At 71.7% G+C, this 52884-nt stretch carries 47 protein-coding genes and 1 pseudogene; 19 read left to right on the forward strand and 29 right to left on the reverse strand.

Translation table 11 applies throughout. The features are described from left to right. The first annotated feature begins 76 nt into the window (after positions 1-76). Positions 77-832, forward strand: a complete 756-nt coding sequence (locus AB0F15_RS33555; protein WP_360279280.1) for a serine hydrolase — start codon at positions 77-79, stop codon at positions 830-832. Here the strand turns inward: AB0F15_RS33555 and AB0F15_RS33560 are convergent. Continuing rightward, on the reverse strand, positions 817-1764 hold the full coding sequence (locus AB0F15_RS33560; protein ID WP_360279283.1) for a LysR substrate-binding domain-containing protein: 948 nt from the start codon (positions 1762-1764) through the stop codon (positions 817-819). The two genes, AB0F15_RS33555 and AB0F15_RS33560, sit on opposite strands and share 16 nt — an antisense overlap. Positions 1765-1848: 84 nt before the next feature. On the opposite strand from AB0F15_RS33560, the gene AB0F15_RS33565 reads away from it, so the two are divergent. Next, positions 1849-2772: an MBL fold metallo-hydrolase gene (locus AB0F15_RS33565; RefSeq protein WP_360279286.1), complete on the forward strand. Its 924-nt coding sequence runs from the start codon at positions 1849-1851 to the stop codon at positions 2770-2772. 62 nt (positions 2773-2834) lie between these two features. On the opposite strand, the gene AB0F15_RS33570 is transcribed toward AB0F15_RS33565, so the two are convergent. Further along, entirely contained in the window at positions 2835-3020 is a 186-nt protein-coding gene (locus AB0F15_RS33570; RefSeq protein WP_360279289.1) for a DUF5302 domain-containing protein, read from the reverse strand. 82 nt (positions 3021-3102) lie between these two features. Beyond that, entirely contained in the window at positions 3103-4059 is a 957-nt protein-coding gene (locus tag AB0F15_RS33575) for a winged helix-turn-helix transcriptional regulator (protein ID WP_360279291.1), read from the reverse strand. Between the two features lie 139 nt (positions 4060-4198). On the opposite strand from AB0F15_RS33575, the gene AB0F15_RS33580 reads away from it, so the two are divergent. The 5 genes from AB0F15_RS33580 to AB0F15_RS33600 are packed head-to-tail and all read left to right on the forward strand — an operon-like array spanning position 4199 to position 10058. Continuing rightward, positions 4199-5671, forward strand: a complete 1473-nt coding sequence (locus AB0F15_RS33580) for a carotenoid oxygenase family protein (RefSeq protein WP_360279294.1) — start codon at positions 4199-4201, stop codon at positions 5669-5671. After that, complete coding sequence (locus tag AB0F15_RS33585) at positions 5668-7359, forward strand: class I adenylate-forming enzyme family protein (protein WP_360279297.1); 1692 nt, start codon at positions 5668-5670, stop codon at positions 7357-7359. Before AB0F15_RS33580 ends, AB0F15_RS33585 begins: the two co-directional genes overlap by 4 nt. Before the next feature lie 4 nt (positions 7360-7363). Beyond that, positions 7364-8557: an acetyl-CoA acetyltransferase gene (locus tag AB0F15_RS33590; protein WP_360279299.1), complete on the forward strand. Its 1194-nt coding sequence runs from the start codon at positions 7364-7366 to the stop codon at positions 8555-8557. Further along, positions 8554-9543, forward strand: a complete 990-nt coding sequence (locus tag AB0F15_RS33595; RefSeq protein ID WP_360279302.1) for an LLM class F420-dependent oxidoreductase — start codon at positions 8554-8556, stop codon at positions 9541-9543. The genes AB0F15_RS33590 and AB0F15_RS33595 overlap by 4 nt, the downstream gene beginning before the upstream one ends. After that, positions 9540-10058, forward strand: coding sequence for a pyridoxamine 5'-phosphate oxidase family protein (locus AB0F15_RS33600; protein ID WP_360279304.1), 519 nt, complete (start codon positions 9540-9542; stop codon positions 10056-10058). Before AB0F15_RS33595 ends, AB0F15_RS33600 begins: the two co-directional genes overlap by 4 nt. On the opposite strand, the gene AB0F15_RS33605 is transcribed toward AB0F15_RS33600, so the two are convergent. Then, positions 10048-10905, reverse strand: coding sequence for an SGNH/GDSL hydrolase family protein (locus AB0F15_RS33605; RefSeq protein ID WP_360279399.1), 858 nt, complete (start codon positions 10903-10905; stop codon positions 10048-10050). The genes AB0F15_RS33600 and AB0F15_RS33605 overlap by 11 nt on opposite strands. Before the next feature lie 127 nt (positions 10906-11032). Between AB0F15_RS33605 and AB0F15_RS33610 the strand changes: the two genes are divergently transcribed. Next, a complete protein-coding gene (locus tag AB0F15_RS33610; RefSeq protein ID WP_360279307.1) occupies positions 11033-12274 on the forward strand; it encodes a helix-turn-helix domain-containing protein in 1242 nt (413 codons plus the stop codon). Between the two features lie 162 nt (positions 12275-12436). On the opposite strand, the gene AB0F15_RS33615 is transcribed toward AB0F15_RS33610, so the two are convergent. Continuing rightward, a complete protein-coding gene (locus AB0F15_RS33615) occupies positions 12437-12835 on the reverse strand; it encodes a hypothetical protein (RefSeq protein WP_360279310.1) in 399 nt (132 codons plus the stop codon). Between the two features lie 80 nt (positions 12836-12915). After that, positions 12916-13788: an alpha/beta hydrolase gene (locus AB0F15_RS33620; RefSeq protein ID WP_360279313.1), complete on the reverse strand. Its 873-nt coding sequence runs from the start codon at positions 13786-13788 to the stop codon at positions 12916-12918. 67 nt (positions 13789-13855) lie between these two features. Here AB0F15_RS33620 and AB0F15_RS33625 point away from each other — a divergent pair, with 67 nt between their 5' ends. Next, a complete protein-coding gene (locus AB0F15_RS33625; protein ID WP_360279315.1) occupies positions 13856-14587 on the forward strand; it encodes a TetR family transcriptional regulator in 732 nt (243 codons plus the stop codon). Positions 14588-14695: 108 nt separating this feature from the next. On the opposite strand, the gene AB0F15_RS33630 is transcribed toward AB0F15_RS33625, so the two are convergent. The 10 genes from AB0F15_RS33630 to AB0F15_RS33675 all read right to left on the reverse strand — a co-directional run bounded on the left by AB0F15_RS33630 (position 14696) and on the right by AB0F15_RS33675 (position 25355). Then, on the reverse strand, positions 14696-15355 hold the full coding sequence (locus tag AB0F15_RS33630) for a TetR/AcrR family transcriptional regulator (protein ID WP_360279318.1): 660 nt from the start codon (positions 15353-15355) through the stop codon (positions 14696-14698). Positions 15356-15445: 90 nt separating this feature from the next. Next, positions 15446-17137 carry an NAD(P)/FAD-dependent oxidoreductase gene (locus tag AB0F15_RS33635; protein WP_360279320.1) on the reverse strand — a complete coding sequence of 564 codons (1692 nt, stop codon included), beginning with the start codon at positions 17135-17137 and terminating at the stop codon, positions 15446-15448. Next, entirely contained in the window at positions 17134-17877 is a 744-nt protein-coding gene (locus AB0F15_RS33640; protein ID WP_360279323.1) for a carbon-nitrogen hydrolase family protein, read from the reverse strand. Before AB0F15_RS33640 ends, AB0F15_RS33635 begins: the two co-directional genes overlap by 4 nt. Further along, entirely contained in the window at positions 17874-19265 is a 1392-nt protein-coding gene (locus tag AB0F15_RS33645) for an amino acid permease (protein ID WP_360279325.1), read from the reverse strand. The genes AB0F15_RS33640 and AB0F15_RS33645 overlap by 4 nt, the downstream gene beginning before the upstream one ends. A gap of 246 nt (positions 19266-19511) precedes the next feature. Further along, positions 19512-20810 (reverse strand): HAMP domain-containing sensor histidine kinase, encoded by a 1299-nt coding sequence (locus tag AB0F15_RS33650; protein ID WP_360279328.1) that lies wholly within the window; start codon positions 20808-20810, stop codon positions 19512-19514. Between the two features lie 2 nt (positions 20811-20812). After that, on the reverse strand, positions 20813-21523 hold the full coding sequence (locus tag AB0F15_RS33655) for a response regulator transcription factor (RefSeq protein ID WP_360279331.1): 711 nt from the start codon (positions 21521-21523) through the stop codon (positions 20813-20815). Positions 21524-21570: 47 nt separating this feature from the next. Beyond that, the gene (locus AB0F15_RS33660; RefSeq protein ID WP_360279333.1) at positions 21571-22236 is read right to left on the reverse strand and encodes an IclR family transcriptional regulator; all 666 of its coding nucleotides are present in this window, start codon (positions 22234-22236) and stop codon (positions 21571-21573) included. A 50-nt stretch (positions 22237-22286) separates the two neighbouring features. Then, positions 22287-23099 (reverse strand): sugar phosphate isomerase/epimerase family protein, encoded by an 813-nt coding sequence (locus AB0F15_RS33665; protein WP_360279336.1) that lies wholly within the window; start codon positions 23097-23099, stop codon positions 22287-22289. After that, positions 23099-24232, reverse strand: a complete 1134-nt coding sequence (locus AB0F15_RS33670) for a dihydrodipicolinate synthase family protein (protein ID WP_360279339.1) — start codon at positions 24230-24232, stop codon at positions 23099-23101. Before AB0F15_RS33670 ends, AB0F15_RS33665 begins: the two co-directional genes overlap by 1 nt. Positions 24233-24314: 82 nt before the next feature. After that, the gene (locus AB0F15_RS33675; protein ID WP_360279342.1) at positions 24315-25355 is read right to left on the reverse strand and encodes a LacI family DNA-binding transcriptional regulator; all 1041 of its coding nucleotides are present in this window, start codon (positions 25353-25355) and stop codon (positions 24315-24317) included. 215 nt (positions 25356-25570) lie between these two features. On the opposite strand from AB0F15_RS33675, the gene AB0F15_RS33680 reads away from it, so the two are divergent. The 5 genes from AB0F15_RS33680 (at position 25571) to AB0F15_RS33700 (ending at position 31466) form a co-directional block, all read left to right on the forward strand. Continuing rightward, on the forward strand, positions 25571-25975 hold the full coding sequence (locus AB0F15_RS33680) for a nitroreductase family deazaflavin-dependent oxidoreductase (RefSeq protein ID WP_360279344.1): 405 nt from the start codon (positions 25571-25573) through the stop codon (positions 25973-25975). Positions 25976-26052: 77 nt separating this feature from the next. After that, entirely contained in the window at positions 26053-26817 is a 765-nt protein-coding gene (locus AB0F15_RS33685) for a lysophospholipid acyltransferase family protein (RefSeq protein WP_360279346.1), read from the forward strand. A 48-nt stretch (positions 26818-26865) separates the two neighbouring features. Next, positions 26866-28257: a dihydrolipoyl dehydrogenase gene (lpdA, locus tag AB0F15_RS33690; RefSeq protein WP_360279349.1), complete on the forward strand. Its 1392-nt coding sequence runs from the start codon at positions 26866-26868 to the stop codon at positions 28255-28257. Between the two features lie 255 nt (positions 28258-28512). Further along, complete coding sequence (locus tag AB0F15_RS33695; RefSeq protein WP_360279351.1) at positions 28513-29085, forward strand: nucleotidyltransferase family protein; 573 nt, start codon at positions 28513-28515, stop codon at positions 29083-29085. A 452-nt stretch (positions 29086-29537) separates the two neighbouring features. Further along, the gene (locus tag AB0F15_RS33700) at positions 29538-31466 is read left to right on the forward strand and encodes a S8 family serine peptidase (protein ID WP_360279353.1); all 1929 of its coding nucleotides are present in this window, start codon (positions 29538-29540) and stop codon (positions 31464-31466) included. Between the two features lie 47 nt (positions 31467-31513). Here the strand turns inward: AB0F15_RS33700 and AB0F15_RS33705 are convergent, their stop codons facing one another. Beyond that, positions 31514-32146, reverse strand: coding sequence for a class I SAM-dependent methyltransferase (locus AB0F15_RS33705; RefSeq protein WP_360279356.1), 633 nt, complete (start codon positions 32144-32146; stop codon positions 31514-31516). Between the two features lie 21 nt (positions 32147-32167). Here AB0F15_RS33705 and AB0F15_RS33710 point away from each other — a divergent pair, with 21 nt between their 5' ends. Beyond that, positions 32168-32902 carry an SDR family oxidoreductase gene (locus AB0F15_RS33710; RefSeq protein WP_360279358.1) on the forward strand — a complete coding sequence of 245 codons (735 nt, stop codon included), beginning with the start codon at positions 32168-32170 and terminating at the stop codon, positions 32900-32902. Here the strand turns inward: AB0F15_RS33710 and AB0F15_RS33715 are convergent. After that, positions 32899-33918 (reverse strand): SDR family oxidoreductase, encoded by a 1020-nt coding sequence (locus AB0F15_RS33715; protein ID WP_360279360.1) that lies wholly within the window; start codon positions 33916-33918, stop codon positions 32899-32901. The two genes, AB0F15_RS33710 and AB0F15_RS33715, sit on opposite strands and share 4 nt — an antisense overlap. 71 nt (positions 33919-33989) lie before the next feature. Between AB0F15_RS33715 and AB0F15_RS33720 the strand changes: the two genes are divergently transcribed. Then, positions 33990-34868: a LysR family transcriptional regulator gene (locus AB0F15_RS33720; RefSeq protein WP_360279362.1), complete on the forward strand. Its 879-nt coding sequence runs from the start codon at positions 33990-33992 to the stop codon at positions 34866-34868. A 373-nt stretch (positions 34869-35241) separates the two neighbouring features. Here AB0F15_RS33720 and AB0F15_RS33725 read toward each other — a convergent pair whose 3' ends face one another. Next, positions 35242-36687 carry an ABC transporter substrate-binding protein gene (locus tag AB0F15_RS33725; RefSeq protein ID WP_360279365.1) on the reverse strand — a complete coding sequence of 482 codons (1446 nt, stop codon included), beginning with the start codon at positions 36685-36687 and terminating at the stop codon, positions 35242-35244. Positions 36688-36790: 103 nt separating this feature from the next. Here AB0F15_RS33725 and AB0F15_RS33730 point away from each other — a divergent pair, with 103 nt between their 5' ends. Beyond that, entirely contained in the window at positions 36791-38125 is a 1335-nt protein-coding gene (locus AB0F15_RS33730) for a hypothetical protein (protein WP_360279368.1), read from the forward strand. Here the strand turns inward: AB0F15_RS33730 and AB0F15_RS33735 are convergent. The 5 genes from AB0F15_RS33735 to AB0F15_RS33755 form a co-directional block, all read right to left on the reverse strand. Next, positions 38122-39699 (reverse strand): glycoside hydrolase family 13 protein, encoded by a 1578-nt coding sequence (locus tag AB0F15_RS33735; RefSeq protein WP_360279370.1) that lies wholly within the window; start codon positions 39697-39699, stop codon positions 38122-38124. The two genes, AB0F15_RS33730 and AB0F15_RS33735, sit on opposite strands and share 4 nt — an antisense overlap. Positions 39700-39730: 31 nt before the next feature. Further along, entirely contained in the window at positions 39731-40600 is an 870-nt protein-coding gene (locus AB0F15_RS33740) for a carbohydrate ABC transporter permease (protein WP_360279372.1), read from the reverse strand. Then, positions 40597-41571 (reverse strand): sugar ABC transporter permease, encoded by a 975-nt coding sequence (locus AB0F15_RS33745; protein ID WP_360279375.1) that lies wholly within the window; start codon positions 41569-41571, stop codon positions 40597-40599. Before AB0F15_RS33745 ends, AB0F15_RS33740 begins: the two co-directional genes overlap by 4 nt. After that, positions 41549-42925, reverse strand: a complete 1377-nt coding sequence (locus AB0F15_RS33750; protein WP_360279378.1) for an extracellular solute-binding protein — start codon at positions 42923-42925, stop codon at positions 41549-41551. Before AB0F15_RS33750 ends, AB0F15_RS33745 begins: the two co-directional genes overlap by 23 nt. A gap of 194 nt (positions 42926-43119) precedes the next feature. After that, a complete protein-coding gene (locus tag AB0F15_RS33755) occupies positions 43120-44124 on the reverse strand; it encodes a LacI family DNA-binding transcriptional regulator (protein WP_360279381.1) in 1005 nt (334 codons plus the stop codon). A gap of 109 nt (positions 44125-44233) precedes the next feature. Here AB0F15_RS33755 and AB0F15_RS33760 point away from each other — a divergent pair, with 109 nt between their 5' ends. Beyond that, positions 44234-45385, forward strand: a complete 1152-nt coding sequence (locus AB0F15_RS33760; protein ID WP_360279383.1) for a hypothetical protein — start codon at positions 44234-44236, stop codon at positions 45383-45385. On the opposite strand, the pseudogene AB0F15_RS33765 reads toward AB0F15_RS33760, so the two are convergent. The 5 genes and pseudogenes from AB0F15_RS33765 to AB0F15_RS33785 form a co-directional block, all read right to left on the reverse strand. Continuing rightward, positions 45325-45678: pseudogene (locus AB0F15_RS33765) on the reverse strand (ATP-binding protein); the annotation flags it as partial. The gene AB0F15_RS33760 and the pseudogene AB0F15_RS33765 overlap by 61 nt on opposite strands. Beyond that, positions 45609-46538 (reverse strand): HAMP domain-containing protein, encoded by a 930-nt coding sequence (locus AB0F15_RS33770; RefSeq protein ID WP_360279386.1) that lies wholly within the window; start codon positions 46536-46538, stop codon positions 45609-45611. The gene AB0F15_RS33770 and the pseudogene AB0F15_RS33765, both read right to left, overlap by 70 nt. Further along, positions 46535-47209: a response regulator transcription factor gene (locus AB0F15_RS33775; protein WP_360279388.1), complete on the reverse strand. Its 675-nt coding sequence runs from the start codon at positions 47207-47209 to the stop codon at positions 46535-46537. The genes AB0F15_RS33770 and AB0F15_RS33775 overlap by 4 nt, the downstream gene beginning before the upstream one ends. 98 nt (positions 47210-47307) lie before the next feature. Then, complete coding sequence (locus AB0F15_RS33780) at positions 47308-49494, reverse strand: discoidin domain-containing protein (RefSeq protein ID WP_360279391.1); 2187 nt, start codon at positions 49492-49494, stop codon at positions 47308-47310. A 23-nt stretch (positions 49495-49517) separates the two neighbouring features. Next, the gene (locus AB0F15_RS33785; RefSeq protein ID WP_360279393.1) at positions 49518-51767 is read right to left on the reverse strand and encodes a discoidin domain-containing protein; all 2250 of its coding nucleotides are present in this window, start codon (positions 51765-51767) and stop codon (positions 49518-49520) included. Positions 51768-51965: 198 nt separating this feature from the next. Between AB0F15_RS33785 and AB0F15_RS33790 the strand changes: the two genes are divergently transcribed. Beyond that, positions 51966-52748: a methyltransferase domain-containing protein gene (locus AB0F15_RS33790; RefSeq protein WP_360279396.1), complete on the forward strand. Its 783-nt coding sequence runs from the start codon at positions 51966-51968 to the stop codon at positions 52746-52748. The last annotated feature ends 136 nt before the right edge of the window (positions 52749-52884 follow it).

Raw genomic sequence — 52884 nt, forward strand, 5'->3', positions numbered from 1 at the left:
CGACCAGGTAGCCGAAGGTGAACGGCGTCGACTTGGGGTTGGGGACGAACCGGAGCGCCGACCACCGGCTGCGGGGGTGCACGCCCGCCGTCTCGGTTCGGCCGAGGAATTCGGCCTGGACGCCGACTCCCCGGTGGTACTGGCGTCCGTGGTGAAGGTGCCGCTGGCCTTCGAGTTCGCGCGCCAGGTGGCGGCCGGGCAGCTCGACCCCACCGACCGGGTGCGGGCGTCCGCCGCGGACCGCCTCGGCGGCACCGGTTCGGCGGGCTTCGCCGACGACGCCGAATACAGCCTGCGTGACGCGGCGCTGCTGGCCCTGTCGGTGTCGGACAACACGGCCGCGGACCTGCTGTTCGACCGGGTGGGCGTGGAGAACGTCCGGTCGTTGCTGGCCGAGCTGGGCCTGACGCGGACTTCCGTCATCGGCGCGCCGCGGGACGTCCTGCGCACGATCATCGAGGACACGGCGGCCGGCTGTCCGTTGCGGGCGCTGGATCCCCTGCGGACTTCCGCGACCACCCCACGCGAGATGACGACGCTGCTGGCGGCGATCTGGGCGGGGGACGTGGGGGCGCCGGTCCGCGAGTGGATGTCGGCCCAGGTCAGCTGGCACCGGCTGGCGGCGGGGTTCCCGGTGGCGGTGGCGGTGGCGGGCAAGACGGGCACGATGCCGGGGATCCGCAACGAAATCGGCGTCGCGACCTACCCGGACGGTGCTTCCTACGCCGTCGCGGTGTTCACGGACGGCGGTGCGGAGACGCTGCGGCGCCCGGACATCGACCGCGCCATCGGCGAGGCCGCGCGGGCGGCCGTCGATCAGCTGCGGTCGTAGAACAGGTCCCACGGCCGGGCGGCCCGCGGCTCCGGCGGCACGATCCGGGACACCCCGTCGTCTTCGAGCACTCCGGCGGCGATCTCCGCCAGCTTCGCCGCCTGCGGGTGCGGGCTCGCCGGCGGCCAGGCGAAGGCCATCCGTGACCGCAGCACCTCGCCGGTCAGCGGCCGCCACACCACGCGCGGTTCCTTGCGGGGGCCCGGCTCGAACGCCACGCCGTGCCCGGCCAGGACCAGCCCGAGCACGAACTCGGGGTTGCGGGCGTGCCGGATCGCGGCCGGCCGGAAGCCGTGGTCCCAGCAGGTGCGCAGCAGGGCGTCGTAGTTCCCGGGCGCGGCCGCCCGCGGGGAGTGGACCAGACCTTCCCCCGTCAGGTCGGCGAGGGTGAGCTCGGTGCGGCGGGCGAGCGGTGAGTCGCGGGGGAGCACCACGCCCAGCGGGGTGTCGACGACCGGGCCGAGGTCGAGCCCGACCACGTCCACCGGCAATTGCAGGAGGCCGGCGTCGAGCCCGCGGTCGGCGAGCAGCCGCGCCTGCTCGGCGGTGGTGAGCTCCTGCAGGTCCAGCCGGACGGTGGGGCACTCGTCGGCGAACTTCGTCAGGATCGCGGCCAGCACCCGCCCGGGCAGTTCCGGGGGCACGCCCGCGCGCAGGCTGTCCAGCTCCCCGCGTTCGGCCTTCGCGACGAGCGCCGTCATGCGGTCCCAGCGGGAGAGCAGGTCCCGGGCTTCGGCGCGCAGCACTTCGCCGGCTTCGGTGAGCGTGATGCGCCGGCCGCGCTCGAACAGCTTCGCGCCCAGCTCGGCTTCGAGCCGTTTGACGCGCTGGCTCAGCGGCGGCTGCGCGATCCCGAGCCGTTCGGCGGCCCGGCCGAAGTGCAGTTCGTCGGCGACCACGAGGAAGTACCGCAGCGAGCGAAGGTGGTCCACGCTGCGACGATAGCTGTTCACCTATCGACTGGCCCGCTTCCCGATCTTGGACAGCGGGGCGCGGGTCGTGGTCGGGTGTCCGGTATGGACAAGGGATTGAGCAGGCGCGGGCTGTTCGGCGCGGGTGCGGCGGCCGCGGCGATCCTGGCGGGCGCACCGCCCGCGGCGGCTCGTTCGGCGATGACGTTGCGCTGGTGGGGGAACAACGGCTGGGAGATCCGGGTCGGGGCGAAGACGATCCTCGTCGATCCGTGGCTGACCCGGTTCAAGACGGGTACGTACACCCCGGCGGGTGCGGACCCGCGTACGCCGCTCTCGGTGGACCGTGCGCTGATCGACGGTTACCTCGACCGCGGCTTCCTCCGGGCCGACCACATCCTGGTGACCCACGGCCACTACGACCACCTGACGGACGTCCCGTACCTGGCCGAACGCACCGGAGCGACGGTCATCGGCACCGAGACCCATTTGAGTCTCGTGGCGGCCTTGGGTGCGCCGGATGACCAGCTCGCGATCGCGACCGGCGGGGAGGATCTGACGTTCGACGGGTACTCGATCCGGGTGCTGCGCTCCCTGCATTCGGCGACGGGCACCCGGGCCCAGGTCGCCTTCCCGGGCACTCGGCCGCTGTCCCGCCGCGACCGGCCACGGGTGATCTCCGACCTGGTCGAGGGCGGCACGCTGGCGTACGTCGTGTCCGGCGGCGGGGCGAGCGTGCTCGATTTCGGCGGTGCGAACTACGTCGAGTCCGAGCTGGCGGGGCTGCGACCGGATGTGCTGCTGCTGCCCCCGGGCGGCGCGAAAGTGACGGACTACGTCCCGCGCCTGCTGCGCACGCTGGGGAACCCCCGGTGGGTGGCCGCCACGCACTGGGACGACTTCGACCTGCCGCTGGGCCAGGCCCACGATCCCAATGGCGGGGTGGCGGTGCTGCGGAAGGCCGTGGCGGCGGCGAGCCCGGGCAGCGAGTTCGTGGTCCTGGACCACCTGGGCTCGTTCACCCCCTGAACGCCGTGAAGGCCACCTTGAAGAACTTCAAGGTGGCCTTCACGGACCTACGCTGCCGCTGCTCAGCCGCTCTTCCGGCGGAACGTCCGCTTGTTGGCCGCGGGGCCGTGGGCGTGCTGGTTCTTGCCGCCCGCGTTCTCGTGGGCGGCACCCGAGCGGGCGTGGGCCTGCTTGCGTTCCAGTGCTTCGCGGAACTTGCGCTTGACGTCGTCGTCCTCGCCGCTGGGCGACGGATCCGGTTCACTCATGCTTACCTCCGAAAATGACGACGTGTGACCGCTCCAGCCTGGCATCGGCCGGGGCGCTTGGCGAGTCGATTTGGTCACGTCGTCAGCGTTGGGGGGACGGTACGCCACCGAACTGCACCGACTTGCGGGTCAGGGGGCGGCCGCAGTGGTCGCACAGCAGCATCGGCCGCAGCCGTTCGCCGCAGTCGACGTGGTGCAGCGTGATGTCCGGCTCCTGGCCCGCCACCTCGAAACCGCGCGACCACTCCGCGATGAACGCCAGCGCCGGGAAGAACGCCAGGCCCTTCGCCGTCATCCGGTAGTCGCGGGCGTCGGTGCGGGTCGCCGCCGTGCCGGTGCGCAGGACGCCGACCTCGACGAGCTTGCTCAGCCGGGCCGACAGCACGCTCGGCCCGATGCCCAGCTCGCGCTCGAACTCCGAGAAGTGCCGGCAGCCGAGCAGCGCCGAGACCAGCAGGCCGGTCGACCACCGGTCGCCGAGCAGCTCCATCGTGTCGGGGAAGAACATCAGCGGGTCGCCGGCGAGCGACTCGGCGTCCTTGCGGCGGAAGCGCTTGGACGCGGTCGCCGCCGCGACGCCGGTGCTGTCCAGCCGCGACGCCCGGACGTCACGCGCGTCGACCCGGCGGCCGCAGGCTGCGCAGCCGAGCGGCGCCGAGGTAGCCAGCTCGCAGTCGAGGTGGATGAGCGTCGGCAGCACCTCGCGGCGGCCGTCGACCCACTCGCGCTCCCACGCCCAGATCGAGATCAGCAGCGGCCACAGCTCGAGGCCGCGCTCGGTCAGCCGGTACTCGTGCCGCGTGCGGCGCGCGTCCCGGTACGGCACCCGGGTGAGCATGCCCGCGTCCACCATGTCCCGCAGCCGTCCCGACAACGCCGTCGGCGAGATACCCAGCCGCAGGCGCAGCTCTTCGTACCGCCGGAAGCGCAGGAACAGGCTCTGCAGGATGAGCAGCGTCCACTGGTCGCCGACGAGTTCGAGCGCTCTCCGGAGCGGATCTCCCGCCGGCCGGACGCGGTGTGCACTCGCTTCGGTCACCCCGTCCCCCCTTGCTGCCTAGCGGCCTCAGCGTAACAGCTGACTACATCTAAAGAAGCCTATTGACACCTGGATACACAAATCATAGTCTCATCCCCAGCAGCCCGCGCAGTGGGGCCGAGAGTCAGGGAGCAGTCCGATGACCAGCACCTCCGAACAGCCGCTGATGGTGGCCCGGACGGCGGACACCGGCGAGGCCAACCCGTACCTGCTCGGCGTGTACGCCCCGGTCGGCACCGAGATCGACGCGGAAGACCTGCAGGTCATCGGCGAAATCCCGAAGGACCTCAACGGCGTCTACCTGCGCAACGGCCCGAACCCGCGGTTCGCTCCGGAAGGCCGCTACCACTGGTTCGACGGCGACGGCATGATCCACGCCGTCCACCTGGAGAATGGCAGGGCCCGCTACCGCAACCGCTGGGTCCGCACGAAGGCCTTCGAAGCCGAGTCCGCGGCCGGCAAGGCGCTCTGGACCGGCGTCATGGAGAACCCGAAGGACAACCCCTTCGGCAACTCCCACGGCCTGGGGCTCAAGGACAACGCCAACACCGACGTCGTCTTCCACCGCGGCCGGATCCTCGCCACCTGGTACCTGTGCGGCTCGCCGTACGCGGTCGACCCGCTCTCGCTGGAGACCCTCGGCGCCGAGGACTTCCTCGGCACGCTGGCCGGCGACATGATGGCCCACCCCAAGGTGGACGAGACCACCGGCGAGCTGTTCTGGTTCGACTACGGGCCCCGCCCGCCGTACCTGCGCTACGGCGTGATCAGCGCGGACGGCACTGTCGTGACCACCACCGACGTCGAGCTGCCGGGCCCGCGCCTGCCGCACGACATGGCCATCACCGAGCACTACGCGGTGCTGATGGACCTGCCGCTGGTGCAGGACCTGGAAGCCGCGGAACAAGGCCGGCACAAGCTGCACTTCGACCGCGCGATGCCGAGCCGCTTCGGGGTACTGCCACGCTACGGGAACGGTAGCCAGATCCGGTGGTTCGAAGCGAGCCCGTGCTACATCTACCACGTCGTCAACGCCTGGGAAGAGGGCGACGAAGTGGTCCTCGACGTCTGCCGCGTGCAGAAGCCGCAGCCGCGGGCCGACGCTCACACGCCGTTGGCGAAAATGCTCTCCTACCTGCGGCTCGATGCCCAGCTGCACCGCTACCGCTTCGACCTGCGGACCGGCGCGTGCCACGAGGCGCCGCTCGACGACGACAACACCGAGTTCCCGACCGTCGACGCCCGCGGCGTCGGACGGCGGAACCGGTACTCCTACGCGGTGCACATCTCGCCCGAGTCGACGCTGAAGTTCGACGGGCTGGTGCGCCACGACAATCTTGCCGGTACGAAGACCGAATACCGGTTCGGTCCCGGCCGGTGGGGCAGTGAGGCTCCGTTCGCACCCCGCGAAGGAGCACCCGTCGAGTCGGCGGACGGGTATCTGGTGACGTTCGTGCAGGACGAGCGTGAGGGACGCTCGGAACTGGACATCTTCGACGCCGCCGACCTCGCTGCCGGACCCGTGGCCAGGGTCCTGCTTCCCCAGCGTGTCCCGCTCGGTTTCCACGCGACTTGGGTCCGGGCGGACCAGCTGGAAAACCTCCGTTCATGAGATGCCATCGAGAGGGTCGTGCCCGGGACTTCCGGACACGGGGATGGTGGAGTGCGGAGACGATCGACCGGCTCGTGAAGGAGCGGGTCAGTGCCGACCCGGAGGGTCTCGCGCTGGTCGATCCACCGAACACCACCGCACTGGTCGGACGCGACCCGGTGCGGTGGACCTGGAGCCGGCTCGACGAACGCGTCGACGTCCTGGCCGCGTTCCTGCTCGCCAGAGGGGTGCGAGCAGGTGACGTAGTGGCTGTGCAGCTGCCGAACTGCTCGGCCCTGGTCCAGGCGTTCCTCGCGATCGTGCGGATCGGCGCGGTCGTCACCCCGTTCCCGGTGTCCTACCGGGAGCACGAGATGGTTCCGATGTGCCGGCGCACCGGGGCTGTCGGGGTGGTCACGGCATCCAGATACGGCGAGCACCCGCTCGCCGGGGCGGCCCTTGGGCTCATCGGCGCTTCGGCGCTGTCGGTCCGGTTCGTCGTCGCCAACGGGGGCGACGAACCGGCCGGTGCCCTGGCCTGGCCCGAAGCTCCACTGTCCGAAGTGGACAAATCTACTTTGGACTCGTACCGGGCCGAAGCCGACGTGAACGACTGCGTCACGATCTGCTGGACGTCCGGCACCGAAGCCGAGCCGAAGGCCGTGCCGCGCTGCCACGGAGATTGGCTGGCGACCGCGGCCGGCTGCGTCCAGGCCGCCGGGATCACCCGCGAAGACGTCCTGCTTTCCCCGTTCCCGATGACGAACATGGCCGGCATCGGCGGCATGTTCCTGCCGTGGCTGCTGACCGGCGCCGTGTTCGTCCCGCACCACCCGTTCGACCTGCCGGTGTTCCTGGGACAGCTCGCGGCCGAGCGGGTGACGTACACGCTCGCGCCACCGGCGTTGCTGACCATGCTGCTGCACAACGAAAAGATACTGTCCGGAGTGGACATTTCGGCGCTGCGGAAGATCGGGTCCGGCTCGGCGCCGCTCTCGCCGTGGCTGGTGCGCACCTGGGCCGAGCGGTACGGCATCGACCTCATCAACTTCTTCGGCTCGAACGAGGGCACCGCGCTGCTGTCCGGTCCGGTGGACATCCCCGACCCGGACCAGCGCGCGACCTACTTCCCGAACTACGCCTCGGCCGCCACTTGGTCGACCCCGGTCGCCGGGTGGACGTCGGTGCGGCTGCACGACCCGGTCACTGGCGAGCGGGTGACCGGACCCGGGCACCCCGGCGAGCTGCACATCGCCGGGCCGACGGTGTTCGCCGGTTACCTCACGGAGAAGGGCGAGCCGCTCGACACCTCGGCGTTCGACGAAGACGGGCACTTCCGCACCGGCGACGTCTTCGAGATCGACGGCGAGCGCGGGGAGTTCCTGCGGTACGTCGACCGGCTCAAGGACCTCGTGATCCGCGGCGGCATGAACATCTCGCCCGCCGAGGTCGAGGGCCTGCTGGCGGGGCACCCGGACGTCGCCGACGTCGGCGTGGTCGGCGTGCCCGACGAGGTCATGGGGGAGCGGGTGTGCGCGATCGTCGTGCCGGGTGCGCGGAAGCCGACGTTGGAGGAGCTGGTCGCGTACCTGCGCGAGCAGAAGGTGGCCGCGTTCAAGCTGCCGGAACGGCTCGAGTACGCGGAGTCCTTGCCACGCAACCCGGTGGGGAAGATCCTGAAGCGGCAGCTGCGGGAAAGCCTGGGGTGAGGTCATGACGGTGTTCGTGCTGGGCGGGGCGCAGACCGACTTCGCGCGCAACGTCACGAAAGAAGGACGCGGGATCCTCGAACTGTTCGCCGAGGTCGTGCCCGCGGCTCTCACGGACGCCGGGGTCTCGGCCGCCGACGTCGAGGTCGCGCACGTCGGGAACCTCGCGGCGGAGCTGTTCACCGGCCAGGCCCAGCTGGGCGGCGTGCTGGTGGCGGCCGTCCCGGAGCTCGACGGCGTGCCCAGCACCCGGCACGAAGCCGCGTGCGCGTCCGGCAGCACCGCGGTGCTCGCCGCGTGCGCCGACCTCGAAGCGGGCCGCTACGACCTGGCGCTGGTCGTCGGCGTCGAGCTGATGCGCAACGTCGATGGGCAGCGGGCCGCCGAGCACCTCGGGTCCGCCGCGTGGGCCGGGCACGAAGCCGTCTCCGCGAAGTTTCCCTGGCCGGCGCTGTTCGCCGAGGTCGCCGACGCCTACGACGCTCGGTATGGACTCGATCCAGGGCACCTCGGGCTGTTCGCCGAGCACGCCTTCACCCGGGCGGCGCTGAACCCGCTGGCCCAGGCCCGTGACTGGCGGTTTCCGGCGGCCGCGTTCGGACCGGACGACGAGCTCAACCCGGTCATCGAGGGCCGCCTGCGCAAGCAGGACTGCGGCCGGATCACCGACGGCGCCGCGGCGGTCGTGCTGGCCTCGCCCGCGTTCGCCGAACGGCTCGGTGGTGGCTTCCCGCGCATCGCCGGGTTCGGGCACCGCACCGCGCACATCGGCCTCGCGCCGAAGATCGCTTCCGGCGGCGAGTACCTGTTCCCGCACCTGCGCGGCGCCGTCGCCGACGCCTACCGGCGAGCGGGCGTGCCCGGGCCGGACGCGCTCGACACCGTCGAACTGCACGACTGCTTCACGATCACCGGGCTGGTCGCGCTGGAGCACCTCGGCTTGGCACCGCCTGGCGACGGCGGCCGGTTCATCGCCGGCGGCGGGCTGGACGCGGCCGGGATCAACCCGGGTGGCGGCCTGATCGGCCTCGGCCACCCGGTCGGCGCCACCGGCGTCCGCATGCTGCGCGACGCGGCCCGGCAGGTTTCGGGCACGGCGGGCGAGATGCAGGTGGCGGGCGCGCGCACGGCGTTGACGCTCAACGTCGGCGGCTCGTTCACCACGGTGGTCACCATGATCGTGCAGGCCGCCACATGAGGCTTTCGGTGTCGCTGGGACTCTGGCAGGACCGGCCGCCGGAGGAGGCGCTCGACACCGCCCGGGCCGCGGAGGCCGCGGGCTACCCGGAGCTCTGGATCGGCGAGATGGCGACGTGGGACGCCTTCGCGCTCGGCACCGCGATCGGCGCGGCCACCGCGCGGATTTCCCTGACTTTCGGGCCGCTGGCGGTGACCGTCCGGGACCCGGCGACGATCGCCATGGGCGTCGCGTCGGTGGCGGCGCTGACCGGCCGGGCGACCGGAGTCGCGCTCGGGACGTCCAGTGACGTCGTCGTGCGCGGCTGGCACGGCCGGTCCCGCGACCGGGCGGCCACGGCCCTGGCGGAGTCCGCCGTCGCGGTCCGGCAGCTGCTGGCCGGCGAGAAGTCCACTGTGGACGGCGCGGTCGTCGGCTCGCGGGGCTACCGGCTGCGGCTGCCCGCTCCGGAGTCTCCGCTGACGATCGCGGCGTTCGGGCCGCGAGCCGTCGACGTCGCCGCGCGGCACGCCGACCGGATGGTCGTCAACCTCGTCAGCCCGGCGGCCGCGGCGACGCTGGTGCGCGGGCTCCACGCTGCCGCCGAGCGCGCCGGAACCGCTCCGCCGCCGGTGGCCGCGTGGGTGGTCGCCGCGGCCGACCCGTCGCCGTCCGCGCTCGAACAGCTGCGCCGGGGCGTGGTCGGCTACCTCGCCGCGCCCGGCTACGCGGACATGTTCCGCGCGGCGGGCTTCGGCGACCTGATCGACTTCGCCCGCACCCGGCCGCACCCGCGCGAACTGCTGGCCGCGGTGCCCGCCGAAGCCATCGCCGCGGTCGGGCTGTTCGGGTCCCGCGACGAGATCGCCGCGAAGATCGGCGCCTACGCCGCCGCCGGGATCGACGAGCTGGCGATCGTGCCCGCGGCCGGCGACGACGACCCCGGTGGCGAGAAAACCCTCGCCGCGTGTCGATCCGCGGCCGTCCCGTTCGACGCGTGGGCATGACGGAACCGACAGCAACCCAGAACCTCGACCGATCCGGGTCCGCGGCGCTGCCGTGGAGCAGGGCGCGCGACCTCCTCGCCACCCAGACCCCCAAGGAGGACCTGACGTTCTTCATCGGGACCGTCCGCCCCGACGGGCGCCCGCACGTCGCCGGCGTCGGCGCCATCTGGGTGGACGACACCCTGTACTTCGTGAGCGGGCCCGGCACGCGCCGGGCTCGCAACCTGGCGGCGAACCCGGCGTGCACCGTGTCGGTGCGGCTGCGCGGTCTCGACGTCACGATGGAAGGCGAGGCCCACCGGACCACCGATGCGGCGACGCTGGAGCAGGTGGCGGCCGTCTACCGCGAGGGCGGCTGGCCCGCGACGGTGGTGGACGAGGGGTTCACGGCCCCGTTCACCGCGCCGACCGCCGGCCCGCCGCCCTGGCACCTCTACCGGCTCACGCTGCAGCGGGCCTTCGGCGTCGCGACCGCGGAACCGTACGGCGCCAGCCGGTGGGACTTCACCCGTTGACCGGCGCCCGGACGGCCGCGGCGACCAGGCCGCCGATCGCGGCCATGCCGTCCGCGTTCGGGTGCAGTGGCGCGGCGACCGACGTCGGGATGACGCTCTCGAACCACTTCACGCCGGGCAGCTTGCAGACGTCGTGCCCGATCGAGGCCGTCCGGACGTCGACGTAGCGCGCGTTGTGCGCGGCGGCTTGCCGGGCCAGGGCGGCGTTGGTCTTGTCGATGCTGCCCTGGATGTAGTTCGCGTCGCGCGCGGTCAGTGGCGCGATCGGCCAGCAGCCGTTGTGCGGCAGGTAGGTGCCGTAGCCGGCCACGAAGACGTCGGCGTCCGGCGCCTTCGCGTGGATCGCCTCCAGCAGCGCGCCCCACACCGGCTCGAACGCGGCGATCTTTTCGGCCAGCTGGTCGTGCCCGCCCGCGGTGTACCGGTCGACGCAGTCGGGGACGATGCCGGGCAGGAGGTTGATGCAGCTCGTCGCCGCGCCGACCAGGCCGACGTCGTTGCCGCCGATCGTCACGGTCACCGTGCGGGTCTGCGCGCCGAGCGCGTCCAGCTGCGGTGGGACCGCGCCGGCCGACGTCTGCTGCGGAGCGGTCATGTCCGCCGTCGTCGCGCCCGAACAGGTGACGTCCGTCAGCGGCACGCCGAGTGCTTTCGCGGCGACGTGCGGGTAGTTCGCCAGCGAACGGAGGCAGCCGGGGGAGGAGAGGTCGGGCGGCAGGATCAGCGGCCCGGCCGCCGCCGAATCCCCCAGTGCCACGTACTCGCCGGCGGTGCCCGCCGTCGCTGTGCCCGCCGTCGCGCCCGCCAGCGCGGTGACCATGATCGCGATGAACGCCGTCGTCCTCACTCGCACGCCATCCTCCTTGACACGCTGTTCTCTTGACGCTGTGCCGACTGTTGGTCTCCGTGACACCATCGGCACCGAGCGTGGCCGGATTGACTGGGAATCCGGGCAGAGAACGGGGGGATCGGTTGTGACGGAGCACAAGCCTGGCGGCGATCTGACCCTCGGCGGCCAGCGGGTGCACGAGCGGCTCACCCGGGAGGAGCCCGAGCTGATCACCCGGGTGCTCGCGCGCCTCCAGGCCGAGGTCGCGGACTACCGGCGGCTGCCGGTGGAGGAACTGGCCGGCGACATCGCGGGGATCACCCGGCAGGCGGTGCGGGCGTTCGCGCGCAGCCTGCGCGAGGATCGCGAGCTCAACGCGGCCGAGCTGCGGCAGGTCGGCGCGTCGGCGGTCCGCCGGGCGGAAGAGGGCTTTCCGCTGGAAGCCGTGCTGACCGCGTACCACGTCGGCGCGCGGGAGATCTTCGCCGTCGGCTCCGCTTCTTCGGGCAGTGCCGACGTCGCCGATCTCCTCGAAGTCGCGGACCGGGTGCTGGCGTTCGTCGGCACGGTCACCGGCGTCGTCACCCGCGGGTACCTGGAGGAGCTGCGGACGAAGGTCGGGCAGGAGCACACCGCGCGCCGGACGCTGCTGTCGGTGCTCGTCGACGGCGGGCCGGTCGACGTCGTCGCCCGCAGCGCCGGGATCACGTTGCCCGCGCGGTACGTCGTGCTGAGCGTCGAACTCGGGCCGCACGCCGACGAGGAGTCGCCGGGCGTGGACGCCGAGATCGCCGTCCGCCGCAAGCTCCGGCGGTTCCTCGCGGCGTTCGAACACGCCTGCGGCGACAGCGTGCTCGCGTCCCTGGACGGCCCCGGCGGGCTCGTCCTGCTCCCGCTGGCCGGCCGGCTGACCTCGATCGGGGACTGGCACGCGGTCGTCGACGCGGCCGGGCGCGCGGCGGGCGTGACGGTGCTGGCGGCGGCGGAAACCGCGGCGCCCGCGGAGGTCCGGGCGGTGGCCGCGCAGACCGGCGAGGTGCTGGACGTGCTGCGGTGGTTCGGCCGGGCACCGGGGCTGTACCGCCTCGACGACGTCCTGGTCGAGTACCAGCTGACCCGTCCCGGCGCGGCCCGCGACCGCCTGGCGGCGGCGCTCGACCCGCTGGACGCGCACCCCGAGCTCGTCGAGACGCTGGACGCGTACCTGGCGTCGGACACGAACCGCCGCCGCACAGCGGCCCGGCTGCACGTCCACCCCAACACGGTCGACTACCGCCTGCGGCGCGTCCGCGACCTCACCGGCATCGACCCGCTCCACCCGGCCGGCCTGCCCCGCATCATCGCGGCTTCCGCCGCCCGCCGCGCTTCGGGTCTACACCGCCCCTAACGAGTCACGCCCCCAATCACGCGAGTCACGGGCCCAATCACGCGAGTCACGGGCCCAATCACGCGAGTCACGGGCCCAATCACGCGAGTCACGTGTCCAATCACGCGAGCCGACCCCGTGGGTACGCAGGCCGACCCGTAGGCACCCGTGTCGAGCTTCCGATCACGGGACCCGCAGAATCCGGCCGGCGAACTCGCGTACCCGGACGGTCGGTTCGCGTACCCGGAGGGACGGCTTGCGGACCTGGAGGGTCGACGCGGCGGCGCGGGCGAGGGCGCCGGTGACCAGGGCGCACGCCAGGACGAACGCGGCGAGGCGCGCCGGCGCGTCGAAGACCAGCGAGCCGAGGCGACCGAGCACGAAACCCGTGTGCAGGGCCCAGGCGACCACCGCGATCCCGGTCGCGGCCGCGGGGGAACTCCGGTAGGCGGCCGCCAGGACGACCGAACCCAGGGTGACCAGCGCGTACCACGGGTGGCCCGTCGCCCCGGCCAGGTCCGCGACGATCAGCGCGGCGACGGCGGCGACGCAGCCGAACGGAAATCCGAAACCCTCTGTCATCCGCCCAGTGCAGTCCCGGCGGCGCGGGACGACGGGATCCCGGACACGTTCCCTACACCCGTCCCCGGGATCTTTACGCGCTACTTACCCCGAGCGGTCACGCCGTCGATCGCGCCCGCGAGCTCGGGCCAGACCGCGCGCGGCAGGTTGTGGCCCATGCCGGGGATGACGACCAGTTCCGCGCCCGGGATGGCGGCCGCCGTCGCCTTGCCGCCGCTGACGTTGATCAGCGGGTCGGCGTCGCCGTGGACGACCAGCACCGGCAGCCGCACGTCACGCAACCGGGACGTGCGGTCGCCGGACGCGACCACCGCCGCGGCGTGGCGCAGCGTGCCCACCGGGTGGCGCGCCCGGTCGTAGTGCAGTTCCGCTTTGGCCAGCAGGAACGCTTCGTCGTCCGGGTATCCGGGCGAGCCGAGCCGCTGGTAGCCCTCGACGCTGTCGGCGATGGCCTGTTCTCGGGTCGAAGCCGGCGGCCGCGTCAGCATGGCCAGCGCCCACGGCTCGGCCTGCCCGACGGTCCGGTCACCGGTGGTCGACATGATCGACGTGACCGACCGCAGGCGGTCCGGGTGGTCGATCGCCAGCTGCTGCACGATCATCCCGCCCATCGACGCCCCCACGACGTGCGCCCGGTCGATGCCGAGCGCGTCGAACAGCCCGACGACGTCGTCGGCCATGTCCGAAAGCGTGTACGGCGCACTCGACCGGTCGCCGGCCGCCAGCGCGGCCAGGTCCGGCGGGGGCAGGTGGTCGAGCCAGGTGGAGAGCCCGACGTCCCGGTTGTCGTAGCGGACGACGAAGAACCCGCGGCCGGCGAGCAGTTCGCAGAAGTCCTCCTCCCAAGTGATCATCTGGGCGCCGAGGCCCATCACCAGTACCAGCGGCGGGGCCGCCGGATCGCCGAAGGTGTCGTACTCGAGTTCGAGACCGTTGGCCTGTGCGCGTGCCATCCCCCGATCCTGCCGTACCCGTGCGGAGCTGGCACCCGCCCGGCCGGTGCGGTTACCGTTACGCCCCATGCCTCCCTCATCCTCGGGCACGGGACAACGCCCCCGATCGCGAGCCGCGGCGGGACTGCCGGCGCTGACCGCCGACTGCATCGTCAGCGCGGCCACCGCCCTCACCGCCCAGCGCGGCCTGGACAACTGGACCTTGCGGGAGCTCGCCCGCGCGGTCGAGGCCTACCCGGCGGTGATCTACCACCACGTCGGTGACCGGGACGCGGTGGTGAACGCCGTCGTCGACCGGGTGGTCGGGCTGCTGGAGCTGCCGGCCGAGCGGCTGCCGTGGCAGGAATGGTTCACCGAACTGCTGGCCGGGCTGCGCGAGGTGCTGCGGACCTACCCGGGCTGCGCGCGGCGGCTGGCGCTGTTCGGGCCGTCCGTCCAAGCGGCCACGCGCACCATCGACGCGGGCATCGGCGTGCTGCTGACCGCCGGGTTCGGCCGCGAGAGCGTGCTGGCCTACAACCTGCTGCTGATGACCGCCTGCCAGTTCGTCGCGATGGAGGACGACCGCGACGGCGCGCTCGCGCTGCGGATCGACAACACCGAGCAGTACGCCACCTACCGCGAGCGGGACGACCTGCCGGGGATGGCCGAGCTGGGCGCGGCGATGCACGACCTGATGGGTGACCCGGACCTCGCCTCGGGCTATTACGCGCAGCTCTACGACTACGCCGTCCGGCGGTGTCTCGACGGGCTCGCCCACCGGCTGGAAGAACTTCGCGAATCGGACAGTCCGGGCTGACAGCGACTTGACAGTGCCGCGGCGTACCGTGGGCGTGCGTCGGTGGTTCGCCCACTGACCCGGAGCCCCTGGCGCCCTCCTCCCCCTCGTGGCGCCGGGGGCTTCGGTTTACCCGCCGTGCCGCGGTGCCGGGGGTTCGCCGCGCGGCGGTTCCGCCTGGATGGCCGGGAAGATCTCGCCGACCAGGGTCACGAGCGACTTCGACAGCAGCAGGTGCACCTGGTCGCGGGTCAGCGACCGGCGCACGAGCCATTCCCGGCCCGCCGACTTCACCATCCCGCCGAACGCGCGCACGAGCGCGTTCAGCTCGGCGCCGTGTTCGCTCTCCCGCGAGAGCCCGACGGCTTCCAGCACGCGGTCGGCGGATTCGCGGTCGGCTTCTTCGAGGATGCGCTCCACCTCGAGGTCCCGGCCGATGCCTTCGGGGGCGATCGCCGCCAGCCACATCCGCTCCTGGCTGGTGACCATGTCGAGGAACCACTCGATCGCGACGTCGGCCCTCAGTTCCAGCGGCCCCTCGGGGAGGATCTCGACGGCCAGCCGCGGCACGGTCAGCGCGCGGCGGATGATTTCCAGGTACAGCTCGCGTTTCGTGCCGAAGTAGTGGTTGATCAGCCCCCGCGCAACGCCCGCCGCCGCGGCGATGTCCGAAGTGGACACTGCGGAATAGGGACGCTCACCGAACAGCCGCGCCGCACAGGCGTAGATCTGTTCCTTCCGTTCGTCCGGTTCCAGTCTTCGCCATCTCGGCGCCGGCTCGGTGTTCATCCGCCCATCGTCGCACGCGCCGTTGCGCCGGGCAGGCCAGTGAGCACGATGTCGGATGTGCTGCGAGCCCGATACCCGATCGGGGCACGGTCAGTCCGGCAGCGTGATCGGCGCGATGTCCGCGAAGGCGTCACCCGGGCCCGGGTTCGCCGGATCGGTCGTACCGCCGAAGTGGTGCAGCACGCCCCACACCGCGTTGAGCGCCGTCTGCACCGCGCCCTCGGCCCAGCCCGCCGTCCACGAGACGTCGTCGCCCGCCAGGAACAGGCCGCGGTACCGCGGCGGCAGCTCGTCCTGCACGAAGTGGGTGAACAACCGGTGCTGGTAGCGGTAGTGCCCGGGCAGGTTCGCCTTGAACGCACCCATGAAGTGCGGTTCGGCCTCCCACGACACGGTCACCGGGTCGCCGATGATGTGCCGGCGGACGTCGACGCCGGGGTAGATCTCCCGGAGCGACTGGAGCATCACCTCGACGCGCTCGCCGACCGGCAGCGGCAGCCACTTCAGCGAGTCGTCCGCCCACGTGTAGGACAGGCAGATCACCGCGGGCGAGTCCGGGTCGTCGCCGAGCAGGTACGTGCCGCGCGGCATCCGGTCGGTCAGCGTCATGCTCAGCGCGTCGCGGCCGGTCACCGGGTCGCGGTCCAGCCAGAACGGCCGGTCGACCGGCACGAACACCTTGGACGACGCCATGTAGTGCGTGCGCTCGATCGCCGTCCAGTGGTCGATCGGGAACAGCGCTTCGTCGCATTCGATGTTCGACAGCAGCATCCAGCTCTGCGCGGTGAACACCGCCGCCGGGAACGTCCGGATGTGGCCTTCGGTGTCGGTCACGGTGATGTTGCCGGGTGCCGTGCGGTGCAGCCGCGCGACGCCGGGCTGCGGCCATCCGCCGTGCAGGGTGCTCAGGCTCGTGCCGGCCGGCCAGAAAACCGGGTCTTCCGGGGCGTGCTCCCACAACCGCAGCGGGAGCTGCCTGCTGCCGCCGACGATGCTGCGGTGCTCGTCGTCGGCCCCGGTGTAGACCACGCGCAGGATCTCCAGGATCGAGTTCGGGAAGTCGGTGTCCCAGCCGCCGGTGCCGAAGCCGACCTGGCCGAAGATCTCGCGGTGGCGGAAGGAGGCGAACGCGGGCGAGTCGCAGAGGAACCCGTAGAACGTCTGGTTGTCCAGCCGCGGAACGAGGTCGTTCCACAGCCGCTTGACCGTCTTCGCGTCGCGGTCGCGGATCGCCGTCTGCATCTCGGCGAAACACGCGTGCTCGGCGAGCGTCCGGTCCCAGGCCTCGGCGACTTCCCGGAAGACGGCGGGCAGGTCCTCGGGCGTGCGCGCGTAGTGGCTCTGTCCCTTCAGGTCCACGACGGTGCTCGGCGTCCCGGGCGCCAGCGGGTTCGGGAACGGCGTGGTTTCGAGCCCCACCTTGTCGATGTAGTGGAACAGCGCGGTCGACGCGGGCGGGAAGCGCATCGCACCCATCTCGGCGACGACGTCGTCCGGGCACCCGGGGAACCGCACCGTGCGCAGCCTGCCGCCGAGCTCGGCGATCTCGTACACCACCGGCCGCAGCCCCAGCTTCATGAGCTCGTACGCGGTGACGATGCCGGAAAGGCCGCCGCCGATCACGGCGACCTCGGTGCCGTGCCGTCCGGCGGGCACCGAGCCCAGCCCGGCGGGGTGGGTGAGGTAGTCGTCGTAGGCGAACGGGAAGTCCGGGCCGAACATCGTGATCGGGCGGCCGGGGGCTTCGTCGTGGTGGATCGCGGTCGGGACGGCGGAGGTCATGCGGTGGTTCCCCGGTACAGGTCGGGCCGTCGGTCGGCCAGGTGGGTGTTCTCGAGGCGGGACGCGGTCAGCGCATCCCGCGTGACGTCGGCGGCGATCACGCCGGGCCCGGCACCGGCGCGGGCGAGCACCTCGCCGGTCGGGGCCACGATGCAGGACCGCCCGCAGTAGGTGAGTTCCCGCTCGGTGTCGCAGCGGTTCGCGTAGGCGACGAACAGCTGGCTTTCGTAGGCCCGCGCGGGCACGAGGGTGTCGGCGACGATCTCGTACGGGCTCATCAGGGCGGTCGGCACGACCAGGAGCTCGGTGCCGGCGAGGGCGTGCGCGCGGACCATCTCCGGGAACTCGACGTCGTAGCAGATGAGCAGCCCGATCCGGACGCCGCCGAGGTCGGCCTGCACGACCGCCTCGTCGCCCGGCGTGAACCACGCCTTGTCGAGGTCGCCGAACAGGTGCGTCTTGCGGTAGTTGGCCAGCCGCCGCCCGGTGGCGTCGACGAGCTGGACGCTGTTGTGGACGCGCTCGCCGTCGGCCTCGGGATAGCCGTACGCCAGCGCGGTGCCCAGGTGCCGCGCCAGCGCGGACATCCGGGCCGCGGTGGGTCCGTCGGCGGGTTCGGCGAGCTCGTGCGTGCGCGCGCCGATGTGGTAGCCGGTGGTGATCATCTCGGCGGTGACGACGAGGTCGGCGTCGATTCCGCGCAGGTCGCCGAGCGGCCCCTGGTGGATCGCGACCCTCATGCCAGCCTCGACTTCCGGATGCCGTAGCCGAAGTAGAGCACCAGGCCGAGCGCCATCCAGCCGCCGAAGACCACCCAGGTGGCGCCGTCGAGGCTCAGCATCATGTACGCGCAGCACAGCACGCCCAGGATCGGCGTCACCGGCGAGAGCGGCACGCGGAACGAGCGCGCGGCGTCCGGCGAGCGCCGCCGCAGCAGCAGGACCGCGACGTTGACGAGCCCGAACGCGAACAGCGTGCCGATGCTGGTGGCGTCGGCCAGCTTCCCCAGCGGGATGAACGCGGCCAGGACGGCGACGAAGGCCGAGACCACCAGGGTGTTGATCCGCGGGGAGCCGGTTTTCGCGTCTACTTCGGACAGTGCGCCGGGGACCAGGCCGTCGCGGGACATCGCGAACAGGATGCGGGTCTGTCCGTAGAGGACGGTCAGCACGACGCTGGTGATCGCCACGAGCGCGCCGACGGCGAGCAGCCCGGCCCAGAACGGGTTGTCCGAGACGACGTCGAGCACGTGCGCCAGTGCGGCTTCCTGGCCGTCGAACTGCGGCCACGGCAAGGCACCGACCGCCGCCACCGCGACCAGGCAGTACAGCAGGGTGACGATCCCGAGCGAGAGCAGGATCGCCCGCGGCAGGTCGCGCTGCGGGTTCTTCGCCTCCTCGCCGGCGGTCGACGCCGCGTCGAAGCCGATGTACGAGAAGAACAGCTTGGCCCCGCCGGCGCTCAGCCCGGCCAGCCCGAGCGGCAGGAACGGGGTGAAGTTCTTCGCCTGCACCGCGCTGAAGGCGATCGCGCAGAACAGCACCAGCGTGGCGATCTTGACCGCGACCATGACGGCGTTGGCCCGCGCGCTCTCCTTGGCGCCGGACAGCAGCAGGACCATCGCGAGGACGACGACGAGGATGGCGGGCACGTTGACGACGCCGCCCGAGCCCGGCGGCCCGCTCAGCGCGTCCGGGATGGCGAAGCCGAAGGCCAGCCGCAGCAGTTCGTTGAGGTACTGGCCCCAGCCGACCGCGACCGACGCCACCGAGACGCCGTATTCGAGCACCAGGCACCACCCGCACACCCAGGCGACCAGTTCGCCGAGCGTGGCGTACGCGTAGGAGTACGACGAGCCGGACAGCGGGATCATCCCGGCGAGTTCGGCGTAGGAGAGCGCCGAGAACAACGCGGTGACCCCGGCGAGCACGAACGAGAGCACCACCGCCGGGCCGGCCACCGGGACGGCTTCGCCGAGCACGACGAAGATCCCGCTGCCCAGCGTCGCGCCGATGCTGAGCGTGGTGAGCTGCCCCAGGCCGAGCGACCGCTTCAACGTGCCGTGATCACCTTCGGCGACCAGGGTGCCGACCGGTTTCCGCCGCACCGCCGCGGCTCGCAGAGTCATGCCGACGACGGTAACTGCCGCTGGCAGCGCACAAAACAGGAGAACATTGCGCGTACAGATGAATCACAGGTGATTCATTGCACAGAAGCACCGAACCCCGGCGATTCGTTCCAAGTCGCGCCCGGCGTCACTTTCACGTGAAAGTGACACGGAGGCAGTCCCTCCACGTCGCTTTCACGTGAAAGTGACGTGGAGGGGGTGTCTCCGGAACGTCCGGTCATGCCGGTCACGCCGAGGCAAGCAGGGTCACGCTGGGTCGGTCGGTTCGGCGGCCGGTAGGAGGAGCGTGAACGTCGGCGGGTCGGGGCGGCTGAGGCGCAGGCGGCCCCCTTCGGCTTCGGCGAGGCCGCGCGCCAGCCGCAGGCCGATCCCGTGGCCGTGGGGCGCGGACGCGAACGGGTCGGTTTCGCCGAGGTCGGGGCCCTCGTCGGCGACGTCGATGGCGAGCGCGTCGCCGGCGTCGCGGGCCAGCACCGTGACCGTGCCCCGCCCGTGCGTCGCCGCGTTGTCCAGCAGCACGCCGAGCACCTGCCGGACCGCTGCGGCCGCCACGTGTGCCGGGGGCGGGTCCTCGCGGAGGATCCGCAGCCGCCGCCCCTGCGGCGCGAGCAGCGCTTCGCCGGCCTGCCGGACCTCGTCGAGGAGCGCGTCCAGATCCAGCTCGGCCCGCGGCGCCCGGCGTTCGCGGCCCAGAGCCAGCAGGTCCTCGATGGTGCGTTCCAGCCGGTCGGCGGACGCGATGCCGGCGCGGATCGCCGCGTACGGGTCCGCGGCCGGTGTCTCCAGCGCGGCTTCGAGCTGCAGGCGCAGCCCGGTCAGCGGCGTGCGCAGCTGGTGCGACGCCTCCGCGGAAAACGCGCGCTCGCGCTCCAGCGTCTCGCCGATCCGGGCCGCGGTGGCGTCCAGGGTCTCGCCGACCTGGTCGATCTCGGGAATGCCCGCCCGCGGCGACCGGGCGGTGAAGTCGCCGTCGCCGAGCCGCCCGGCCGCGGCGGCGAGCTCCTCCAGAGGCCGGACGAGCCGCTTCGTGAACCGCCGGGCCATCAGCCAGCTCGCCCCGGTCGTCGCGACCGCGAGCCCGGCCATGCCGAGCCAGGTCAGCATGATCCGCTGCCGTAGCTGGGACTCCGGCAGCGCGGCGCGGACCACACCAGTCACCCGGGGCCCGCTGACCACCGGCACCGCCAGCGCTATTTCCTCGCCTTCGAGGCCGATGACGACGTCCACCGTGGCCTTCGCCGCCTGCCGTTCGACCGGGCCGCCGACGGCGGGCCCGCGCCCGGCGAGCAGCCGCCCGTCCGAGGCGTAGACCCCGACCTCGCCCTGGACTTCGCCGTCCGTCTCGTCGAGTGGTGGCACGGTCGGCCGCCGCCCGGCGTTCAGGTCTTCCGACACGGCGAGCGCAGCGGTGTCCGCGGCCCGCTCCAGGTCGCCCTTCACGTCGTCGTGGTGGTACTGCCACACCGCGATGCCCAGCGGCAGCGCGAACAGCAGGGTGGCGACGAGTGCGGCGAGCACTGTCAGCGAGGTGATCCGGCGGCGCACGGCTACCCTTCGGCGGCGGTCCGGGCGGGGTCTTCCAGCCGGTAGCCGTGTCCGCGCAGCGTGGCGATCCGCGGCACCTCGTCGTCGGGCCCGGCGGCCGCCGTGAGCTTGCGGCGCACCGCCGCGATGTGCACGTCCAGGGTCTTCGTCGAGCCGTACCAGTGCGCGTCCCAGACCTCGGACATCAGCGTGTCGCGGCTGACCGCGATCCCGGGCTGCTCGGCCAGCCGCGCCAGCAGGTCGAACTCCTTGGCCCGCAGCGCCACCTCGCGCCCGCCCAGGGTGGCGCGGCGGCCGGCGATGTCGACGGTCAGCCCGCCGACGGTCACCGGGGGCCGGGGCCCGGCAGGTGCGCCGCGCCGCAGGTGCGCCCGCACCCTGGCCAGCAGCTCGCCCAGCCGGATCGGCTTGGTGAGGTAGTCGTCGGCACCGGCGTCGAGGCCGACGACGACGTCCATCTCCTCCTGCCGCGCGGTCAGGATCACCAGCACCGAGGCGGGCAGCGCGGCCCGCAGGCGGCGGCAGACCTCGACGCCGTCCAGGTCGGGCAGGCCGAGATCGAGCAGCACGAGGTCGAATTCGCCGGCTTCGGCGGCCTCCAGGGCGGTCCGCCCGTCACGGCACCAGCACACGTGGTGACCGTGCAGCCGCAGGGTCGATTCGAGCACGCTGCCGATCGCCGCGTCGTCTTCCACCACCAGCAGGTTCGGCATGCCGGAAGCCTAACCGGCGGTGCGGCGGAAGCCCGGGTGATGGTGGTCTATTCCGTCCGCGTACCGAGCCCGATCCGCGAGATCCGCCGGGAAGCGCGGGTGACGGCTTCGGTCAACGCCGGGATTTCCGCGGTCCCGAACCGGCTGCCGGGGCCCGTGACCGCCAGCGCGGCCAGCACCCGTCCGTCGCCGTCGTGCACCGGGGCGGCGACGCTGGACGCGCCCGCCTCCGGCTCGCCGTGGCTGACGGCGGTGTCCTCGGCCGCGCCGGCGAGGATCCGCCCGGCGGCGCCGCACCCGAGCGGCAGCTCGTCACCCACCGAGCCCACGTGCCGGATGGCCCGGATCCCCTCCTGCTGGGCCACGCAGACCAGCGCGGTGGTGCTGCGCACGTACAGGTTCACCGTTTCGCCGCAGTCACGGGCCAGCTCGCGCAGCACCTGCCGGACCGGCTCGGGCAGCTGCCACGCCGTGTTCGCCAGCTGCGCCCAGCGCAGCATCCCCGGCCCGACGGTGATCCGCCCGTCCGGCCGCGTCCACAGCAGGCCGCGCTGCTCACAGGTGGCGACCAGCCGCAGGACGGTCGTCTTCGCGAGGCCGCTGGCCGCGGTGAGGTCCTTCACCGCCCAGGTCCGGCGGTGTTCGGTGAAGAGGGCGAGCAGGTCGAACGCGCGCAGCACGCTCCGGACCCCGCCGTCGTCTTCCGCTGTCATCGAGCGACCCCGTCCGCCTGATCGGCCCAGCGTACCGGCGCGCGGACGGGTCAGGCCACGAACCGCTCGAACGCCGTCACCGTTTCGGCCAGCACTTCCGCACCCGGCCGGGCCCACAGGTCCGCGTTGAACACCTCGACCTCGATCGGCCCGGTGTAGCCCGCCGCTTCGACGGCCGCGCGCAGGTGGCGGTGGTCGATCGGGCCGTCGCCGGGCAGGGCGCGGCCCAGCAGCGGGTCGGGCAGCGGCACGAGGACGTCGCACACGTGGAACCCGGCGATCCGGCCGGCCGCGGCGGCGATCGACTCCTCGATCCGCGGGTCCCACCAGACGTGGAACTCGTCCACGACCACGCCGACCTGCTCGGCGGGGTGTGCGAGCGCGATCGCGAGTGCCTGATCCACAGTGGACAGCACCGACCGCTCCGCGCACTGCATCGGGTGCAGCGGCTCCAGGCCCAGCCGTACCCCGCGCTCCCCGGCGTACGGTGCGAGCTCGCCGACGGCGTCGGCGACCCGCTGCCGGGACGCGGCGAGGTCGTTGCCCGCGATCCCGCCCACCACCAGCACGAGCACGTCGGCGCCGAGCGTGGCGGCTTCGTCGATCGCTTCCCGTGTCTGCGCGACACCGTCCACCGGGGACCCCTCCGGTGTCACGCCGGTGAAGAACCCACCGCGGCACAACGACGAAACTCCCACACCGTGCTCCTTGAGCAGGCGCGCGGCTTCGTCGACCCCGGTCTCGGCGACCTTGTCGCGCCACAGCCCGATCCAGCCGACGCCCGCCTCGGCGCAGCCGGCCACCGCCTCGGGCAGCGACCAGGACTTGGTGGTGATCTGGTTGAGGCTCAGCCGGGGGTCCATCACGCCACCCCCGCGACCTGCAGCAGCGGCCGCATCCGGGCCTCGGCCAGGTCGGGGTCGGCCAGCACGCCGGCCTCGTCGGCGAGCCGCAGCAGCGTCGCGAGGTGGGTGATGGTGCGGGCGGACTCCTGGCCGGCGATCATCCGGAAGTGGTTCTGGTGGCCGTTGAGGTGGGCGAGGAACACCACGCCGGTCTTGTAGTGCCGGGTCGGCGCGCGGAAGATCTCGCGGGCCAGCGGCACGGTCGGGTCGAGCAGGGTGCGGAACCCGGCCCGGTCGCCGTCGCCCAGACGATGCAGCGCCGCCGCGGCGACCGGAGCGATCGGGTCGAAGATGCCGAGCAGGGCTTCGCTGTGGCCTTCGGCGTCCCCGGCGATCAGCTCGGGGTAGTTGAAGTCGTCGCCGGTGTAGCAGGCGACGCCGGCCGGGAGCGCCCGCCGGAACTCGACCTCGACCTCGGCGTCGAGCACCGAGACCTTCACCCCGGCGATCGTGCCGGCGTGCGCGGCGCACAGCGTGGCCAGCTCGCGGGCCGCGGCGCGGACGTCGTCGTGGCCCCAGTAGCCGACCAGCGCGGGGTCGAACTGCTCACCCAGCCAGTGCAGCAGGACCGGGCCGCTCGCCTCGGACAGCACCTTCCCGTACGCCGCGTGGTAGTCCTCCGGGCTCTTGGCGGCGGCGGCCAGCGCGCGGCTGGCCATCACGACCGGGACCGCGCCCGCGCCGGAGACCAGGTCGAGCTGCTCGCGCCAGGCGTCCACAATGGACGTCACGGTGGCCGGTCCCGGCGGCAGCTGGTCGGTGCCGACCCCGGCGCACCAGCTGCGCCCGGCCGCGACCGCGCCGGTGCGGGACACCAGTTCCTGCGTCGTGGTCCAGTCCAGGCCCATGCCGCGCTGCGCGGTGTCCATCGCCTCCGCGACGCCGAGCCCGCACGACCAGAGGTGCTCGCGGAAGGCCAGCGTCGAGTCCCAGTCCACGGCGTAGGGTTCGTCGGCCCGCGGGTCCGCGACGACGTGCGCGGCGGCGTAGGCGATGCGCGCCGACGGCGGCGTCTTCGGGGGTTCGGCGGGCCGTGGCCCGGACGGTGACCAGTTCAGGAGCTCGCCGCCGGGAGCCGGGAGCACGAGCATCGAGGACCTCCGAGTGGGCCAGAAAGCGCTTTCTCGATCCACGGTAGGGCCTGTGCCGCGCCCGCGGCAAGGCCCGTGCGGGTCAGCGCTTGGGGCGTCCGGTGCTTTCGCGCAGGACGACCTCGCCGGACAACCGGATCGTCCGCGGCCGGGAGCTCGAGGCCCCGTTGATCGCCAGGTCCATCGCCCGCTCGCCGAGCTCTTCGAGCGGCAGCCGCACCGTGGTCAGCGCCGGGGCCAGGTCGCGGACCACCGGGATGTCGTCGAAGCCGGCCACCGAGATGTCGCCGGGCACGGACAGGCCTTCCTCCCGCAACGCCGTCAGCGCGCCGATCGCCATCACGTCGGTGACGGCGAACAGGCAGGTCGGCAGCTTGCGCTTGCGGCCGGCGAGCAGCTGTTTCGTCGCCTCGTAGCCGCCGTCGCGGCTGAACGCGGCCTCGATGACGTCGTCGTCACGCAGTTCGATGCCGTGCGCGGCGAGCTCGCCGGAGAACCCGGCCAGCCGGTCGATCACGGTGCTGAGCCGCCGCGGCCCAGCCAGCACGGCGAACCGCTTGTGGCCGAGCCCGACGAGCTCCTTCGCCAGCGCCGCGGCGCCGCCCTTGTTGTCCGGCTGCACGGTGTCGACCTTGAGCCCGCGGTGCCTGCTGACCGCCGCGACCTGGCCGCCGCCCCGGCGGTAGGGCTCCAGCTCGGCGGCCATCGCCCGTTCCCACGCCCGGTCCTCGAACGCCGAGCCGATGAGCAGGATGGCCGCGGCCCGCTGCGCGCGCAGCGTCGAGACGTAGGCGACCTCGCGGGCCGGGTCGCGGAACGTGCCGGCCAGCATCACGAGGAGCCCGTTGTCGGTGGCCACCCGCATCACCCCGCCCGCGATCGCCGCGAAGTACGGGTCGCTGACGTCGTGGCAGATCACCCCGACCGTGCGGTGGGTGCCCCCGGCGAGGGCCTGTGCGTGCGCGTTCGGGGCGTAGGCGAGCTCGGCCGCGGCGGCGGAAACCCGCTCCCGCAGGTCGGCGCGGACGGACGCGGTGCCGTTGAGCACCCGCGACGCCGTCGCGAGCGAGACGTTCGCGCTGCGTGCCACGTCTTCCAGTGTCACGTGCGGCCGGGCCTTCATGGCTGGCTCCTCCAAGATCGGTCTCGAGTGTCTCGGCGTGCTCGGTCGGTGCAATCTACTGGGAGGAGCACGCCTGCGGAGAAGCCGCTGGTCGGCAACGGTCCTCCGAACGAGTGAAAAGCGCGGGAAGATCGACGGCCGTGCGTGTGTTGTCGTCCAGGAGGAGTGTCCAGTGGTGAACCCGCCACGCCTGAAGATCGCGAAAGGAACCCCGCATGCTGTTCGGTGACGAGCACGTCCGCCGCTACGAGGAGACCGACGGCGAGGTCGGCCACGACTGGCAGGAAGGCGTGCCGACGCTCGTGCTGACCACGAAGGGCCGCAAGACCGGCCAGGAGCGCAAGTTCGCCCTCATCTACCAGGAAATCGACGGCAACCCGGTGATCGTGGCCTCCAAGGGCGGCGCGCCGAACCACCCCGGCTGGTACTTCAACCTCGTCGAGCACCCCGAGGTCGGCGTGCAGGTCAAGGCGGACAAGTTCACCGCCCGCGCCCGCACCGCCGTCGGCGAGGAGCGCGCGAAGCTGTGGGAGAAGCTCGCCGCCGTCTGGCCGGACTACAACGAGTACGCGAAGAAGACCGACCGCGAGATCCCCGTGGTCGTCCTCGAACGCCAGTGAAATTCCTGCTGTGATCTGCGCCGCGTTCGGCGCGGGCGCGGGCCGAACCGGCCGGCCGTGGGCTACGAATGACACCCATGACCCACCGCTGGACCGTCCTCGACCTCGAGGGTGAGCTGCTCACCCGGCGTCAAATGCTGGCCTACGGCCGGCGCTTCGCCCGCTCCGGCCGCGGCGCCTGGTACAGCTTCGCGATCGAGGTGGTCTGGCAGTTCCTCGTCCAGACCACCCGCTTCCGCGTCCGGGGCGCCCGGCACATCCCGAAGACCGGCGGGGTGCTGGTGGCGTCCAACCACCTGTCGTTCGCCGACCCGACGACGCTGACGGCGTTCTGCCTCGCCGCCGGCCGCGTGCCGCGCTACCTCGCGAAGGCTTCGCTCTGGAAGCTGCCGGTGGTGGGCGCGGTGATGCGGTCGGGGCGGCACATCCCGGTCTACCGCGGCGCGGCGACGGCGGCCGAGGCCTACCGCGACCTGGTGGCCTCGGTGCGGGCGGGCGAGTGCGTCGCGATCTTCCCCGAAGGCACCTTCTCGAACGACCCCGGCGGCTGGCCGATGCGCGGCAAGACCGGGGTGGTGCGGGCCGCGCTGGAGACCGGGGCCCCGGTGATCCCGGTGGCCAACTGGGGGACCCACCACCTGTTGCCGTCGACGGCGAAGTTCCCGCGCGCGCTGCCGCGCAAAACCGTCGAGCTGCTCGCCGGGCCGCCGGTCGACCTCTCGGACCTGGCCGGCCGGGAGCTGACCCGCGCGGTGCTGGAGGAGGCGACGGCCCGGATCATGGCGGCGATCACCGAGCTGCTGGTCTCGCTGCGCGGCGAGCAGCCGCCGGTCGCCGCCTGAGGTCCGCGTCACCCCGCCCGGCGGCCGCCCCGGGAGTAGGTTCGAAGCATGAGTGCACAACACTTTGATGTCGTCGTGCTGGGGGCCGGAGTGGGCGGCTACGTCGCGGCGATCCGCGCGTCCCAGCTGGGGCTGAGCACCGCGGTGGTCGAGGAGAAGTACTGGGGCGGCGTCTGCCTGAACGTCGGGTGCATCCCGTCGAAGGCACTGCTGCGCAACGCCGAGCTGGCGCACGTGGTGACGCAGGAGGCGAAGGCGTTCGGCATCTCGTCCGACAGCCCGATCCGCGTCGACTACACGGCCGCGTACGAGCGGAGCCGGAAGGTCGCCGACGGGCGCGTCAAGGGCGTGCACTTCCTCATGAAGAAGAACAAGATCACCGAGATCGACGGGCACGGCACCTTCGTCGACGACCACACCCTCGAGGTGAACGGCGCGCAGGTGACGTTCGACCACTGCATCATCGCGACCGGCGCCACCACGCGGCTGCTGCCCGGCACCTCGCGCAGCTCGCGGGTGGTGACGTACGAAGAGCAGATCCTGTCGAGCGAGCTGCCGTCGAGCATCGTGATCGCCGGTGCGGGCGCGATCGGCGTCGAATTCGCCTACGTGCTGCACAACTACGGCGTCGACGTCACGATCGTCGAGTTCCTCGACCGGATGGTGCCGCTGGAGGACGCCGAGGTGTCGGCAGAGCTGGCGCGCCGGTACCGCAAGCTCGGCATCAAGGTGCTGACGTCGACCCGCGTCGAGTCGATCGACGACTCCGGCGAGTCGGTGCGGGTGACGGTGTCGTCGGAGAAGAACGGGCAGCAGGTCCTCGAGGCCGGCAAGGTCATGCAGGCGATCGGCTTCCAGCCGCGGGTCGAGGGCTACGGCCTGGACAAGACGGGCGTCGAGCTGACCGACCGCGGGGCGATCGCGATCGACGGCCGCGGCCGCACCAACGTTCCGCACATCTTCGCGATCGGCGACGTCACGGCGAAGCTGATGCTGGCCCACGCGTCCGAGTCGATGGGCGTGGTGGCGGCCGAGACGATCGCGGGCGCCGAGACGATGGAACTCGACTTCCCGATGATCCCGCGCGCGACCTACTGCCAGCCCCAGATCGCCAGCTTCGGCTGGACGGAGGAACAGGCCCGCGAGAAGGGCTTCGACGTCCAGGTGGCGAAGTTCCCCTTCACGGCCAACGGCAAGGCCCAGGGACTGGGCGACGCGGGCGGGTTCGTGAAGCTGATCAGCGACGCTCGCCACGGGGAACTGATCGGCGGCCACCTGATCGGTCCGGACGTCACGGAACTGCTGCCGGAACTGACGCTGGCCCAGCAGTGGGACCTGACGGTGCACGAGGTGGCCAGGAACGTCCACGCCCACCCGACGCTGGGCGAAGCGGTGAAGGAAGCGATCCACGGCCTCGCGGGACACATGATCAACATGTAGGGCCGTCGAAGCGGAATTCCGGCCGGTCCCAGGGAACCTTCGGCGGTTTCGCCGGGATCGTGCCGGTTCGCCGCGCGCCCATCCGGACGTAGAACGCGCACGCCGGCGGGTGCGAGACGACATACCCGGGCGTGAGCGCGTAGCCGCCTCGGTAGGCCGAAGACGCGTGCACCAGGGCCGTCAAGGTGCCGGCTTGGTCCGGTGTGGCGCGGACGATCTCGATCTGACCCGTGCGCGCCAGCCTACGATGGCACCATGGCGGACCTCGACCGGCTCCGGAACGTCCTGCTGCGCAACGAAATCCTCGTCGAACTCCTGGGGCGGGTCCGCGAGCTCGGACTGCCGGAGTGGTACCTCACCGCCGGGTGCGTCGTGCAGACCGTCTGGAACGTCCTGAGCGAGCGCGAACCGGCGCACGGCATCAAGGACTACGACCTCTTCTACCACGATCCCGCGGACCTGAGCTGGGCCGCGGAAGACCGCGTGATCCGCGCGGTCGCCGCCGCGTGCGGAGACCTTCCGGCCGAAGTCGAGGCGCGCAACGAGGCGCGCGTGCACCTCTGGTACGAAGCGAAGTTCGGCGTGCCGTGCCGGCCGTTCGCGAGCGTCGAAGCCGCGATCGACGCCTTTCCCGCCGTCTGCTCGTGCGTCGGCGTGCGGCTCGGACGCGACCGGAGATGGCACTTCCACGCTCCGCACGGCCTCGACGACCTCTTCGCGATGGTCGTCCGGCCGAATCCGCTGCTCGCTCCGCGCGAGGTCTACGAACGCAAGGCCGCTCGATGGCGGAGCCAGTGGCCGCGACTGGAAGTGGTGCCCTGGTCTTGACCTCGAGTGGGCTTGAAGTTCCGAGCTGACCTCCGAGCCGTCGGAGGGGACCATGAAAGCTGCCGCGTTCACCGAGTTCGGCGGGCCGGAAGTGCTTCGCGTCCTCGACCGGAGCGGCACGACGGACGGAACCCGGCGTGCTCGTCTCGAAATCCGGACGCTCGGCCGCGCGTCTCGCCGAACTGGCCGCGCTCTACGCCAAGGGCGATTTGCGCTTCCTCGTGCGCCGCACCTAGCCGTACACCGAGGCGGCCGCCGCGCACCGCGAGATCGAGACCGGGCACGGCCGGGGAAAAATAGTTCTCACGTTCTTTTGATCGTTCCAGAATGTGGACCGAATGTCGTTCCAGACTTTGGTCGCTGGACCGTGGCCCGGTCGCTCCTTAGATTCTCCCCAGTACACCGTTCGGGTGTCATTCGGTCGAGTGACCGAGTACCGCAGGGAGACATCGATGGTGAGATTCAGCCGGGTCGCCGCGCACGCGGTTCCGCTGACGGTCGGCACGTTGCTGCTGACCACGGGGGTCTCGGCGGCGCAGTCGTCCACCGTGGACGCGGCGGCCGCGCGCACCGGAGCGGGCATCAGCGCACTGCAGAGCATCAAGCAGAGCCTGAGCCCCGCGGAGCGCAAGCAATCGAGCCAGCTGGTCGTCGAGAAGCGGTTGCGGGCTGATCGCTCACTGGCCGCGAAGTTGCCCGAATACCGCTCCGGCGTCGGCGTCAGCAACGCCGGCACCGTCTCGGTCGACATCGCCGCCCACGACGTCTCCACCCACGGCAACGCCGTCGCGAACGCCGTCAAGGCGGCGGGCGGCGCCGTCCGGTCCGTATCGCCGGACGGTGCCGTCCGCGCCGACCTGCCGCTGTCCGCGCTGGACGCGATCGCCGGCCGGGCCGACGTCGCCGAGGTGAAGCCCGCCGCGCAGGCCACCACCTGGAGCGAGCCGGGCAACCGGGACTTCCGCCAGGCCGGCCGAACCGCTGCCGCGCAGGCCGCCGCCGCGACGCAGGTGTCGGAAGGCGACAAGGCGCACGGCGCCGACGCCGCCCGCGCCACCTACGGCGTCAGCGGCTCCGGCGTCAAGGTGTGCGTGCTCTCCGACGGCGTCGACTCCCTGGCGAAGTCCCAGAGCGCAGGCGAACTGCCCGCGGTGGACGTCCTGTCCGGCCAGAAGGGCAGTGGCGACGAAGGCACCGCGATGCTCGAGATCGTCCACGACCTCGCGCCGAACGCGACCCTGGGCTTCGCGACCGCGTTCACCAGCGAAGCGAGCTTCGCCGCGAACATCCGCGCGCTGCGCACCACCGGCAAGTGCCAGATCATCGTCGACGACGTCTCCTACTTCGACGAGTCGCCGTTCCAGGACACGCAGGTCGCGCAGGCGGTCAACGAGGTGACCGCGGCCGGCACGCTGTACTTCTCCTCGGCAGGCAACTCGGGCAACGCGACCGACGGCACGAGCGGTTACTACGAAGGCGACTTCCGCGCGTCGCCGTCGAAGATCACCGGCGTCACCGGCACCCCGCACGACTTCGACCCGAGCACCACCACGCAGAACTTCGACGCGCTTTCGGCCGGCTCGCTCGGCAAGCCGGTGACCTTGTTCTGGTCCGACCCGTGGGGCAAGTCCGCCAACGACTACGACCTGTTCATCCTGAACTCTTCGGGCAGTGTCGTGGCCTCCAGCGAGAACGCGCAGTCCGGTTCGCAGAACCCGTACGAGATCGCGAACGTGCCCACCACCGGCTCCGGTTACCGGGTCGCGGTGGTCAAGTACAGCGGCGCCGACCGGTTCATCGCGGTGAACGTCATCCGCGGCCGCTTCGTGGCTTCGGGCTCGCTCAAGGCGTTCGGCACCAACGGCGTCACGAACGGCCACTCGGCCTCGGCGAACGCGTTCAGCGTGGCGGCGGCCCCGGCGGCGGGCGCGTTCACCCGCCCGCTGGAAACCGGTGACCCGGCGAACCCGGCCGGCCCGTACCCCGGCCTGTTCACCGCGTCGAGCAAGTGGGAGCGGTTCTCCTCCGACGGCAAGCGCCGCCTGTTCTACAACGCGGACGGCACCGCGATCACCCCCGGCAACGTGTCCTCCACCGGCGGCACGGTCCGCGCCAAGCCGGACATCACGGCGGCCGACGGCGTCGCGACCTCGGTGACCGGGTTCCAGCCGTTCTTCGGCACCTCGGCGGCGGCACCCCACGCGGCGGCCATCGCGGCCCTCCTGCTGTCGGGCAAGCCGACGGCGACGCCGGCCCAGATCCGCACGGCCCTGGTGTCTTCGTCGATCGACCTGGGCACGCCCGGGTTCGACACGGTGACCGGCAACGGCGTGATCATGGCGGGTCCGGCGCTGGCCGCGCTGGGCGTGCCGGCCAAGTAGGGCGATTCCGCGAACGGGGGTCCGGCGTGCGCCGGGCCCCCGTTTCGTCAGTTCGGGCCGGTGACCAGGACGTGGAAGCCGAGCCCGCCGAGGGCGAAGCGCTCGCGGCGGGTCACCGGCAGCCCCGCCGCGGTCAGCGCGGTTTCGACCTCCGCGAGGGGCCGGATGCGGAAGCCGTTGCCGGTCAGCATCCGCGAGCGGGCCATCGAGTCCGGGTCGCCGATGCCGAGCACGAACCGCCCGCCTGGGGCGAGCACACGCGCGACCTCCGTCAACGCGGCGCCGAGATCGTCGACGAAGTAGACCGTGTTCGTCGAGACGATCGCGTCGATCGAGGCGTCGCCGAGGGGCAGCGCCGTCATCGAGCCTTCGTGCAGCTGCAGCCGCCCCGCCGCGACCTCCTGGTGGAACGTCCGGCGCGCGCGGTCGAGCATCGTCGCGGAGATGTCCACGCCGTGCACCGTGCCGGCCTCCCGCAGCAGCAGGGAGAGGCCCAGGCCGCCGCCGAAGCCGATGTCCAGGGCCGTTTCCCCGTCCGCAAGCTCCAGCGCCGCGACCGCTTTCACCACCGCCACGCGATTCCGCCGGTTCAGCATCGCGCCGACGGCCCGCCCGCGCAGGCCGTTAGGGTGGCCGAGTTGCCGGGCGAGCCCGGCCTGGAAGCTCTCGCGAAGGCCCATGCGAGCAGTCTAGGAGGAACGATGGCGAAGACCGCGGTGGTGACCGGCGCCGGGTCGGGGATCGGCCGCGCTGTGGCGCGCGCCCTGCTCGACGACGGGTACCACGTCGCACTGGCCGGACGCCGCGAGAACGCCCTCGCCGAGACGGCCGCCGGAGCCGGGAACGCGCTCGTCGTGCCCACCGACGTCGCCGACGAGGACTCCGTCAAAGCTCTCTTCGAGGCGGTCCGTGACCACTGGGGACGGCTCGACCTGCTCTTCAACAACGCCGGCATTTCGACGGCGGGCACCGTCGCCGATCTCTCCGTCGAGGACTGGAAACGGACTGTCGACGTCAACCTCACCGGCATGTTCCTCTGCGCGCAGCAGGCCGTGCGGTTGATGAAGGACCAGGACCCGCGCGGCGGCCGGATCGTCAACAACGGTTCGATCTCCGCTCACGCGCCGCGGCCCGCCAGCGTCGCCTACACCGCGACGAAGCACGCCGTCACCGGGCTGACCCGGTCGATCTCGCTCGACGGCCGGGCCTGGGACGTCGCCTGCGGGCAGATCGACATCGGCAACGCCGCCACCGAAATGACCGAGCGGATGGCCGCCGGCATCCCGCAGGCCGACGGCCGGGTCGTCGCCGAGCCGACCTTCGACGTCCGGCACGTGGCCGACGCCGTGCGCTCCATGGCCGGGCTGCCGCTCGACACGAACGTCCAGTTCCTCACCATCACCGCGACGACCATGCCGTTCATCGGCCGCGGCTAGGGGATCACCCGCGCCTTCCGGAACTCGTCGAAGAGCCGGGAGAACATCTGCTCCGTCTCGACGTACTCGTGGAACCCGGCCCGGCGCGCTTTCGACGTGTCCGCGAACACGTCGTAGTCCCAGCCGAACACGAAGTCGCCGAACGCCCACGACGCCGAAACGTCCGTATAGGACGCCGACAGGCCGTGGCGCGCGACCATCGAAGTCCACAGTGGACCTTTGTCCGCCATGACGTCCACGAGCGACATCCGCAGCGGTGGCGCCACCTCCAGGTCGAAGTACGCCGCCAGCTTCGGCCACAGCTCGCGCCAGCGGAACAGGTCGCCGTTCGCGATGTTGAACGCTCCTTGCTGCCCGGCCGCCCAGACCGTCGCCGACGCCAGCAGGCCCGCGTCGGTCATTTCCAGCAGGCTGTCGTACGCGCCGGGCGCACCGGGGAACCGCAGGGGCAGCCCGAGTTCCTTCGAAATCGACGCGTACACCGCGATCACCAGCGCCAGGTTCATCGGGTTGCCCAGCGCGGTGCCGCCGACCACCGACGGCCGGATCGCCGACCACGTCCACCGCCCGGCCCGCCGTTCGAGGAACTCCTGCTGGTCGACGTTGAATTCGGGCGGCATGTGCCCGGCGTCGGTCTCGCGCGCCGGGGTCTTGAACGGGCCGAGGTGCGCGCCGTAGACCTTGTAGCCCTGCATCAGGCTGACGTGTTCCAGGCCGGGGGCCGCCGCTTCGACCGCGTCGACGAGGTTCGTCAGCATCGCCAGGTTCGGCGGGACGAGTTCCGCCCACGTCGGTTTGTCCTGGTAGGCGGCGTAGAACACGTGGGTCGTGGCGCCCAGCGGACCCACCTTCGCCCGGGTGTCGGCGGGGTCGAGCAGGTCGACGGCGACCGTCCCCGGCCCGCCGCGGCGGGAGAGGCCGACGACGTCCCAGCCGCCCGCCGCCCGCAGGTGCCCGACCAGGTTCTTGCCGATGATCCCGTTGGCCCCGGCGACCAAAGCTGTCTTGCGTTCCATGTCGTCAAGGCTGGTCAGGCTGGTGGGATAAGTCCAAGGCTTAGTTGTCACCAAGTCGATAAGCTCTGTTCATGACAAGCCTGCGGCAGCTCGAGTACCTGGTCACGGTGGTCGACACCGGGTCGTTCACCCGCGCCGCCGAGCAGCTGCACGTGACGCAGCCGGCGTTGTCGCACCAGATGCGGGCCCTGGAACGCAGCCTCGGCGGACCGCTGCTCGAGCGGCTGCCCCGGGCCGTCCGGCTCACCCCGATGGGCCGGGCGATGCTGCCGCACGCGCGGGCGGCGCTGGCCGACGCCGAACGCGCCCGTCGTGCCGCCCGGCTCACGTCCGGCACGACGGCGGGCGAGCTGCAGGTCGCCACGGTGTACTCGGTCAGCCTCGGCGTCCTGCCGCCCGCGCTGCGCGTGTGGCGGCGCGACCGGCCCGAGGTCGACGTCCGGCTGATCGAGTTCCGGCACGCCGACGAGCTGCGGGAGGCGATGGCCGCGGGGGAGGCCGACGTCGCGCTCGGCCCGCGGCCCGGCGGCTGGGCCGGCCCGGTGCGGGAGCTCGGCACCGAGGAGTTCGTCGTCGTGCTGCCCGCCGACGGCGCCCGCGAGGACGACAGCACCGGCGAAGTCGACCTGGCGACGCTCGCAGACTGCGCGTGGGTGCACTACGCCCCCGGCAACGGCCTGGCCGAGCTGGTCGACACGGCCTGCGCGGCGGCGGGGTTCCGCCCCCGCGCGGCGGTCCGCACCGAGCAGACGGCCGCCGCGCCGATCCTCGCCGCGGCGGGCCTCGGCCCCGCCCTGGTACCGGCGAACGTCCTGCCGGCCCGCTTCGACGGCCGGGTCCTGCGGCCGAGTGTCCCGGTCCGCCGGACGCTGGTCGCCTACACCCGCGCGGTCCCGGATCCGCTGACCAAGGCGTTCATCGAGACCCTCGCGCAGCACGCCACCGTCTGACTAGAGGCGGCGGCGCCAGGGGTGGGTCTCGTCGAGCGCCTCGGCGAGCAACGCCGTTGCGCGGTATCCAGCACCGGCAGGGCGGCGGCGAAGTCGAGCTCGTCCTTGGGTCGGCTGTCCCGGGCCTTGGCGAAGAGCTGGACCTCGGGCGCCAGGTAGGGGATGCCCTCGGGTGAGAAGCCGCCCAGCGCCGCGATCTCCCGGCGCACCGCGGGGGCTCCGGTGGGAGACCCACTCGGCACCCTGGGCCTTGTCGAGCATCACCTGGATCCGCCACGGTTCGCTCCGGGGTCGCCCGTGGCTTGGCAAACCCAGTCAGCAGGAACCCGCACAGAGGCCTTACTCCGGCAGCACAGCGGTGCGGGCTCCCAGCTCACGAGACGCCGATCCCCGCGAGCGCCGGGCCGGTGAACGGCGTGGCCGTGACGTCGTGGACCCGCGGTGCCCAGACCGCGTGGCCGTGCCCCGACCACAGCGGGGCCACCGGCAGGTCGCGCAGCAGCTGGTTCTCCGCCAGCCGGTACAGCTCACCCGCCTCCTCGGGCGTGGCCGCCGCGTCGGCCAGCGCCAGGTTCTGGCGGAAGACGTCGTCGGTGTACCCCGACGCCGTGGCCAGCTCGGACAGCAGCTCGTACGGGCTGCCCGTCGCCGGCTTGACGTCCAACGTGGACGGACCGTCGAGCTGGTCCGCACGCGGGGCGGCTTGTGCCGTCACGGAAACGTCCAGTGCCTTGTGCAACCCGACCACCAGTGCGCGCGTCCAGGCCTCCGCGCCCGGTCCGAAGTAGACGGTCGCGCCACCGGGGAAGGCCGCCTGCTTCAGCAGGGCCTTGCCGGCCGCCGCGTCGAAGGTGCACGGGCGGCAGGTGCCCGAGCGCTCGCCCGGGGCGTCCGACGGTGGCAGCATCGCCTTGGCCGGGTCGACCTGGTGCGCGAGCGGGCCGGCCTCCAGCGCCGCGCGGTCGACGCCGAGGGCGAAACCGTGGCGGACCGTCGCGTCGGCGAACCGGGGGTTCGTCACCGGGAACGCGAGGTAGCCCGCCTCGGGCAGGGCCCAGGACGCGTGGCGGTCGGCGAATTCGCCGTGCATGGCCTCGTGCCGCTCGCCGGGGACCTCGGTCGCGAGGTCGAGCGTGCCCGCCTTGACCGCGTCGTACTGGGCCGCCGGCTCGCCGACCCGCAGGTCGAGCTCCTCGGCCTTCCCGGCGCCGACGCGCTTGAGGGTGCCGCCCGAACCCGGCCGCCAGCCGCCGTCGAGCCGGTACGGGCCGTTGCCGACCGGGGCCTTCGCGAACCCGTCCCAGTCCTGGGAGGCGAGCACGGACGCCGGCAGCGGCACCAGGCCCGGTGCGGAGAGCAGCGCGGGCACCTGGCCGGACGGCCGGTCGAGGGTCAGCGCGATCGTGTCCGGAGCCGCCGCCGTGATTTCGCGGGCCCGCAGGAGCTTCGTCAACACCGGCGACGAGACCCAGTGCGAGGCGGCGATCGCCCGCCACGTGTCCACATAGGACTGGGCGGTGACCGGGGTGCCGTCGTGGAACGCCGACGGCCGCAGCTTGACCGTCCAGTGCACCCGGTCGGTGCTCTCGATCGACGCCGCCGCGCGCGGGGTGACCTTTCCGGACGTCGCGTCGTAGTCGGCGAGCGGGGTCCACAGCACGCTCGTCACCAGCCGGCCCGCCTGGTCGGCGAGGTCGGCGGGTAGCAGCGTCGCGGGCTCCCGGATGCCGACGGACAGGACACCGGGCCGGGCGGTGCCGGACCCCGAACAGCCCGTGACGGCGAGGGCCACGGCGATGAGCAGCACGAGCAGGCGCATGCGCCAGTCTTATCAGTCGGTTGGCAACGAAAGACGGTTGTGTCCGGTTGATCTCCGTCGTACCGTTCGGTGGTCACGCTCGGAGCGTTCTGGGAGGTTTGCCGTGCGCACCTGGTTGCGGTCGTGCTTCGCCGCCGTCACCGTCAGCGCCACGCTGGTCGCGACCGGGCTCCCGGCCGCCGCCTGCGGCGAGGACGACAAACCCGCGGTGCCGGCCGCCCGCACGCTGGGCGATCCCGGGGCGGTCAAGAACGTCAAGGCCGTCGGCAGCGTGCCCGACGCCGCCGGCGCCATCTCGATCAACTTCCTCGACTACGGCCGCCGCGACGTGATGGTCGTGTCCGGCGAGTTCGGGCTCAAGGTCTACGACCTGACGAAGAACCCGGCGGCACCGAAGCTGGTCGGGCAGGTCAGCTTGCCGGGGCTGTGGGAGACCGAGGACACCGAGGTCGACCCGGTCCGCAAGCTGGTGTTCCTCTCCCGCGACCCGCGGGCGTTCGGCGGCACGACCCACACCGGCGAGTCCGGCATCTACGTCGTCGACGTCGCGAAGCCCGAGGCCCCGGCGATCCTCAGCTACGTGCAGGTCCCGGCCGGCCACACCACCAGCTGCGTCGACGGCTGCCGCTACCTGTGGACCGGTGGCCCGGCGAAGGCCGACAACCAGCCGGCCGACTGGGGCGGGCGGCCGATCTGGGTCACCGACATCCGCGACCCGAAGCACCCGAAGGTCGACCCGCAGCCGATCGAGCTGGCCCGCAACGACGGCAAGACCGACTACGTCCACGACGTGCAGGTGGACGCGGATGGCGTGGCCTGGGTGTCCGGCCGCGGCGGCGTCCGCGGCTACTGGACGAACGGCGTGCACCGCGACCCGCTGACGAACAAGGTCCGCCGCGCGACCGCGCACGAGCCGATCCCGTACGCCGGCGGCGGCATCGCCGAGACCGCGGCCCCGTCGCGGTTCATGCACAACAGCTTCCACCCGGCCGGCCACCGCGTCGGTGACGGCGCTTGGCGCGGCCAGGACCTGATCTACGCGACGGAGGAGAACTTCGTCGACGGCTGCGCGGGTGACGGCGTCCTGACGATCTCGTCGTTGAAGGGCTCCTACCACGGCGAAGGCTGGCGCTCGACGCCGGAGAAGCCGTTCCGCCTGCAGAGCGTCGGCACGTGGGGCGTCAACGGCCAGGAGGGCAGCGACCCGGCGTCCGACGACTGCTCCGCGCACTACTTCGACGTCCGCGGCAAGGTCCTGGTGCAGTCGTTCTACGCGCAGGGCACCCGGTTCCTCGACGTGAGCGACCCGACGAACCCGCGGCAGATCGCCTACTACCGCCCGGGCGACGCGAGCGCGTGGGCGCCGTACTGGCACGGCCGGTATGTCTACGTCGCGGACAACGCCCGCGGCGTAGACATCCTGCAGCTGACCGCTTAGGACTTCAGCCAGACCGCGGTGTCGGTCGGCAGTTCGCCGCCGACCGGCCCGCTGGCCAGGAGGAGTTCGCCCGCCGGCCGCGGCACCGGCGAGTCCGAGAAGTTCAGCGCGAACGTGAACCCCGATCCGATCCGGAACCCCAGCACCCCGTCGCCCAGGGAGAGCCACTCCAGCTCACCCGTCGGAAGGCCCCGCCGCAGCCGGAGCCCCGAGCGGTACAGCGAGAGCATCGACGACGGATCCGCCGCCTCCGCCTCGGCCGTGTAGGCGCTCCAGGAAGCGGGCTGCGGGAGCCAGGTGCCGCCGGAACCGAAGCCGAACGGCGGGGCGTCGCCGGACCACGGGATCGGCACCCGGCACCCGTCGCGGCCGGGGTCGGCGCCGTTCGTGCGGGCCCACACCGGGTCCTGGCGCAGTTCGCCGGGGATGTCCAGCACCTCCCACAGCCCCAGCTCTTCGCCCTGGTAGACGTAGAGCCCGCCGGGCAGCGCGAGCGTCAGCAGCGCCGCCGCCCGCGCCCGCCGGGTACCCAGCTCGCGGTCCACCGGCAGCTCGTGCCGCCGGTTCGCGAAGCTGAACCCCGTGTCTCCCTGCCGCCCGTAGCGGGTGACGTGGCGCGTGACGTCGTGGTTCGACAGCACCCACGCCGCCGGCGCGCCGACCTCGGCGTGCGCCCGCAGGGTGCGCTCGATGACGTCGCGGAAGCGCCGGCTGTCCCACGGGCAGACCAGGAAGTCGAAGTTGAACGCCGAGTGCAGCTCCTCGCGGCGCAGATAGCGCGCGGCCCGCGCCATGTCCGGCAGCCACATCTCGCCGACCAGCACGCGCTCACCCGGGTAGCTGTCGGCGATCTTGCGCCACGACCGGTAGATCTCGTGCAGCCCCTCCTGGTCGGAGAACGGCGTCTCGTCGCCGTCGTCGACGTCGGGCAGCCGCGGGTCCTTGACCAGCCCGTCGGCGACGTCGATGCGGAAGCCGTCCACCCCGCGGTCGAACCAGAACCGCAGCACGTCCTCGAACTCCGCGCGGATCTCCGGGTTGTCCCAGTTGAAGTCGGGCTGGCGGGAGCTGTAGAGGTGCAGGTACCACTCGCCGTCCGGCACGCGCGTCCACGCGGACCCGCCGAAGCGCGACTTCCAGTTGTTCGGCGGTTCGCTGCCGTCCGGGCCGCGGCCGGGCCGGAACCAGAACCGCTGCCGCTCCGGCGAACCCGGGCCCGCGGCCAGCGCGGCCTGGAACCAGCGGTGCTCGTCGGAGCAGTGGTTGGGCACGATGTCGATGATCACCCGGATGCCCCGGGCATGGGCCTCGGCGATCAGGTCCGCCGCCTCGGCGAGGGTGCCGAACAGCGGCTCGATGTCGCGGAAGTCGGCGACGTCGTAGCCGCCGTCGTCCATCGGCGACGGGTACCACGGGGTGAACCAGATCGCGTCGATCCCCAGGTCGGCCAGGTGGTCCAGCCGGGCGCGGACGCCGGCGAGGTCGCCGACGCCGTCGCCGTTGCCGTCCGCGAAGCTGCGGATGTACACCTGGTAGATCGCCGCGCTCCGCCACCAGCCGGTCTTGTCGGTCACGAAAGTGCCCTCCTGAGTCGTTGTCGAAAGATCAGCCCTTGATGCTGCCGGCGGTGAGCCCGGCGAGGATCTGCCGCTGGAACGCCAGGAACAGCGCCACCACCGGCAGGCTGGCCAGCACCATCCCGGCGACGAGCACGTTGAGCGGCATGTCGATCGCCACCCGTTGCAGCATCACCGAAAGCGTCTGCTTTTCGGTGTCCGGGAACACCAGCAGCGGCCAGATGAAGTCCTTCCACGCGGTGACCACCGCGAGGATCGACACCACGGCCAGGATGGGCCGCGAAATCGGCAGGACGATCCGCCAGAGCGTGCGCACCGGCCCGGCGCCGTCGATGCGCGCCGCCTCGATCAGCTCGTCGGGGATCTGGTCGAAGAACCGCTTGAGCAGGTAGATGTTGAACGCGTTCGCCGCCGCGGGCAGCCAGATCGCGGCCGGCGAGTTGATCAGGTTGAGGTGCAGCAGCGGCAGGTCCGTCACCGTCACGTACGTCGGGACCAGCAGCGCCGTGGCGGGCAGCATCAGCGTGGCCAGCATCAAGCCCAGCACGACGTTGCCGAACTTCGGCCGCAGCTTCGACAGCGCGAACGCGGCCGGGACGTCGATGGCCAGCTGCGCCAGCCACGCGCCGCCCGCGACGACGAGCGTGTTGAGGAAGTACTTGCCCAGGCTGAGCTGGTCCCAGGCGTCGGCGAAGGTCTCCGGGTGCCACTCGTGCGGGACGAGCGTCGCCGGCGTCTGCGCCAGTTCCTGCGGCGACTTCAGTGCCCCGGTGACCACCCAGTAGAGCGGGAACATGAACGCCAGCAAGAACACCGCGAGGGTGCAGGCAAAGACGATGCCGTAGACGAGCTTGCCGCGCGGGCTGCGCAGCGCGCCGGGCGAGACGAGGGTTCTCATGACTGGTCCACCTTCCGCGTCAGCCGGACGTACCACGCCGAGAACACGCCGAGCGCCAAGAACAGCAGCAGGCTCATCGCGCTCGCCGCGCCGAAGTCGTTGTAGACGAAGGCGTAGCGGTACAGCAGCAGGAGCACGGTCACCGTCGAGTCGTCCGGGCCGCCGCCGGTCATCACATACGGCTCGGTGAACACCTGCATCGTCGCGACGATCTGCAGGAGCAGGAGGACCAGCAGCACGAACCGGGTCTGCGGGAACGTGACGTGCCGCAGGCGTTTCCACAACCCGGCGCCGTCCAGCTCGGCGGCTTCGTACAGTTCGCCGGGGATCGTGCCGAGCGCGGCGAGGTAGATGAGCGTGGTGCTGCCCATGTTCGCCCACGTCGAGACGAACACCAGCGACAGCATCGCGGTGGTGGAGGAGTCGAGCCATTGGCCACCGGGCAGGCCGGCCGCGCCGAGCGCGGAGTTGAACAGGCCGGGGCCCGGGTCGTAGAACCACTTCCACATCAGCGCCGTGACCACCGGCGGCAGCATCACCGGCAGGTAGACGGCCAGCCGGAAGAACGCCTTCGCGTGGCGGATTTCGTTGAGCAGCACCGCGGTGAGGAACGGGACGGCGAACCCGAAGACCAGCGCGAGCCCGGTGAACAGCAGGGTGTTGCGCCACGCGACGCCGAACAGCGGGTCTTCGAACAGCTTCGCGAAGTTGCCGAACCCGACCCACGTCGGCGCGTTGACGAAGTCGACCTGCTGGAAGCTCAGCAGGACACCGCGCACGATCGGGTACCAGGAGAACAGGGCGAACACCACGAGCGCGGCGCAGAGCAGGCCGTACGCGGTGAGGTTTTCCCTCAGCTTGCGCTTGAGCCGGGTCCGGCGGCGTTCTTCTCGCGTCGCGACCGGCCGCCTGGCCCGCGACGACGACGTCGCGGGCCACGCGAGGAGGCTACTTGACCTGGGCGAGGACACTGTTGACCTTCGACGACGCGGACGACAGCTGCTGGTCGAGGTTCCCGTTCTGATCCGTCAGCACCGCCTGCATCACGCTGTCGAGCGCGGCGTAGATCTGCTGGGCGTTCGGCGGCTCGATGCGGCCCCTGATCCGGCTCGTCGTGTCCACATAGGACTTGTAGTTCTGCGCGGGGACGTTGGCGTACTTGGCCTTCAGCGTCAGCTGCTGCTCGCGGACCGCGCCGGTCCAGACGTCCGGGGTCGGCTCGGCGGGCAGGCCGACCGGCTGCTTGCCCTCGGCGTACTGCTGGATGTGCTTCTCGAAGCGGTCCGGGTTGAGGTACTTCCACTGGAGCCACTCGAGGCCTGCCTTGACCTTCTCCGGCGAAGCCTTCGGATTGATCATGTAGCCTTCGCCGCCGAGCAGGGTGCCCTGGCCGCCGGGCATGCCCGCGATGCCGTAGTCCTCGTACTTGCCGTTGAACTGCTTGACCAGCACCGGGATGTTGTCCGGGGCGGCCATGTACATGCCGAGCTGCCCGGCGCCCATCATCCGCTGGACGTCCTGGGCTTCGAGGAGCTGCTTGGCGCCCATGGAGTTGTCGGTCCAGCGCATGTCGTGCAGGTACTGCAGGGCCTGCTTGCCCTTCTCGTCGGCGAAGCCGGCGACCCACTTGTCGCCGTCCTTGCGGGCGATGTCCCCGCCCATCGAGTAGAGCCAGCCGGTCAGGTGCCAGCCGCCCTGGTTGTTCTTGCTGTAGTCGGCGTACCCGACGACGCCGTTGCCCAGCGCGGAGATCTTCTTCGCCGCGTCGCGGACCTCGTCCCAGGTCTGCGGCGGCTTGTCCGGGTCGAGCCCGGCCTTCTGGAACAGCGGGCGGCTGTAGAGCAGGCCCATCGTGTAGTTCATCGTCGGCAGGCCGTAGAGCTTGCCGTTGGCGTCGCGGAAGTTGTCGAGCAGTTCCGGCTTGAGGTCGCCGACGTGCGGCACGTTCTTCACGGCTTCGGTGATGTCGGCGGCCTGGTGCCGCGCGATGATCTGCGCCGGGTCGGTGAAGTAGACGTAGTAGACGTCTTCGAGCTGGCCGCCGGCGAGCTTGGCGGAGAACGTCTTCGGGTCCATGAACCCCTCGTGGGGCTCGATCCGGATGTTCGGGTGCGCCGCCTCGAACTCCTTGACGTCGGCGTCGAACACGCCGCGCTCGAACGGCTGGCTGGTGGGTGGCTGGCCGGTGACGGTGATCGTCACCTTGCCCCCGGGGGTGGCGGCGGTGTCACCGTCGCCGCAGGCGGCCACCCCCAGGGTGAGGGCACCGGCGGCCAGCAGGCAGAACGTCCGGCGGGGCAGGGATCGGGACGAGGGACTGCTCATCTCAAGCCTCTTCTCGGGGTCGCGACGGCTGTCACGTGATTGCGGTCACTCTAAAGTGTGAGACGAGATCACCGCAATAACCCGACGAGACTCTGCAACTTACGAACAGTGCACTCCCGGCCGTCTGGTCCGGAACTTGCGCACGAAAAAGCGCGACGGCCGGGGGCCGTCGCGCTGGGCGGGGGTGACGCGGGTCAGGTGCGGCGGGCGGTGGAGCCGCGGACCACCAGTTCCGGGGCGAAGAGCAGTTCCTCGGCCGCCACCTCGCCGCCGTTGATGCGCTTGACCAGCAGTTCGACCACCGCCCGGCCCATCGCCTCGATCGGCTGGCGGGTCGTGGTCAGCGGCGGGTCGGTGCAGTTCATCAGGGCGGAGTCGTCGTAGCCGACCACCGAGATGTCGTCCGGCACCGACAGGCCCTGCCGGCGGGCCGCGCGGATCGCGCCGAGGGCCAGCAGGTCGCTCGCGCAGAGCACCGCCGTCGCGCCGCGCGGGTACAGGCGGGCGGCCGCAGCGTGGCCGCCTTCGATCGAGAACATCCCGTGCTCGATGAGCTCGTCCAGGACAGGCAGCCCCAGCTTCGCCGCGTACGCCTCGAACGCTTCGAGCTTGCGGCGCGACGGCACGTGGTCGGACGGACCCAGCACCAGGCCGATCTTCTCGTGCCCGAGCGAACTGAGGTGCCCGACGACCTGCTCGACGGCCACCGCGTCGTCGCAGGAAACCTGCGGCAGCCCGAGGTGGTCGACCGCGGCGTTGATGAGCACCGTCGGCAGCCGCCGCTCCACGAGGTGGTGGTAGTGCGAGTGGACCGCGTCCGCCTGCGCGTACAGCCCGCCGGCGAACACCACGCCGGAAACCTGCTGCTGGAGGAGCAGTTCGACGTACTCCGCCTCGGACACCCCGCCCGCGGTCCGGGTGCAGAGCACCGGCGTGAACCCCTGTTGGGCGAGGGCGTTGCCCATGATCTCGGCCAGCGCCGGGAAGATGGGGTTCTGCAGTTCGGGCAGGACCAGCCCGACCAGCCGGGCGCGCTCGCCGCGCAGCTGGGTCGGCCGTTCGTAGCCCATCACGTCCAGCGCGGTGAGCACGGCCGCGCGGGTGCTCGCGGACACCCCGGACCGGCCGTTGAGCACCCGGCTGACCGTGGCTTCGCTGACCCCGACCTGGCGGGCGACTTCGGCAAGGCGACGCGTCATGGCTGAAACTTTACAGCAACCGACCGCAAAAGTACGACGTGTGGAACCGGCGCCGAGCTGTCGATCAACAGTCGCGGAGCACGCACATTCCGTTCCTAGCTTGGCCGACGTGACCACCACTCTCGACCGTGCCACGACCACCCGCGGCCTCAACACGCTCTTCGCGCTCGCCCTGCTCCTCGCCGCCTACCGCGGGTTCCGGCTGCCGGGCGACTGGGCCGTGACGCTCGAAGCTGTCTCGCTGACCGGCGGTTTCCACCGCCGGTTCCTCGTCGGCACCCTGCTCCACCCGCTCGCCCTCGCGACCGGTTACGCGTACTGGGTGTTCGCGGCCGCCGCGCTCGCCGTCCTCGCTGCGGTGCTCGGGGTGGTGACCGTCGCGTTCGTCCGCGCCCGGCACCCGGGCCGGAAGCTCCTGGTCGTCGGCTGGCTGCTGCTGCCCTCCGGCGGCTTCCTCTTCCACGAAGCCGGCTACTTCGACCAGGTTTTGTCCCTGCTCCTGTTCGCCGCGCTGTGGCAGCTGCCGCGCCGGCCGGCGGTGGCCTCCGGGCTGTTGACGGCCGCGGTGCTCACCCACGAGATCGCGGCGCTCACCGTCCTTCCCGTCTTCGCGGTCGTACTGCTGCGGCGCTCCTCGATGCGGACCACGGCGATGCTGCTCATGACGCCGGTCGTGGCGGAGCTCGCGGTGCTCGCGCTCCCGGCGTCGAGCGCGGGCGCGGTCGCGCGGCTCCAGACTGCGATGGCCACCGCGGATTTCACCCCGCGAGCCGACGCGCTGGCCTTGTTCGAGCGCACCCAAAGCCAGAGCTGGCAGCTGTATTCGATCACCGGGGTCCTGCTGTGCGTGGCCCCGATCTTCGCTGTGGTCGTGCTCGGCGCCCTGCTGCAACGCCTCGACGCGCTCGCCGTCGCGGCGGTTGCGGCGCCGGCGTTGCTCGCCTTCGCCGGCTGGGACTGGGCGCGCTGGGGGTTCCTGCTGGTCGTCAACTTCGCCGTGGTGCTGTGGCTGAGCCCGGCACGGGGCCTTCGCCCGCTCCCGCTGCTCGCCGCCGCGGTGCTGCTCGCCTCCCTGCCGCTGCCGTACTTCGACGCGCAGCACCCGCGCGAGCTGACCGTCGGTCAGGCGTTCTCGGCACCCCGGGGCAGCCGCACGGTGAACACGGCACCGCCGTCGTTGTGCGCGACCAGCGATCCCCCGTGCGCCAGCACGTTCTCCCGGGCGATCGCCAGCCCGAGCCCGCTGCCCTCGGTCGCCTGACGCGCGTGGTCGCCGCGGGTGAACCGGTCGAACAGGATCGGCAGCAGGTCTTCCGGGACACCCGGACCGGCGTCGGCGACCCGCACGACGACGTCGTCACCGGTGCCGTCGAGGGTGACCGTGACCGGCGCGGCCCCGTGCCGGACCGCGTTGCTCAGCAGGTTCGCCACCACGGTGTGCACCCGCCGCGGGTCGGCCACGACGGTGACGTCCCCGCTCGCCGTCACGACGGCCTGGACCCCGGTGACTTCGGCGGCGTCGGCGACCAGGCCGGCGAGGTCGACGGGCGCCACCCGCAGATCGGCCTTGCCGGCGTCGAAGCTGGCGATCTCGAGCAGGTCTTCGACGAGCTTCGCCAGCCGGTGGCGATCATCGAGGCCAGCGGGGTCCGCAGGTCGTGGGCGACGTCGGCGACGAACCGCCGCTGCTGCCGGTCTTTCGCGTGCAGCTCGTCGATGGATTCGCCGAGCCGCGCGGCCATCGTGTTGAACGACGCGGCGAGCGCGGCCACCTCGTCGCGGCCCTTGACCGGGACGCGGGTGCCGAGTGCGCCCGCGCCGAGTTCGTCGGCGGCCGCGGACAACGCCTTGATCGGACGGCGGATCCGGCGGCCGATCAGGAGCGCGACCCCGACGCCGAGCACACTCACCCCGAGGGCGATGAGCGCCAGATTCCGGCGCAGCGCAAAGAGATCGGTTTCCAGCACGCCGAGGTCGAAGAACTGGACGAGGAAGTAGTTGGTGGTGGCGAAGTCGCGGCTCACGACCAGCACCGGACGGCCGGTCGCCGGATCCGTGGTCCGCGCGGTGTTCAGCGAGATCGCACCGGAGCGGGGCGAGCACAGTGACGCGCGGGCGATCGTGGTGAACGGCTTGCCGGGTGGTTTGCTCACGAGCAGCCAGCCGACGGGGCGCTCCTTGAGCATGCGCAAGATCGCTCCGGCTCGCTCTTCGGGCCGGACCCGGTAGACTTCCCTTTGCAGGTCGATGGCGTCGGTGACCATCCGGGACTCGGCGGAGATGGTGAACGCCTGCACCACGTCGCCGGACTGCACCTGATAGGCGAAATAGGCCATGACCGCCGTCGCCGTCGTGGTCATGCCGACGATCGCCGCCACGATCCGCGTTCGCAGGCTGACGGCCGGGAGCCTCACTTCGTCACCAGGCGGTAGCCGAGGCCGCGGACCGTCCGCAGCAGCACCGGGTTCGCCGGGTCGCCCTCGACCTTCGCCCGCAGCCGCGCGACCGCCGCGTCGACGATCCGCGAGTCGCCGACGTAGCCGTAGTCCCAGACGCGCTTGAGCAGCACTTGGCGGCTGAGCACCTGGTTCGGGTGCTCAGCGAACTCGACGAGCAGCCGGATCTCCGTGGCGGTCAGCGCGAGTTCCTCGCCGGCGCGGGTGACGCTCATCGCGGCGGCGTCGATCGCCAGCTCGCCCACCCGCAGCAGCCCGGCTTCCGGCACGGCCGGCTGCGCGCGGCGGCCGATCGCCTTGATCCGTGCGTCGAGCACGCGCGGTTCCGCCGGCTTGACGACGTAGTCGTCGGCGCCGCATTCGAGCCCGGCGACGACGTCGATCGGGTCGCCGCGTGCGGTCAGCAGCACGATCGGCAGCCGGCTGCGGGCGCGGATCCGGCGGCAGACCTCGAAGCCGTCGATGCCGGGCAGCATGACGTCGAGGAGGACGAATTCGGCGTCGTCCAGTGCGGTCAGCGCGTCCTCGCCGGTGGGGGCGTGGACGACGTCGTGGCCCAGCGCGCGCAGCGCCAGGGAAAGCGCTTCGGCCAGGGCCTCGTCGTCCTCGACGAGCAGCAGACGCGGCACTGGTCCTCCCGGGATGATCTCCCGGCGAGACTAATGCAGGCCACGGCGGCCCGGCCGGTCCGTGCGGAACGGTCGAGCCGCCGTGCCGTTTCGTCACACTAGGCGGCCGCCACCTCGAACTCGGACGCCTGGCCGGCGGGCCAGCCGGTGTTGCCGGTGAACGTCAGCCGCACGAAGCGCTGGGACGTCGTCGCGAACGACACCGATGCCGTGTTGCCGGACGCCGGGTCGAACGTGTAGCCGCGCGAACCCACCAGTGTCGTGTACGAACCGCCGTCGGTGCTGCCGGAGATCGTCACCGTCTGGGTGCGCGCGCCCCAGGCCGACGACGGCGGCAGCTTCAGCGTCACCTTGTTGATCGACGCCGCCGCGCCCAGGTCCACCGTCAGCGTCTGCGGGAACGCGTTGTTCGTGCTTTCCCAGTACGAGTTCGCGTCCCCGTCGTTGGCGTTCGACGGCGGGAACCCGCCCTGCGAACCCGACGCGCTGATCGCCTTGCCGCGGGCGAGGTTGGTGCCGGGCTGCGGCGGCTGCGGCGGGCCCGAGTTCGGTGCGGGCCAGGTCGAGCAGTCGCTCCAGGTCCCGGTCCAGCCGGTGTTGCCGGACCCGCCGAACGTCATCTTCGGGATCGACGCCGGGTAGGGGCAGTTGTACGTCCCGGTCACGCCGACGCCGGACGCCGTCAGGTTGCTGATCGACACCGAGCCCTGCGTCTGCGACTGCGCCACGAACGTGCCCACGCCCTGCACGGAGACGCCGTCGATGGTGATGCCCTGGATCGGCTTGCCCGCGCCGTTGCCGTCGATGAACTGGATCGCCTCGTACGGGCTCTGGATCGCGGTGAACCCGGTGACGCGGATCGTCACGCCGGTGATCGCCTGGTCACGCGCGTCGAACCACAGCGCGCCGACGCCGAACTGCCAGTTCGGGTCCAGCGCCCCGGCCCGCAAGGCCGTGTTGCCCGACACCGCGATCGTGCCGCCGAGCGGCACCGAGTTGAACCGGTTCGCCACCAGGTAACCGCCGCCGAGGGCGTTGGTGTCCTGGACGAGGTTGCCGCTCACGGTGTTGTTCGATCCGCCGTACAGGGCGATGCCGTTGGCCAGGTTCGGCTGCACGACGGTGTTGTTCGCGATGGTGTTGCCCGAGTCGGCCTGGCCGTTGGACCACAGCGCGAGCCCGTCGTCGCCGTTGTTGCGCAGGTAGTTGTTGCGCAGCGTCGAATTCGTGACGGCGCCGTCGAAGTTCACGCCGTCGGCCTGGGTGTCGAGGATGCGGTTGTTCTCGATGGTGAGGTTCGACGAGGCGCCGTTCATCAGCCACAGCCCGCACTTCGTGTCCTGGATCCAGAGCCCGGACACGACCGAGCCGGTGCCGAGGACGCCGTGGAACGCGTTGTCCGGGCTGCCGTCGTTGCGCTCGGTCACGTCACCGAACACCGCGAAGTCGTACAGCTTGATGTTCCCGGACGCGCTGCCGTTGTTGAAGATGTTGTTGCCGTGCAGCACGGTGTACCACTGACCCGCGCCGCGGACCGTGGTCTGGTCGATCTGCAGGGCCGAGCCGATCTCGAACCGCCCTTGCGGGACCCACAATTCCCGGCCTTGCGCACGGGCCGCGGCCAGGCCGTTCCGGAACGCCTGCGAGTCGTCCGAAGTGTCGTTCGCGGTGGCGCCGTAGTCGGTGACCGACAGGGCGTTCGCCGGTTTCGCGCCCGCGCCGCCGACCTGCTCGAAGTCGGCGAGGTCGATGGTCGCCTGGCCGACGTCACCCGGGTCGGCCTCCACCCGCACCTTCGCCCCGGCGGCCAGGTTCTGGCCCAGCAGCAGCCGGGCGTCGTCGAAGAAGTGGTGCGTCTTCGCGCCCGGGATCCAGCTGGTGTCCACATAGGAATAGCGCGAAGTCACGGGCAGCGCCGGCTTGGTCCCGTTGACGGACACCGTGAGCCGGCCGGACGAGCCGTCGGGCAGGTTGTAGTGGACGTTGATCGCGTTGGCCGCGGCGGGCAACGTGAACTCGACGTACTGGCCGGTGGTGATCTTCACGGCCTGCCGCCCGGACGCTTCCGAAGCGATGGTGGCCTGGGTGTAGTCGGGGCCGACGGCCGAACCGTTGGTCGCCGAGCACTCGGCCTCGACGGTGCGGAACGGCACGCTCGCGCCGCCGGACGCCGTTGCGGGGCAGGTGGCCGCGGCCGCCGGAGTGGCACCGGTCAGCACGGTGAAGCCGGCCGCGGCGAGCGCTGCGGCCAGCAAAGCCGCGTGGCGCCGGGGAGTGGGGGACATCGTCGTCACCTTTCTCACGGGGTTCAGGACGAATAGGCTTCGAGTTCGGACAGCTGCCCCGCGGGCCAGCCGGTGTTGCCGGTGAAGGTCAGCCGCAGGGTGCGCGCCGAGGTCGCCGGGAAGGTCACGGTCGCGGTGTTGCCGGACGCGGGGTCGAAGGTGTAGGTCGCCGCGGCCTTGACGCCGTTGACCGAGAGCGTCTGGGTGCGCGCGCCCCACGACGGCGGCAGCTTCAGCACCAGCCGGGAGACGCTGACCGTGCTGCCGAAGTCGACGGTCAGCGACTGCGGGAACGCGTTGTTCGTGCTCTCCCAGTAGGAGTTCGCGTTGCCGTCGACCGCGTTGCCCGGCGGGAAACCGCCCTGGGAGCCGGACGCACTCACGCTCTTGTGCAGCGCCAGGTTCCCACCCGGCTGGGTCGGCGTGGTGGTCGGCGGAGTCGTCGTGCCGCCGTTGTCGGACCCGTACACCGGCGTCGGCCACGAGCCGCAGTACGTCGTGCTCCAGCCCGAGTTCCCGCCCTGGTCGGCGAGCCCGGTCAGCGCGTCCGGGCCCAGGCAGTTGTAGACACCGGCCCGGCCGATCCCGGTCGCGACGACGTTCTTCACCGAGCCCGACGGCTTCGACTGCAGCTGCCAGGCGAACGTGCCGGCGCCGGTGATCCGGACGCCGTCGAAGTGGACGTCCGTGGTGGCGCCGTCGATGAACTGGATCGCCTCGTAGTTGTTGTCCAGCAGGTCGTTGTCCGTGACGTCGATCCGGCCGGTGATGGCCGAGTCGCGGCCGTCGAACCACAGCGCGCCGACGCCGAACTGCCAGTTCGAGTCGAGCACGCCGGTGCGGATCGCGGTGTTGCGCGTGACGGTCGTGGTGCCCGAGAGCGGCACCGCGGTGAAGCGGTTGGCGATGTGCAGGCCGCCGCCCTGGTCCTGGTTGTCGGCGACGACGTTGTCCGAAACGGTGTTGTCGTGCCCGCCGTAGACCGCGATGTTGTTGGCGAGGATCGGCAGCAGCACGGTGTTGAAGGAGAACGTGTTGTGGTGGTCGGCGTCGTGCTCGGACCACATGGCCAGGCCGTCGTCGCCGGTGTTGCGCAGGAAGTTGTTCGTCACCAGTGCATTGCTGATGCCCTGGTGCAGGTTCAGCCCGTCGGCGGTCTGGTCGAGGATCCGGTTGCCGGACACGGTGAGCCCGTCGAACGGCCCGTCGAGCCACAGCCCGACCTTCGTGTGCTGCAGCCACAGATTCCGCACCACCGAGCCGCCGCCCAGCGCGCCGCCGATGGCGTTCGACTGGTCGCAGTCGACACGGGCGTCGACCTGGCCGATGATGGCGAAGTCGGAGAGCTTCACCGCGCTGCTGGTACCGGGGACCGCGGGGTTGCCGGGGTACGTCGACGTCCCGCAGCTCGCCGGTTCGCCCTTGCCGAAGATCCCGGCGCGCGGGCCGGTCAGCACCGAGTACCACGGCCCGGCGCCGCGGATCGTCACCTGGTCGACGGTGACGTGGTGGCCGAGGGTGAACGTCCCGGACGGGATCCAGACCTCCTTGCCCTGGCCGCGGGCCGCCGCGACCGCCGCGTCGAACGCCGAAGCGTCGTCGCTCGTGTCACCCGCGGTGGCGCCGTAATCGGTGACGGACACCGAGTTCGCGGGGCGGGCGGCGGCCGCGCCGACCTGCTCGAAGTCGGCGAGGTCGATGGTGACGGGGGTGAGGTCACCGGCGTCGACCTGCAGCCGGATCTTCGTCCCGGCCGGGTAGGACGTGCCGAGCAGCGCGCGGGTCTCGTCGTAGAAGTGGTGTGCGTGCCCGTCACCCGGGTTGTTGGTGAACGGGTACGAGCCGTAGTACCAGGCCCACTTCGACGTCAGCGGGATGTCCCGGTTGTGGGCACCGCCGGTGTAGAGCGAGATCGTCCCGTTCGCGGAGTCCGGGACGCTGTACCGGAAGTCGATCGAGTTCGCCGGCGCGGTGAGCGTGAACTCGACGTACTGGCCCTGGCCGGACAGGGTCACCGCCTTCCGGCCGGACGCTTCGCCGGCGAGGGTGCCCGCGGCGCGGTTCGGGCCGATGACCGAACCGTTCGTCGCCGCGGTTTCCGCTTCCTGTTCGAGAAAGGGCACGGACGCGCCGCGGCTCGCCGCGAGCGCCGGGCTGCCCGCGGGAACGGCGGCGATCGTGAGACCGGCCGCGGCGATCACCGCGGCGGCGAGGGCGCCGAATCGCGCCTTGAGGGCACTCTCGGGCGCGCTGAAGACAGAGCTGGGAGTCATGGGCGGCACTGGCCTTTCCGCAGCTGGTGGGGACCTCTGTGACCGGGATCATACGAATCCTGGACAAGAAACCGCAATAGTTGGACGAACTTACGCAAGTTTGCGACAGGAACTGACGACTGCGCTGGATGTCGGACGTTCGCTTGCATCCCGCGGAGCAACACCGGCACCGGCGGCCCGCGCTGATAGTTTTCGGGCATGAGCCAGCGACGTGCGGACGGCAGTGCCGGGGACGCGGACTACGGCGCGATCGGCGGGGTCTACACCGACTACCGCAAGCCGGATCCCCGCATCGGCCGGTACATCGCCGATGCGCTGGGGGACGCGCGGACCGTGCTGAACATCGGTGCGGGCGCCGGCGCGTACGAACCCGAAGACCGCGAAGTGACGGCGGTCGAGCCGTCGGCGTCGATGCGCGCGCAGCGGCCGGCGGGGCTGCCACCGGCGGTCGACGCCGTCGCCGAGAAGCTGCCGTTCCCGGACCGGGCGTTCGAGGGCGCGATGAGCACGTTCAGCGTGCACCAGTGGAACGACCTGTGGGCCGGCCTCAAGGAAGTGCGGCGCGTCACGCGCGGTCCGGTCGCGATCCTCACCTGCGACCCGGCGCTGCTGCGCCGCTTCTGGCTGCTCGACTACGCGCCGGAAGTGATCGAGACCGAGGCCGGGCGCTACCCGTCGATCGACGACATCGCCGACGGCCTCGGCGGCCACACCGAGGTCATCGGCGTGCCGATCCCCATCGACTGCACCGACGGCTTCAACGAGGCCTACTACGCGCGCCCCGAACGTCTCCTGGACCCGGGCGCGCGGCTGTCGTGCTCGGCGTGGAGCTTCGTCGACGACCGCGTGCACCACCGCTTCGCCGCGGAACTGCGGCACGACCTCGACGACGGCACGTGGGAACGCCGTTACGGCAAGCTGCGCGAGCAGCCGGCGTTCGAGGGCTCGCTGGTCCTCGTCGTCTCGGACCCCACGGCGTGACCCCCTCCTAAGTGGTCACCGTCGGAAGTCCTCCGGGGGTATCGACGGCCCAGCTTCCCGCTGGACGCACGGCCGCAAGGTCCGAGTACAACCCGGTACGAGGACCTCGCGGTCGCACGCCCAGCGGAAACCTGGA

It is taken from the genome of Amycolatopsis sp. NPDC026612, assembly GCF_040638285.1.
Taxonomy (GTDB): domain Bacteria; phylum Actinomycetota; class Actinomycetes; order Mycobacteriales; family Pseudonocardiaceae; genus Amycolatopsis.

Bases quoted from the DNA above. Each gene is read 5' to 3' on its own strand.
- AB0F15_RS33635 (WP_360279320.1), bottom strand. From the start codon at position 17,137: ATGACCTCCGCCGTCCCGACCGCGATCCACCACGACGAAGCCCCCGGC.
- AB0F15_RS33565 (WP_360279286.1), top strand. From the start codon at position 1,849: ATGGACAAGGGATTGAGCAGGCGCGGGCTGTTCGGCGCGGGTGCGGCG.
- AB0F15_RS33580 (WP_360279294.1), top strand. From the start codon at position 4,199: ATGACCAGCACCTCCGAACAGCCGCTGATGGTGGCCCGGACGGCGGAC.
- AB0F15_RS33725 (WP_360279365.1), bottom strand. From the start codon at position 36,687: ATGCGCCTGCTCGTGCTGCTCATCGCCGTGGCCCTCGCCGTCACGGGC.
- AB0F15_RS33670 (WP_360279339.1), bottom strand. From the start codon at position 24,232: ATGCTCGTGCTCCCGGCTCCCGGCGGCGAGCTCCTGAACTGGTCACCG.
- AB0F15_RS33660 (WP_360279333.1), bottom strand. From the start codon at position 22,236: ATGACAGCGGAAGACGACGGCGGGGTCCGGAGCGTGCTGCGCGCGTTC.
- AB0F15_RS33665 (WP_360279336.1), bottom strand. From the start codon at position 23,099: ATGGACCCCCGGCTGAGCCTCAACCAGATCACCACCAAGTCCTGGTCG.
- AB0F15_RS33655 (WP_360279331.1), bottom strand. From the start codon at position 21,523: ATGCCGAACCTGCTGGTGGTGGAAGACGACGCGGCGATCGGCAGCGTG.
- AB0F15_RS33625 (WP_360279315.1), top strand. From the start codon at position 13,856: ATGCCTCCCTCATCCTCGGGCACGGGACAACGCCCCCGATCGCGAGCC.
- AB0F15_RS33615 (WP_360279310.1), bottom strand. From the start codon at position 12,835: ATGACAGAGGGTTTCGGATTTCCGTTCGGCTGCGTCGCCGCCGTCGCC.
- AB0F15_RS33700 (WP_360279353.1), top strand. From the start codon at position 29,538: ATGGTGAGATTCAGCCGGGTCGCCGCGCACGCGGTTCCGCTGACGGTC.
- AB0F15_RS33740 (WP_360279372.1), bottom strand. From the start codon at position 40,600: ATGAGAACCCTCGTCTCGCCCGGCGCGCTGCGCAGCCCGCGCGGCAAG.
- AB0F15_RS33685 (WP_360279346.1), top strand. From the start codon at position 26,053: ATGACCCACCGCTGGACCGTCCTCGACCTCGAGGGTGAGCTGCTCACC.
- AB0F15_RS33785 (WP_360279393.1), bottom strand. From the start codon at position 51,767: ATGACTCCCAGCTCTGTCTTCAGCGCGCCCGAGAGTGCCCTCAAGGCG.
- AB0F15_RS33715 (WP_360279360.1), bottom strand. From the start codon at position 33,918: ATGGAACGCAAGACAGCTTTGGTCGCCGGGGCCAACGGGATCATCGGC.
- AB0F15_RS33720 (WP_360279362.1), top strand. From the start codon at position 33,990: ATGACAAGCCTGCGGCAGCTCGAGTACCTGGTCACGGTGGTCGACACC.
- AB0F15_RS33695 (WP_360279351.1), top strand. From the start codon at position 28,513: ATGGCGGACCTCGACCGGCTCCGGAACGTCCTGCTGCGCAACGAAATC.
- AB0F15_RS33710 (WP_360279358.1), top strand. From the start codon at position 32,168: ATGGCGAAGACCGCGGTGGTGACCGGCGCCGGGTCGGGGATCGGCCGC.
- AB0F15_RS33755 (WP_360279381.1), bottom strand. From the start codon at position 44,124: ATGACGCGTCGCCTTGCCGAAGTCGCCCGCCAGGTCGGGGTCAGCGAA.
- AB0F15_RS33750 (WP_360279378.1), bottom strand. From the start codon at position 42,925: ATGAGCAGTCCCTCGTCCCGATCCCTGCCCCGCCGGACGTTCTGCCTG.
- AB0F15_RS33645 (WP_360279325.1), bottom strand. From the start codon at position 19,265: ATGACTCTGCGAGCCGCGGCGGTGCGGCGGAAACCGGTCGGCACCCTG.
- AB0F15_RS33675 (WP_360279342.1), bottom strand. From the start codon at position 25,355: ATGAAGGCCCGGCCGCACGTGACACTGGAAGACGTGGCACGCAGCGCG.
- AB0F15_RS33590 (WP_360279299.1), top strand. From the start codon at position 7,364: ATGACGGTGTTCGTGCTGGGCGGGGCGCAGACCGACTTCGCGCGCAAC.
- AB0F15_RS33570 (WP_360279289.1), bottom strand. From the start codon at position 3,020: ATGAGTGAACCGGATCCGTCGCCCAGCGGCGAGGACGACGACGTCAAG.
- lpdA (WP_360279349.1), top strand. From the start codon at position 26,866: ATGAGTGCACAACACTTTGATGTCGTCGTGCTGGGGGCCGGAGTGGGC.
- AB0F15_RS33600 (WP_360279304.1), top strand. From the start codon at position 9,540: ATGACGGAACCGACAGCAACCCAGAACCTCGACCGATCCGGGTCCGCG.
- AB0F15_RS33640 (WP_360279323.1), bottom strand. From the start codon at position 17,877: ATGAGGGTCGCGATCCACCAGGGGCCGCTCGGCGACCTGCGCGGAATC.
- AB0F15_RS33585 (WP_360279297.1), top strand. From the start codon at position 5,668: ATGAGATGCCATCGAGAGGGTCGTGCCCGGGACTTCCGGACACGGGGA.
- AB0F15_RS33680 (WP_360279344.1), top strand. From the start codon at position 25,571: ATGCTGTTCGGTGACGAGCACGTCCGCCGCTACGAGGAGACCGACGGC.
- AB0F15_RS33705 (WP_360279356.1), bottom strand. From the start codon at position 32,146: ATGGGCCTTCGCGAGAGCTTCCAGGCCGGGCTCGCCCGGCAACTCGGC.
- AB0F15_RS33780 (WP_360279391.1), bottom strand. From the start codon at position 49,494: ATGTCCCCCACTCCCCGGCGCCACGCGGCTTTGCTGGCCGCAGCGCTC.
- AB0F15_RS33630 (WP_360279318.1), bottom strand. From the start codon at position 15,355: ATGAACACCGAGCCGGCGCCGAGATGGCGAAGACTGGAACCGGACGAA.
- AB0F15_RS33790 (WP_360279396.1), top strand. From the start codon at position 51,966: ATGAGCCAGCGACGTGCGGACGGCAGTGCCGGGGACGCGGACTACGGC.
- AB0F15_RS33620 (WP_360279313.1), bottom strand. From the start codon at position 13,788: ATGGCACGCGCACAGGCCAACGGTCTCGAACTCGAGTACGACACCTTC.
- AB0F15_RS33595 (WP_360279302.1), top strand. From the start codon at position 8,554: ATGAGGCTTTCGGTGTCGCTGGGACTCTGGCAGGACCGGCCGCCGGAG.